The following is a 57,671-nucleotide window of genomic DNA, read 5'->3' as shown; positions in this document are numbered from 1 at the left end:
AATGATGACTCATGCTCTTTGAGCACAGATTGTATCTATTCTCTTCGCTATCCATTTTCCGTGGTCTATTACGTTTATATAAATAAACAATTCGACACTAATCAGAAGATCAAAAAATCAAAGCTATTTGAACTCCTTACAACCGACCACAATACACAACAAGTACGAAATGCTGGGTTTATTCCACTACCAAAAGCGCTTATTAAAAGAAATAGAGTGAAGTTAGGGCTAGATGAGCCAGTTGTTTTAAATGGGTATAAATAAACTTCATACGCCTAACTATGTGGGCTTGAGTGAACGTACCGTCCTAGGAAGTTTTGCCTTGCTGCTCATTTATCTTTGGTTAACCTTTGGTCAATTGAGTTGATTGTAAGTGGTTTTGTTGGTAATTTTTCTATTATTGTGGCAAGTTTACTTAAAACCACTTAAGTGAATTTAAGTTATGACACAAGAAGAAAGACTCGTAGCACTCAGAGCGAAGCTGGAGCAGCAAAACAAAGTAACGTTGTCTGAAGTTTGTGAGTACTTTGGTATCTCGCGAGATTCAGCTCGTCGAGACTTAGTTAAGTTGAGTCAGCAACCTGGGTTACAAAGAATACGAGGTGGTGTCATGCTTGCGCCGATCTCTTCCCATACCGAGGCATACGCGAGTCGACCCGTGAGTGACGTTAAACATCGACTAGCTCAAGCTGCCGCAGCGTTGTTGGATGAGCGCGACCATCTTGTTATTGATACCAGCACCATTTTGTCTCTGCTCCCACTCTATGCAGGAAAAGCACATTGTGGAGAAAACAAGCTCAACGTCGTCACTAACAGCATTGATGTACTGACCGCTGCTGAAACAAACGACACAATGGACGTTTATTTCTTAGGCGGACACTTTGACCCTTATGCCAGAGCAGTTTTAGGGGCGCAAGCAGAGCAGCAAATGCAGCAGTATCACGTGAACAAAGCGTTCATTGGCGTGTGTGCATTGACATCCCGAGGGCTGACAACAAATAGTTTGTTAGAAGCAACAATGAAACAAGCGATGATTGCTCAAGCTCAGCAGGTCATCGTCGTTTGTGAATCCCGAAAAATTGGTAGCGACAATTTCCACCACGTATGTGATTTGTCAAAGATCGACATCATTATTACCGATCATCCCCCTCAATCAGATTTTCAACAACTCCTCGATCACAATGATATTGAATGTATTGTTGTGTCACCGAAATAAGGAATCTTAGAATGGCTTACGATCCCGTAAAAACCGCTGTGATTGGTTACGGATATTCAGCAAAAACGTTTCATTTACCCTTCATTAAAGCGCTACCAAATTTAACGCTGAGCGCGATAAGCTCTCGTCAACAGGAGGCGGTTCAAAATGATTGGCCAGATGCTAAGTGGTTTTCTGATGCGAATACTTTACTCGATGATAGTGATGCAGAGCTCGTAATCATTACTGCGCCAAATGACGTACATTACGAACTTGCAAAGCGTGCGTTGAACAATGGGAAACACGTCATCGTCGAGAAACCGTTTGTTACTCGTATAGAAGACGGTAATGAACTTATCGCCTTGGCGGAAGAGAAAGGTCTAGTGCTGAGCGTTTTTCACAATAGACGTTGGGATGGAGATTTTCTCACGGTTAAATCTCTTATCGAACAAGGTAAGTTAGGTGATATAAAGCTGTTTGAGTCACACTTTGACCGTTACCGCCCTGAAGTTCGTCAACGATGGCGAGAGCAGGCTCAAGATGGCGGTGGTATTCTATTCGACCTTGCTCCTCATCTTCTCGATCAAGCATTGGTGTTGTTTGGCTTGCCAGATGCGATAGACGCACAATGTCGAATGATGCGTCCGGGCGCGACGACGATTGATTACTACAACTTGGTGCTTCATTACCCAGACCATATTGTGCATTTACATTCAAACTTGTATAGCCCAGAGCCGAACCTCCGTTACAAAGTATTGGGTACGGAAGCTAAATATGAAAAGTTCGGATTAGATCCTCAAGAGGGCTACTTAAAAGAAGGCCGTTTGCCGGAAAACGATGCTTGGTCGGAAGAAGATGAGGCGTTATACGGCGTCCGTTACGACGAAGACGGTGCGCAAACTATCAAAACGGAGAGAGGCGCGTACCAAGCTTACTTTGTTGGTGTGGCAGATGCCATTCGTTTGGGTACTGATAACCCGGTTCCTGCCGCTCAAGCAGTACAGAATATCGCTTTGATTGAGATGGCATTGGAAAGCAGTAAAACGGGTAAAACGATTCAGGTGAAACCATGAGTTTGACGCTTGAACTCGTGGCCCGGCAAGAGCATGAACTTCAGTTGGCGGAATTTAATCACCATATTGCGTGGTCTATCGGCCTTGCTCTAAAAGAAGAGGCTGAAGCTCGCGGCGCGGCTGTTGCTATTGAGGTTTACGGCTTTGGACAAACGCTATTTCAATACGCGATGGCAGGAACCTGTGCTGATCATGTAGATTGGGTCCGTAGGAAGCGAAACTCAGTATTAAGGTATGGCCACAGCTCTTATTATCTTTCTCTGTACAACAAGCAAAAGCAACGTGATTTCGAAAATCAGCCTCATCTCGATGCTCGTGAGTACTGTGCTCATGGTGGCGCGTTCCCAATTCGGCTTTCTGGGTCTGGTTTGGTTGGGGTTGTGACGGTATCGGGTTTACCGCAGTTAGATGATCATCAGCTAGTTGTGGATATATTAAAAACGATGACAGAGACAAAACCCTCTTAAACGCCAAATATGAAAGTAGCACGGTTCTTTATCGTGCTACTGAATTCTCTTTTTAGCTCATAAAGTGTTCTTTAATGTGAGCAAATATTAACATTGATCCCAACTTACTACCTGAAAATCAAATCAATTTCATATAACCTATACGCTCATTCATATAGAAAGCCTTCAAAGTTGGCCATTGGCAATGTCTTTTAGAAGAAAAGAAAAACTCAATCTTAGAAATCTTATTGTCACCCTATGTGTGTTCAGTGTGCTTGTCACTTTGATCAACGCATTCTACTCGATTTATCGTGTTCAAAGGGATCTCATCATCAATAACACGTTAGAATCAAACCGTGTTTACGCCCAAAAAATGTCTGAAATGACAGACTCTTTCATAGAAAGCTCAATGTCGCAGCTAAAATACAGTGCGAACGTGCTAAAAGACAAGATGCATGACGCTCAGCTTCTTGATAAAGAGGCTGAGAGATTAAGAACGCAAACCAAATCATTTAACTCTGTGGTTGTCGTTAATGCAAAAGGGGTTATTATTTCTGTATCCCCTGAAACACTTCAGGTGAAAGGTGTAAGGTTAGTGGGTGAAAGAAAACGCCAGTCTTTAAACGCTCAAGCACCGGTTGTTACTGAACCATTTATATCGCCAGCTGGAAATTACTTGTTAACCATCTCATACCCTATATTTTCTCAATCTAATGAATATTTAGGTTATATCGGCGGCACTATTTATCTAGAAAAAGAAAATATTCTTGCAGAGTTACTCAGCCAGCACGCATACAAAGATGGTTCTTTCCTTTACGTTGTCGATGAGAGTAACACTCTGATTTATCACCCAGATCAGTCGAGAGTTGGTGAAGTAATCGACGATAATGAGGCAATCAAAGCGGTGACGATGGGGCAGAGCGGTAACAAAGAAATTGTTAACTCTCGCGGCGTCGAAATGCTTGCTGGTTATGCACCAGTAAAGTCATCAGGATGGGGAATTGTTGCTCAGCGCCCGAAATCGATGACGTTATCTGTGCTAGATGAACAGATGTGGAATGTTTTCCTTAAGTCGATTCCAATTGGTTTATTAACTTTGTTACTAATTTGGTTCTTGTCCCTTCTTATTTCTAGACCACTTTGGCAGTTAGCTGGTGCTGTGCGAGGTGTCGAAGAACATTCATCATCTATCGATGACCTCAAACTGGTTAAGTCTTGGTATTTTGAGGTCTCACATTTGAAGCTTAGTTTTCTTAAAGCATTTGGTATCGTGTCAAAAACCATTGATAAGCTGCAACTGGATACATTAACAGATTCGATGACTGGATTATTGAATCGACGTGGATTAGATAAAGTGCTTGGTTTGTTTAAGCAGGAAAATACCGCGTTCTCTGTTTTGGCGCTAGATATTGACCACTTTAAGAGCGTAAACGATAACTATGGCCATGACGTGGGTGACAATTTACTTAGAGAGTTTGCGCAGTTAATGAAAGACCAAGCTCGCTCTAATGATCACCTGTGTCGTTCTGGCGGTGAAGAGTTTATGATGTTTTTGGAAAAAACAGACGTAAACCACGCTATGGATGTTGCAGAGCGTATTAGACACAACGTGGAACAACATGACTTCCAGGTGGTTGGTAAGGTCACGGTTTCGTTGGGCGTTTCTCACTGGAAAGGCAATGACACACCAATTGAAGCGGTAATGAAAGACGCCGATAATGCACTGTATAAAGCGAAACATAATGGAAGAAATAGAACGGAGTTGGGTGACGACGCACAATAGATATTGCGCTTTATGCTGAACATAAAACGAGCCAGTGACTAATCTTTGCTGTTAATCGCTGGCGTAACCGCTACCAATTGCGCGAAACGGCAAGTTAAGCTCTAATTCTGGAATTTGTTTACCCACCCAAGCCGGGAATGTATTGCTATTTGGCCCTGGAAACAGCGTATATTCTTCAGCCCAAGGGTATTGGCTAATAACACTTTGTATTTTAGGGATAAGCTGGCGGGCCTTTTCACCTTGTATGGAGAGGATCTTTTCTGGTTTTGCACCATACCAATATCGATCTGGCGTCCCAGTTTGGTACTGATATAGAGCGGGTTGTCCGCGATTCACTCTCCAGCCGACTACTTCATACACTGTATATTCGTTCGCATTTTCAGGCTTTATTGCAAACCATGTATGAACGGCAAACCAGCCTCGCCAACCAAACGCGTCTGCGGCGTAAAACTCAATCACAGCATGCTTAACATTGGAAGGATCGGGTGCGATACCCGCAGGTTCTCTGCTAGCGGTATGCCAATCTCCTTGAGTGCATCCACCCAGCATAACCGCGATTGACATGAACCCAATTTTTACAAGGTGAGTAAAGTTGAGAAGGTCTTTCATTTATTGCTCCTAGACCAACCGATGTTGGTAACGCTCTACTGATTTTAGCTATAAAAACGTGGCAAGCCTGATTGTTGAAATCCTCTCCTTATTAAAAGAGAGAGGGAAGTTAGTGCCATAATTCCAGTTCATACGTAATAATAAGGTAAGCCGATTTGTAACATGTGGCATAGACGATGCCGTATTTCTCGAACGATTCGTCTAGTTGCGTATGAAAAAGTAAGAGGTTGTATGTATTCCTTACACGGCTACATAAATTAAAAGCATTAAAAACAGAGGTTTACAGTGGGTTTTGACTGATTGAGTGAGTTTGGGACCCTCACATTGCCTCACATTTGCTTGTTTTGGGCGGAATTTTCATCGCTCATCTTTTTGCGCGTTTAGAGTCAGCGTTCAGCTATGGCACAATAGGCGCTCACAGAACAAGTGCTGTTTGGTCATGCAAATAGCAGAAAAATAACTAGAAATAGAATAATTAATGTTTAAATCAAAAAGTATACTCGCATTAAGCGTGTTCGCATTAAGCGTGTTCGCATTTGGCTGTTTTGCCAATCAAGATAGCGAACCAACGTCCGTTGTGCTGAACTATGGTGATTCCTCCATCAGTACTGATATTCAAGCCAATCGAAAATTTCATGTTGTCCGAGACAATGAAAGTGAGCACGTAGAATTTTCCGGCGGAATCACAAAGGAGTATTCCGATTATATTGTGAATATTCATATCATAAGAAAAAGCAATATACGCAGATCAAGCCGTGAGCTGAATACTACCGTATTGATGAACAGTGATCAGATTGGGAAGCCTTTAGTGATTGGCATTGAAAATGATGAGTTCACTAGTATCACTTTGCGTTAATGCTTAGTATTTATTGAATAGGAATGAGGAAATTGATGCTCTCAATACGCTGCTATCGCACCGAGGATGCCCCAACACTGTGGGCACTCTTTTACCATACTGTGCGAATCATTAATCGTCGCGATTATACGGAATCACAAGTTTCCGCTTGGGCACCATCAGATTTTGACCTCGATGTGTGGCAACGAAAAATGGACGATATTCAACCATACGTCGCGGAGATAGAAGGGCAGGTCGTTGGCTATTGTGATTTGCAAGGTGGCGGCTTGATTGATCATTTCTTTTGCCATCATGAATACCAAGGACAAGGTGTTGGTCGTGATTTGATGTCTTTTCTTTTTTCACAGGCGAAAGTACAGGGGATAAAACGACTGTATTCTGAAGTGAGTATTACCGCCCGACCTTTTTACGAGAAAATGGGTTTCACAGTTAAGTCTCGACAACATGTTGAGGTTAGGGGAGAAACCTTAACTAACTTTATGATGGAAAAGTATATTTAACTTAAATAGTGAGCATTTAGTGAGCTTGAACACAGATATAAAATGTTTTCCAATGTGAAAACGAGTTCATTGATCTCGCACCAACGTTTTGTTTGAAAACAGTGTACATAATCTTCTCTGGAACGCCATTACCGCATTTCGTCTCTGAAGGCTTAAAAACAGTCTGAAAGTTTTGGTTTTGCGGCGGGTAATAGCGTTCCAAACGCCAAATGTGTCTGGCTAACCATCTCAGGAAGAGAAGTAGTACTATGCGCCCTTATCTCAAATACGTTGTTCCAACATTGATACCATTGCTTGTTTGGTTAATGCCTCTCTCTGCGTTCCCATTTGATGGCATTACTATCGTCCAGCAAAGAGTGATTGCAATCTTCTTGCTTGCCGCACTTTGCTGGGTATTCGAGCCAATTCCAATCTACGCCACTTCGGTTGTGATCATTGTCCTAGAGCTATTGCTTGTATCAAATAAAGGTATTGTGCTCTTTCGTTTGCAAGAAGGGCAGCCACATTTTGGTGAGCTATTACAATACAACGAGATAATGGCGACCTTCGCTAGTCCGATTATCATGCTCTTCCTCGGCGGTTTCTTTTTGGCTATGGCGGCGACAAAGTACAGGTTAGATGTCAACTTAGCCCGAGTGTTACTCAAACCATTTGGACAAAAACCAAAGTTCGTTATGCTGGGGTTGATGCTGATCACCGCTGTTTTTTCCATGTTTATGTCAAACACCGCAACAACAGCGATGATGTTGTCCATTTTAACCCCTGTGATAGCGGTTTTCGGGCCTAAAGACCCAGGTCGAATTGCATTCGCCTTGTGTATTCCTGTTGCAGCCAACATTGGTGGCATTGGTACTCCAATCGGCACGCCACCGAATGCCATCGCCCTAAAATATTTGGTTGGTGACAACTTAATTACGTTTGGTGAATGGATGGTATTTGGTGTGCCATTCGTTATTGTGATGATGGCGTTAGCTTGGTTTCTGATTGGCTTTTTATATAAAGCCGAACAAACCACCATCGATCTGAACATTAAAAGCAAGTTTTTGAAAACACCCAAAGCAATAATGGTTTACGTCACCTTTGCCGGCACGATTATTCTTTGGTTGATGGGTTCTGCACATGGAATGAATTCTTACACAGTAGCATTAATTCCGGTCGCAGTGTTCTCATTGACGGGCATCATCAACAAAGAAGACTTGAAGAAAATCTCTTGGGATGTGCTTTGGTTGGTGTCAGGCGGTATTGCTCTGGGCCTTGCTCTAGATAAAACCGGGCTTGCGAAGCTGGTGGTACACAGCATTCCGTTTGATCAGTTCTCGCCATATGTTGTCTTGTTTGGTGCGGCTTTCTTGTGCTTGTTAATGGCAAACTTTATGTCGCATACAGCCACCGCAAACTTGCTGATGCCGATTATGGCTGCGCTGGGTACTTCTATGGCTTCGCTAACGCCTCTCGGCGGTGAAGTTACTCTGATCTTAGTCGTGACATTTGCTGCTTCACTCGGTATGTCGTTACCAATCAGTACGCCACCAAACGCGTTAGCTCATGCAACAGGGCATGTCGAGAGTGGCCAAATGGCTCGTATCGGTGCCGTGCTAGGCGTGATTGGCGTATTACTCAGTTTTGTGATGGTGTGGATTTTACATACTGTTGGGCATATTGGATAACCCATGTACGAAACGAAGTTAGACGCGTTAGTACAACGCTACTTTAATCACCTTGAACGCCGATTAACGGTTTTATCCGGGTCGGTGCTTATTGAGCAAGCTGGCTACAACGATCGCTTGTACTATGTGCTGTCGGGAGAACTGGCGGGGTATTACGCGGAAGATGACAAGAAACCGATTCAGGTATTTTCTGCGTCTCAAGGTGCGTTTATTGGCGTACACAGTTTCTTTTCTGGTACGTGGACTGCCTCTTCGACAGTGATTGCTCAAACCGATGTTGAATTGGCTTGGATACAGCGCGATACGCCCGCCGTGGAAGAGGCGACATACGGACCATTGACGACACAATTTATGCCTGTGATGGTTAACGAATTATCTCGTCGTCAACGGCGCGCAATGCAAGAGGCATTGGCTAAAGAAAAAGCACTACAAAAGCTTCATACCGCAGAGCAAATGACAACGTTGGGGCAGCTTGCAGCGGGTATTGGTCATGAGTTGAACAATGCGATAGGCGTTGTAAGCAGTAAATCAGAACGGCTAGAGACAGTTATCATGGAACTGCTTGAAGAAGTTCATCCGGAAGCGAGTCAATTTTTTGATTTTGGTTTAATGCAAGGGCAGAAAGTCTCTTCTAGCGAAGCGAGAAAGCGGGGGCGCCACTTCGAAAAATACTACGGTTTAACCAAGGAGGTTGCTCGTGATCTTGCACGTGCCGTTCCAAACAACTTCCTTTCAGAACATTGGCTAAAAAGACCAGAAGAAGCGATACGTTTCTGGCAAATGGGGCGAGATCTGCATGACTTACGCATCGCCTCTAAACATACCGTTGGCATTGTGCGATCCGTAAAACAATTGGGGCGCACGGATATCGACTTGGATGAAGCGATTAACATCAATGATTCAATCAATCGCGCCTTGGCTCTATTGCAAAGTGACTTAAGACGAGTGAGTGTTCGTTTTAGCCCTGCGGATTTACCTGCTTTTATTGGTTCTCAAACCGAACTCGTCCAAGTTTGGGTAAATATATTAAAGAATGCGTGCGATGCACTTGGTGAAACGGAGAAACCCGGTATCGAAATACATACTCGGGAGAGTAAGGGTAAAATTTTGGTCACGATTGCTAACAACGGACCAGAAATTGATGAAGCGACACGTAGAAAAATTTTCCGGCCAAACTTCACCACTAAAAAGGGGGGATTGTCGTTTGGTTTAGGGTTAGGTCTGTCGATTGTGAAGCGCATTATCGCCGGATATAACGGCTCTATTGTGGTAAAGAGCGACAGTGAAAAAACGATTTTTAGAATCAAGTTACCAGTAGAGGGTGAACATGGAGAAGCTTAATGTAATTTGCGTTGATGACCAACGAGAGGTACTAAGCGCGGTTCTACAAGATTTAGAGCCGTTAAATCAATGGTTGAATATCGAAGACTGCGAATCAGCAGGTGAGGCTCTAGAACTGATGGATGAATTTGATGCAGAAGGCGAGATGATCGCATTGATTATTTCCGATCATGTGATGCCAGGTAAAACGGGAGTAGAGCTGCTGACCGATGTATCAAAAGACGGTCGTTTTGGCTTTACGAGAAAAGTGCTTCTTACCGGGCAAGCGACGCACACCGATACGATTAATGCGATCAACTCCGCAGGCATTGACCGCTACTTTGAAAAACCATGGCAAGCAAGCCAATTAATAGAGTGCGTTAGAAACCTGGTGACCCAATATATCTTTGATGTGGGCTTAGATTACACTCAGTATCACGAACATTTAGATCAGAGTGTGGTGTTTGAACGCCTACGTTAATAGGGGGCATTAAGCTTTGTTTTCGTCACGGCCAGTTAGTGTCTGAAATCTATAGTGAATAGTTCAGCATGTTTAACGTGGCCGTGCGGAATATTGCTCTAGTATGCTTAACTCAACGAATAGCGGCTTGCACTGGCAACAGAAAGTGGCTTAGAGAACCAATAACCTTGCAGATAATCGACGCCCATTTCGGTAAAAAATTCACACATTTTGGCGTCTTCAATTCCCTCAATCACTACTTCAATATTATTTTCCTGGCACATAGTGATAAGAAACTTCAGATATTCTTGTGAAGAGCGGTTGGTTAGTGTTTTCCACGCCATCGACCTATCAATTTTGATTTGTGTCATCGGGAGGTCGAAGAAGCTATTTAATGAACTGTAACCCGATCCAAAGTCATCCAGAGAGAGTGCAAATCCTAGTTCCCTGAGGGTATTCAGAGGGGCAATGGCTGTCTGATTATTATCCAAAATAAACGTTTCTGTTAGTTCCAAAACAATAGACTCAGGATCGACACCAACCTCATCCGCCATGGCTTTAATTCGCGCAGGGAATTCACTGTTCATTAACTGAAGTACAGAAACATTCACGTTGACGCGAACTTGGTTTTGGTAACGCTCACGGTAGTTTTTGATAAATTCACACGCTTTGGCAAAGACTTGATATCCGAGCTCGACAATCAAACCTTTGTTCTCTGCGACGGGGATGAATTCGTCTGGATAAATTTCGCCAAACTCTTTGCTACGCCAGCGAACCAGAGATTCGAAGCTCACTACTTTTGAGCTTTTGGCGTCAATAATTGGCTGAAACTTAACGCTTAATGTCTGTTTTTCAAGTGCACTTTTTAGACCTTGCTCAATAAAGAAATAACGGTCTACGGCATGCTGAGTTTTCTCACTGTAAACCGCAACACGGTCTTTATTCTGTTCGCTTGCGTACTGACAAGTTCGTGCTGCTTTACGTAATATTTCCTCTGCTGAGTGACTTGGATCTATGCAAGGATACAAACCAATACTAATGTTACTTCCTAAGTATTGGCCCTCTTCAATCACTGCCTCGTGGTAGGTTTCCTTTAAACTTTCGGCATAACTTTGCAGCGTTTCTACCGAGCATTCATCGTGAATCAAAATCGCAAAGTCATCATCATGTACGCGATATACAGAACTATTTGGAGAAGGTAGGTGACTGAGAGTTTGTAGCAATTTTTCCACTAACCCATCGACCAACTCGCTGCCATATTGATTTAAGTAAGATTTAATCTCTTCTATCTGAATGTAACAGATAGATGCACAAGAATCGGTGGCTCGCACACTATCTTCAATATCCAGCAAGAGATGGGCGCGATTAGCCATACCTGACGCATTGTCATGAAATGCGACTTGATGAATGTAGCTTTCCATCAGCTTGCGTTCAGAAATATCACGGTGGCTACCAACCATATAATGACCATGTTCTGTTTCTTTGGTCATGGCTACGCCTTCAATCCAGACGTACTGTCCATTGGGTTTACGCACGCGGTAGGTCGTTGTGACTCTCGTGTTGTTGGTAATGATGTGAGCATCGACCCGAGTGGAGAGTCTTTCTCGATCGAGAGGGTGAACAAGGTCTAACCATTGCTCTAAGCTGATTCGACCAGCGTTGATACCAAGCTGCTCATAAAAGCCCTTGTTATAAAATACCATGGTGCCAAACTCATCCATGTAAAAGAGGCCTTCGTTAAATACATCGAAGATATGAATGAATCGTTCTTCGACGATTTTTAGGAACTCTCGGTCACTATCTGAGACTTGTTGGTCAAATATGGTGGTCAAGATATTTCCTCCTCGAGCCTTTTAGCATCAGAGATGAGTGTTGGGGTTGATAACATAGAGTTGATCTGCTGGCGTACATTACAATCACAAAAGTGTCAGTTCAAATTGTTTGGCTATCATTTTATGCGCTACTAGGTTAATAACATACTAAGATTAGGCGGCTAATCATCGACATTTATAAAAAATAGTCAACAGTAAAAATCATTTATAAAATACAGTTATTGATGCCGTCCGCAATCTATAAATATTTATGAATAATTATCCTAAAGTTATTTTCAGTTGTGTCGGTATCAATGTGCTGTTTTCTAACGTCATTTGTATATATGTTATCTTGGATAAAACCATAATAACAAAAAGGACTTAATGAGCGCGACCGATTATTAATTGACAGGATGCTCATTAATTGTAATCAATTCAAATTTATTATCACGCCAAGTAATCAAATCTCTTATAATGCGGACGTTAATATCGAGTAAGCCTTCTTTATATGCAGTACGATCCGAAAAATTCAATCAAAATTGCGCTCGCTGATATCGGCGTTGGTATGTTTGTTACCGCGATAGAGCACAACAAGCGCGTCAATTTAGCCAATGCAGGGCGGATATCTAGCCCTGAAGGCATTAAGAAGCTTGCTACAAGTGGCGTAAAGTATGTTTGGGTAGATCAAACATTATCTTCGCAGCAGTGTGTCTTCAAGCCTGTAGATGAATCAACTGATGCCACTAAAGAGACGCGAGAGCAGAAACACTCCGATTTTAAGAGGGATCAACGAGCTTATCGTTCGAGAGACATCCAACACAAGCGAGCCAAAAGGCTGATCGCCGAAGCAAAAGATTTGGCGCAAAAACTATTGAATCAAACTTTTGAAGGAAAAATCATAGAAGTTGATGAAGTAGAAGCTTGGGCTGACGATGTCATTGAAAGTGTTTTTATTGACTCAGATGCGTTGCAGTGTGTCTCTGCACTCCGAAAAAAAGACTCTTATTTATTGGAACACTCCGTCAATGTCGCTTGTCTTTTAGTGTCATTCGGTAAGTACTTGGGCTTGGATAAACCAACGCTAAAACAGCTTGCTGTAGGTGGCATTATTCATGATGTAGGTAAAATTAAAGTCGATGATAAGATCTTGCACAAGCCAGCGAAGCTAACGCCTGAAGAATTTGAACATATGAAGCTACATCAAGTGTTCGCAGGTGAGATTATCCTTCACGTAAAAGGGCTTAGTGCAGTAAGCCGTGATGTTTGTTTGATGCACCACGAGAAGTTAGATGGCAATGGTTATCCTAGAGGCTTGAAGGGGGATGAGATTCCAATTCACGGCCGTATGAGCTGTATTGTAGATATCTACGATGCGCTAACGGCTGATCGCTGTTACAAAAAAGGCATGAGTTCTGCGGAAGCGTTTAAAATCTTGTTGAGTCTAACGCCATTTCATTTAGACGCAGACTTAGTTTACAAATTCATTAATTGCATTGGGATGTACCCCGTAGGCTCCATTGTCGAGTTGAACGATGGGCGTGTTGGTATTGTTTGGTCTTCAAATGAATCTCAAGCATTAAAGCCAGAAGTGAAATGTTTCTACTCCCGCAAGTATAAACGATACATTGATGTCACGATGGTGGATTTAAAAACGAGTGCGTACAAAATTGAAAGAGCGATCGCGCCTTCATCGTTAGAGATCGATCCTAAGCCTTTTTATGATTAAGAGAAATAGATAAGCTTATACAACAGGCTTTACATCCTTGCATGTAGATCGTATTTTATTTGCATAACTATCTATTAATTTTTTCTAAGTCATTTAGATGCAAGATGGTTATTAAGACCTCGGCTTCATGGATAGAAACCGGGCGATAAAATAGTTCTATACACAATGGGCTATAAACCTCATTTTGCTGGAAGGGATGCCAATGCAAATAGATACATGGATTTTTTACACTCTTGCCATTCTCGTGCTCACAGCTTCACCAGGACCAAGCTCACTGTTGTGTTTAAGTAAAGGAGTGAGTAGTGGGTTTCGTATTGCTTTCATGACTGCACTTGGCAGTTTGTCTGCGATTACGAGCATCCTTACGCTCTCATTTACCGGGCTGGGAGTTGTCATTGCTTCATCTGAGTTAGTTTTTAATATTATCAAATGGTGTGGTGCCGCTTATTTAATCTGGTTAGGTATTCAAGCGTTGCGCTCATCTCAGAGAGATTTTAATAAAACGGCAACGACTCAAAGTTCCGCGACAGCGTTCAGCGCGTTCACTAGTGGTTTCATTGTTGGCGCTAGTAACCCCAAAGCGATAGTCTTTTTCACCGCTTTGTTTCCTCAATTCATTGAACCTTCCGCACCGCTACTGGCTCAATACGCGATTTTCGCGTCTACATTTGTGGTTTTTGAGCTTAGCTGGCTAACATTTTATGCATTGTTAGGGGTAAAAGCCTCCGATTGGTTGTTTGTCGCTGGAAGGGCGAAGTTGTTCAATCGTTTGACTGGTGGAGTATTTATTGGTGCAGGCGTGATGTTGTCGACGGCAAACCGATAAGTAAGACAGATTTCGGTACGCAGTTAGGTTTTCCCATATAGTAAGTTGGAATGCGCTAATTTAGCTTTGTCTTATTTCCAGAATGGAAATAGACGTTTTGTTTATTTTCATTAGTGGCAACAGCCAAGCAGGAGTAAAATCACGTTACTCTTTAGGGGTAGAGCTCGTATTTTGTCTTGTGGGCTTGTGGTTACTTTGTAGGAATATCTTAGATGACAAGCCTTTCTAAACTACAACAACGTTTTCTAGATATCGCGACCGACGTCCGTCTTTCTCCAAAACAGAAGTCGAGTTGTTTAGCTTTAGAGGCTGAAGCGTGCATTCCTTACATGACCGTATCTCCATCACTGAGACAAGCAATGGATGAAGGCATCATCTGCGATATGTTTGAAGGTCATGCACCGTTTAAACCTCGCTATGTGTTGCCTGATTACGCTAAATTTCTATCGCAAGGCTCAGACTATTTAGAGTTGTCTCCGGCTGATGATTTCGATGATGCGTTGAACATGCTGACCATCATTTACCATCATGTTCCTTCGGTAACGAACATTCCGGTTTACTTAGGCCAGTTAGATGATGTCTTGTTGCCTTACATAGGCGACCTAACAGAGAGCCAGATTTACAAAAAGTTAAAACATTTTTGGATCATGCTGGATCGCACATTGCCAGATGCGTTTATGCATGTGAATGTCGGACCGACAGACAACATTATTTGTCGCACTGTTTTAAAAGTAGATGCGGAGCTCAAGCAGATCGCACCGAATCTCACCTTTATGTACGACGAGACAGTTACACCTGATGATTTACTTCGTCAAGCGACACAGAACATTTGTGAATGCAGTAAACCGCATATCGCCAATTACCCAATGCACACGAAAGCCTACAACGGCTCACGCTTTGGTATTGTAAGTTGCTACAACTCGCTTCCATTAGCAGGTGGCTCGAACACATTGGTGCGAATGAATTTAAAAGAAGTTGCAAAACGAGCATCAGACTGTAACGACTTCTTAAACAGTGCGTTGCCTTCTTACCATCGATTAATGGTCGAGCTCATAAACGCAAGAAGCACGCACTTGCATGAAAAATCGAACTTCTTTCAAGGCTTTTTGACGCAAGAAGGGTTGATAAAAGAGTCCTATTTCGCGCCAATGTATGGCGTTTACGGCATGGCCGAAGCGGTAAACCTTCTATTTGAAAAAGAAGGGCAAATAGGGCGATACGGAAAAAATGATCGAGCAAATACTTTTGCTCATGATGTTTCAGCAACACTGGCTAAACTGGTGGACTCAACCCCGGTGAAATATGGTTTAGATGGCAAAGCGCTCTTACATGCACAAGGCGGCATTAGCTTAGATCATGATGTTACGCCAGGTGTACGTCTGCCTTATGGTGCAGAGCCAGACCCTGTCACTTATGTACAAGCAACGGCGAAGCATCATCAGTATTATCGTGCGGGTATCAGCGATATTTTGACGATTGATGAAACGGTGAAATCTAACCCAGAAGCGATGTTCAATTTATGTAAAGGGGCACTAAATGCTGGTTATCGTGAGTTTACCGCGAATGTCACTTCAAATGACTTAATTCGCGTGACAGGCTACATGATCAAACTTTCAGATGTCGCGAAATATGATAAAGAAGGTTCGAGAACCAACACGACGTTTCTAGGTGCGGAAGCAGCAAAAAATACCAAAATTTTAGAACGCTCACCACGTGTGGTGAGTCATGAAGTAACACCGACTTACACGCAGGCATAAGTTCGGTTTAGGAAAGAACAAGATGTCTAGACGAAGTGGAAGCCTTTTGGCAAAAGTCACTCATATCCTTCCTTTCTCTTGTGTTGATGGGCCAGGAAATCGTCTAGTCATCTTTCTACAGGGTTGTAACTATCAGTGTTTGAACTGCCACAATCCTCACACGATAAACCATTGTAATCATTGTGGTGAGTGTGTGAGTGAATGTTCAGCAGGCGCATTGAAGTTCGACGAAAACAACAACGTTGTTTGGCTTAAAGAGGAGTGCACCCACTGCGATCATTGTATAGAGATATGTCAGAACCAATCTAATCCAAAAATTACTGACTACTCTGTAGTAACAATGCTCGATTTGATACGCAAACATCGCTTTTTCATCAGTGGTGTTACTGTATCCGGTGGGGAATCTACCTTACAACTTCCTTTCATTATTGAGCTGTTTAAAGGGATAAAACAAGATCCTGAATTACGGCACCTTTCTTGTTTCATCGACAGTAACGGTTCTTTAGCGGTTGCTGGTTGGCAGCGTATTCTCCCTTTTCTGGATGGCGCAATGATCGACTTGAAAGCGTGGCAGACGGAGACGCATCAGTGGCTAACTGGGCGTGATAATCATCGTGTATTTAAAACCCTTCATTACCTAGCTGAACACGAAAAATTGTACGAGGTCCGCTTACTGCATATTCCCCAAAAAAGTGATTTAGATATAGAAATCGTAGCAATTGGACGTTACTTGAGTACTCTTCCTGAATCGGTGCTTATCCGTTTAAATGCCTTTCAGCATCACGGAGTAATGGGGGAGGCGTTAACTTGGGATATGTGCTCTCATCATGATATCGAACGCTTAAAATCAGAGCTTCGATGCTACGTGAGTAACCCTATCACCGTGCCGACAGTACTCACGTAGTACCGTTGTTTATCTATGCTTACGCATCACAGGCATCTAAATCTAACATGGCGCAAGCGTCGAGTAATTGTTGCTGTAACCATTTTAAAGCGGGATCGTTTAAGCTCGCTTTGTTCCAAACGAGGCTGTAGGCTACTTGCCCGTAATCGAATGGAAGAGCTTGCTCAACCAAACCTTTTGCTTGCATTGCCGCTCTTGCCCAAAGCTTGGAGCATGTGAACAAGTAATCCGAGTGCTGACACATCACCGCAGCTGAACCAAAGTCGGCTACACGCATGGCCAAGTTTCGCTTTGAATGCCTTTGGGTGAGATTTTGCTCAAAATAAGGTTGTGACAGATCTTTATCATGAATACCGATGTGTCTTGCACAAAGGTAACTTTCAACAGATAAGGGTTGCTCAGCGAGTGGGTTCGATGCTCTCATTAAGCAAACCATTTCGTCTTTCAAAATGGTTTTCCATACCAAGTCTTTATTTTGTGTGGGTGGTTGGCTGAGATCGTGAGGAAGCAACAAAAAATCCACTTGACCTCTTGCTAATGCATCGAAACTCATTTCCTCTTTCGCATGGACATTCAAGTGCGCGTGATTGCTCAGTTGTTGGGACAAGTGCTGTAGAACTGGCGCAAAGAGCTCAAACGAACTTTCACGCATTGCTAATGAAAAACTACCTTGATAGTAAGCCGGATTAAAAGAGCCTTGATGTAATAACCCATTCATACTGGAGAGTATGCCATGGATTGATGGGCCTATATGCAGCGCAAATGCTGTCGGCACTAAGCGAGTGCCATCACGGTAAAAAAGGTCATCCTTTAGCGTTTCGCGCAACTGTCCGAGCGTTTTACTGACGCTCGATGGTGTTACACACAAGCGTTCTGCCGCAAGTGTGACGCTGTGAGTGGTTAACAACATATGTAAAACAGTTAGATGTTTAAGGCTTATACGCGAAAGAGCAATGTAGTCCATAAATAGCATGGTTTCTTATGATTTTTGGCAGTATATCAGCATGAAACAAATTTTTACTATTGTTTATCTCGGAAATACGCCTGTTTCTCTTTGAGCTCAATGCATTTGATGGGTTGCATAAGGATTGATGGTGCTTATAAGTCTAGAAATTTATCTTAGTTTTGTTGGACTTTAATGCTTTCATTTATTCAATTCTAAAGCTTCTATGTAATTTTAATCAATTTGGAGGAGTTGATTGATTTGTACACGAATTAAACTTGTTCCTTGTTAATTAAAATAGATATTGTTTTGTTGATTGTTTGGTGATTTACTCATGATCCCTCAGTAACAAAGGTATAAATAATTAATGGACGACCCCTTTAGTCGACAAAACCCTTCACCATATGTCTTCTTATTATTGGAGACATGCTCATGCTAGAACTTTTTATGCAACCAGAAGCTTGGGCTATTTTCGCCACTTTGTTTGCGCTTGAAGTTGTCTTAGGCGTTGATAACGTCGTTTTTATCTCTGTCTTATGTGAAAGACTGCCGCTGCACCAACGTAAGCTGGCAAGAAACCTTGGTATTGGTCTTGCTGTTATTGCTCGTATTGGTTTAGTGTTTTCAATCTCTTGGATCATGCAACTGACTCAACCACTATTTTCTTTGGCGAAACAATCGTTTACCGGAAGAGACATCATCATGATTGCGGGTGGTGCATTCCTCTTGGCTAAAAGCCTGAAAGAGTTGTGGAGTTGGTTAAATCACAACGAGTCTGCTCACTCAACTCACGCCCGTACTGGTTTAGCGGTAGTTCTGTTGCAGATTGTTGCCGTGGATGCTGTATTCTCGATGGACTCGGTGATAACCGCCGTTGGTTTGACAAGTGATGTCCCACTTATGGTCGCAGCGATTGTTTCGTCAGCTATCGTGATGGTCATGACAGCCGAAAAAATAAATAACCTGGTGTCGTGTTACCCTGGTTTTAAGACACTTGCTTTGTTATTCCTCGTTTTGTTAGGTGGTTTATTGATGGCAGAAGGCTTCGAAATTCATATCAACAAAGGTTATGTGTACTTTGCGATGGCATTCGGCTTAATTCTGGAACTTTGTCATATCCAGTTAAAAAACAAACAACGCCCGACTATTAAACGTCTTAGTCCGTTGCGAGTTCATCCAACGAGATTAGAAGCTCGTCAATAATAAAAGATATTGCCGCTCATATGAGCGGCATTTTTATATTCGTCATCACCTATTTTTGCTCTCTTTTTATTTTGTTGTCGTTTCGACAAAAAATCGCATTTGTTGTGAGGTTGAAGATTTTTTATATAGACCGCCCAACTAATATGAGTGAACGACAATAATGGATAAAATGATCGATGCGTTAGCAACCCATGGCTACTACATCTGGGATGATTTTCTTTCTGAACAAGAAGTGGCTCAATTACGAGACTGCATTCCAAGTAACTGGAAAAAAGCGCGTATTGGTCGTAATGACGATGTGACTCGTATTGAGTCAATTCGAAGTGACAAAATTCAATGGTTATCGCCCAATATGGGGCACGCGGTTACTTCTTACTTAGATAAGATGGAAGAAATACGCCAAGAAGTGAACCGTCACTTGTTTCTGGGGCTTTTTGAGTATGAAGCTCACTTTGCCAAGTACGAGGAAGGGGATTTCTACCAAAAGCATCTAGATTGTTTTAAGGGCAATGAAAACCGTCGATTGACAACCGTTTTTTACATGAACGAATCTTGGACGGAAAAGGATGCAGGTGAATTGGTGGTTTACGATCTAAATGATAATAAGATAGCAACCATCCCTCCTCAATCGGGACGCTTACTTTTATTCTTATCTGAGCAATTCCCGCATGAGGTTTTACCGACCAATGCTGAGCGTTTCAGTATTGCAGGTTGGTTCAGAATCAATGGTGTGCGAGACAATGTACTTGATATTGCAAAATGATTGGTTTGCAACCTGCACAAAATCAGCAAAGGGCGTAGATACGCCCTTTGTCGATTAAACATTAGTTGATAGCTCGTAACACTCGGTCATGTTTCGCTCTAGCACTGCATAGACGTCAGAACAAAGTTCTTGTTTAGCGACTTGCTCGCCCATAATCGCGGCGATTTGTGCTTGCGCCATTCGTCCTCGGTAGGGACGGTCCTGAGACAGAGCTTGAAAAACATCGGCAACCGCGACAATACGCGAAGGTACATCGAGTTCGTCTCCTGTTTTATGATAAGGATAGCCAGAACCGTCCAAACGCTCGTGATGATTAGAGGCCCACTCCGCTATTTTAGCGTTGGGAAACACTTTGTGTAATGCGAGCTGAGTATCAATTGTATGGCGTTTAATACGCGTATACTCTTGTTTATTAAGAGAGCCTTCTTTATGAAGAATCTCATCTGGTGTTTTTAACTTTCCGATATCATGCACCAACCCAGCAATAAATAACATCTCTTGGTCGTGCTCACAGAACCCAAGCTTGATGGCTAGATACCGAGATAACTCCGCCACTTTTTGCGAATGTTGATAAGTAAATGGGCTTTTTGCGTCAACAATTCGAGCGATAAACATTCCCAAACTATTCATATCTTGGATGGTGAGCTGTTTTTGAAGCCAATCAATGCTTTTAAAGTTTAATCCGATGGTTTCTATATTTTCAGACTCCATCGCGAACCAAAATGCGTCGGTCATAACGAGCTTAACCATTGCCTTAGCCATGTCTGGATTAAACAAAGTTCCAGCGTTTGCCATGATGCATTCTGCAATTAGTTCTTCATGAAGTGTGACAATGTCACAGTGGCAGTTCATGACGTATTTGGAACGCATAAAATCGAGACGATCGGCTAAATAGAGTAGGGCAGCGACCTCTTTTTCAAAAGGCGGTAAATCAAGATATTTTAGTTCACTCCAATGTGTATGGTGGTAAAGAACAGGTGTAGCAAACTGACGTAACAAACGACACTGCTTGAGGCTTCGGTATCCTCTTAAGCAATGTGTTTTTACATCTTGTGGCACCAACTCCTCAAGTAACATTTTATGTTCTTGTGTTTCGGAGACTCCACAATCGTGGATCATCCCTGCGAAGTAGCAAAACTCCGCTTTTTCTGGTTCCCAGTTCATGACCCGAGCGCATTGGTAAGCGATGTAAGCGACACGATGGCTATGGTGCGTATCATCAACACCTACATAGTCGAGTGCTCGAGCAACCCAGATAAGTGCTTGTTTCAGATCGACTTCAAAGCCCATGTCCGTATGGGAATGGCAAGAATGATTCATGGTTTATACCGACATTGCTAATTAGCCCACGCTAAACCCAAATCAGAAGGTGATAGGAAAAATTGGGTACGACAGCGAATAGACCCCAAAAAGGTGGGCGTTTAGACATAGTTTTGATTATGGGCGGGATAATAATCCTAGTTGCATAATAATATCACCTGAAGCTCATGGTTAAGAGTCAGATATTTGAACTAAGTATAAGTTTTGAAAGATTATTGTTGCTCTTGTTGACTTATTTGAAAACGACAATAAATCATGATGTAACGCATTCTTATTTTTATTTTTGTAAATCGTGCTCGGGCTCAACCAGAGACACACGGTATTGATGTGTGATTAACAGAATTCATATTGTTGCTTTTGGCAAAAAATAAGAAGACTTCTTCGAGGCTCGCTCTGTAACTAACAGAGTAATAGGGAAAGAAGCTTGTTAACTACATGACAATAGAGCGTCGTTGAAAACATTTTCTCTGTAGCTCATGTCGTTGAGGAAAGATAATGAAATGGTACGGTTTCCCAGCGATGCTAGCCCTTTTAGTGAGATAAGTTTATTGAAAATGTGTGATTGCAAAGTAAGCATAGGTAGTAAAAGTAGCTAGAATGATAGCTCTAAATGAAAAGGATTTCGTATGTTGAAGCATCGTTTATACCGGAGTTACACCGCTGGGTTAAAAATTGCAGCCCATATCCTTCCTATGCCGAGACCAACCTTGTTTTCCGGCCCTGGTTCGATGAATGAGCTATTAGAATCGATAACCGAGCTGGGATTTAAACGCGTTTTGTTAGTTACCGACGAAGGGTTAGTCCAAGTCGGTATTGTAGATAAGGTGCTTGAGGCTGCAGCAAAACTCGATTTACAGTTAGATGTTTTCTCGCAAGTTAAGCCCGATCCTACCTATGATCAGGTAGAGAGCGGTCTAGAGGCTTATCATCGTTTTCATTGTGAGGGCATATTAGCTTTGGGTGGCGGCTCTGCAATGGATTGTGCAAAAGTCATCGCTGCGAAAGTTACCAATAAACGGCCAATCAAAAAATTAGCTGGACTATTGAAGGTATGGCGAATGCCAGCGCCGCTTTTTGCTATTCCAACAACGGCTGGAACCGGAAGTGAAGTTACTATAGCTGCGGTCGTGTCAGATCCCTCCTCACACATTAAAACCCCTTTAATGGATCCAAAGTTGGTGCCACTAATGGCAGCTTTAGATGCGAATTTAATGATTGGTTTACCTCCTAAGATCACGGCTGATACTGGCGTTGATGCATTAACCCACGCTATTGAGGCCTATGTATCGAAAAACGCTACTCAAGAAACGATGGCTTATTCGGTTGCCGCTATTAAACTCATTTTTAAATATCTTCCTAGGGCTGTGATGCAAGGGGATGATGTCGAAGCTCGTCATAAAATGGCTATGGCATCCTATTACGCGGGTTTAGCATTTACCAAAGCGAGTTTGGGTTATGTTCATGCCTTTGCTCACACATTCGGTGCGAGATATGGAATACCTCATGGTATGGCAAACGGATTAGCCTTGTTGCCTGTGCTGCGCTTTTCATTATCAGAGATTGAGCCTCAACTAAGAAAGCTCGATGAGTTGACGGCCGAGGGGCAGTTAGGTAACGCAAGTGCTCAGCATTTTTTGGCGAATCTGGAGTCCTTGTTTTCAACTATTGATATTGAGCAAACCAGTGCGCTCATTCAACGTGAAGATGCTGATGCGCTTGTTGATTTAATTCTGAAAGAGGCGCACTGGAATTACCCTGTTCCCAAGTTCATGAACAGGGAAGAGTGCACACAGTTATTGTTAAATATCAGTAAGGTGTAAATTATAGTTTACATGTGTGGTTTTTTATCCTTACACTTTGCTTGATCTTCTGCTAAAGATCCTACAATATCGACGGCAATACAAATATGGTGTTGGTTTCGGTCCGCCGTTGCCCGATCTAATACTGATAATTTCTAATAAAGTGTAAAGATTAATATACAATGAGTCGTTCTAAAGTATTCGGTAGTACGCTAATTATTGCGGGCACTACAATAGGCGCTGGTATGCTAGCGCTTCCACTTGCCTCTGCCGGCATTGGTTTTTCAACTTCTATTATCATCATGCTAGGCTTATGGGCTCTGATGGCTTTCACTGCCTTGCTTATGCTTGAGCTTCATCAACATGCGGAGAGTAGTGCTACACTTCATACTTTGGCGAAACAGATCCTAGGTCAAAAAGGCAAGTGGGTGGCAAGTTTTGCGATGTTGTTTCTTTTCTACTCATTATGTGCAGCGTATATCGCTGGCGGTGGTGCTCAGTTCGGAGACCGCCTTGCACAATGGTTTGACCTCGATATTTCAGGGCCTACATCAACGATAATCTTTACCTTGATTGTGACTTTAGTTGTGACAGTGGGTACCGGTACGGTCGATAAAGTAAACCGAGTTCTGTTCGCGATGAAGCTCATTGCGATGGTTGCGGTGCTTTCTTTTCTTGCTCCAAACGTTACGGAATCTTACTTGTTAAGTATGCCAATCGAACAAGGCCTTGTTGTAGCGGCGATTCCAGTGATCTTTACTTCGTTTGGTTTCCACGGAAGTATACCTGCAATTGTGAATTACTTAGACGGTGACACTTCTTCTTTACGCAAAGCCGTTATTATTGGTTCGACGATTCCACTCGTTATTTATATCTTTTGGCAAATCGTGACGTTGGGTGTGGTTAGCCAAAGTACGCTTGTTGAGAACGGAGGGTTGAGCGCACTGATTGGTCAACTATCTCAGACAGTACACCAATCAAATTTGGGTAGCATTGTTGGTGTGTTTGCTGACTTGGCATTGCTGACATCGTTCCTTGGCGTGAGTTTGGGTCTATTCGAATTTTTGGGTGATACCATCAAAGGAAGTAACGATAAGCCTAATCGTTTGATTGCGGCACTAGTGACGTTTACTCCACCGCTAGGCTTCGCACTTTTCTATCCTCAAGGCTTTATTATGGCTTTGGGCTATGCAGCGATTGCCTTAGCGATTTTAGCCATCTTTTTGCCTTTGGTTATGGTGATCAAGGTTCGTAAATCGGATGATTTTACTGGGGAGTACCGCGTCGCAGGTGGTCAAGGTGCGTTAGTGATAACGGGCATCGCTGGCACTGGCATCGTATTCGCTCAGGTGTTAATTACGCTGGGTGTGCTTCCTGCTCTAGGCTAGTTGTTTAGAACGTTCTTTGAATAACCTCTAGTTACTGAATCCATCGTAATCAATCAGTATTGTTAGGCCAACGAGTTTCGCTCGTTGGCTTTTTTAATCTGGATCAAATTACCGTAAGATATCCGGTGAAAAAATTGGTAGAAATGTGCTTTTATTTCGTACACTTAAGTTGTGGTATATCGATAATTTAAGTGGAGAAAACCGCTCAAAATACCATTGAATTTGCAACACAATGAGCTTTTCTTGTTTCTCTGCTTTGGTGTGGAGGTGAAGCATGGCGCACCGGAGTTTTTACCCGTTTGCAAAACCGCTTAACGAGCAACTGCAAACGCTAAAAGGCAGGATGCAGGCGCACTTGCCATGTATTGATAGGGTGTCATTTGCAAAATATCACCCAGACCAAGATGTGCTCAAATCATTTGCAGAAAGTGAGTTCGACACTTGGTGTTTAGCCCATCACGAATCAGCATTCCGTAAACTCCACCACCTCAATATTGCCTCTAAAAACGCGGTTCCTCGTATCGTCGAAGACCTTCATGATATTAAGCACTGTCCTCGGGTTCAAATTTTACTCAAACACGGATATCAGTCGTCGGCTGCTATTCCTTGTTATGACAATAAAGCTTTTACTGGTTTTGTATTTTTGAACTCCACTCAACGTGATGCGTTTAGTTTAGAAGCGCTGAATGGTCTTAAACCTTATTTCGAAATGATTCGATTTGCGGTTGAATCAGAAACTCAAGTAGTCAATGCGATAGAAACGCTAGCGAACCGAATGCAATGTATGATGCCAGGCTATTCACCTGAGTATTACGCGCATACCAAACGCATGAAGTACTACAGTCAAATTATCGCAACGCAGTTAGCGGATCGTTATCACCTGAATGACGAAATGGTCGAAGATATTGGTATTTTTGCTCAGTTCCATTCGCTCAGTGATAGTCAGCTGCCAGTTGAAATTGCTAGCCGCCGAACAAATTACTCTCAAGAACAAGAGGCGATATTGATTCAACATATTGAGCGTTGTATCGATTCAGCGGATGACATAGTTGCCCGTATCGGAAATCCGGTTCACCCGAGTGTGACTTTGTTTTTGCAGATGATTATTTATCAGTACGAAAATTTAAATGGCACTGGTTATCCGTATGGTTTAACCAGTGATGATATACCAATAGCCGCCCAAATTACGGCTGCCGCAAATGCCTTTGATTTTATGACAACGCACCATCCGTATAGACAAGCGTGGTCCATCCCATACGCATTGTTAGAACTTGAAAAATGGGTGTATCAGGGATGGTTATGTCGAGAATGTGTTAATGCTCTGCGAGAGCATCAAGGTTATATAAAGCAAATCATCCACAAGTATCCCGAGCACTATACAGGCTTGGGATTAATGTAAAGATCAGGAAAGGAGTTGAAATGTTGACGAGGAGGAATATTTAAACAATACTGTTTTTATATACAGTAATAAGTTTGGAGGTGAAGTATGTTGTGGGAAACCCTTGAAAGAGTAAACCGCTTACGCCAACAAGCACTTGCAAATCCTGAGTTTGTTGAGTCAGCAAAAGAGCACGAACAAGCACTTCAGGAGCAAGAATACCATTATCAAACTAAGAAAAAGCGTTCAGCCAAAGACAAACAAGGTAAAAAGTCGCTGGCCGATATCTATAAAGAAGTAGAGTTTGGCGCTGACGCTCGTCATTAATGTATTCACTGCGGCATTTTTCATTTCTTCATACGCTGCAGTATTCGTTCAAATTTATGCGAGAGCAGTGGGAGACCGCTGCTCTCGTTGACCTGCCTATAATTTACTAATGAAGTTCAGCAGAGCAAATCATCACTAACACTTAGCAATTCTCTCAATGATCTTGTTGATGTAATGATAATGACAACGGTTTGCATTTGTATCTTTGTTGTTATATAAAACCTCCCTTATTAATCGTTCTGTTGAATAAGAACGGCAAACGTGATCAACGAATGAGAGCTTTGAATAACTGTTATTCGTAAATGGCTATTAGGTGAAGTAGGGATGTTGGAAGCTAAAGCACTCCAGTTTGAGATAGAAGGCAAGTCATTGCTAAAAGCGTTTGATGTGACATTTGAACCCGGAAAAACATACGCTCTTGTTGGACACAATGGTTCAGGAAAATCCACATTGTTAAAGTTGCTGGCACAGCAACAGCAATACACAGCTGGTGACGTGGTTCTGCATGGAACGAGCATTAACGATCTCTCAGCGAAAAAATTCGCCCAACACATTGCCTACTTGCCTCAGCATCTTCCGGTGACCGACAGTATTTTAGGTCGAGATTTAGTCGGTTTTGGTCGTTATCCATGGCATGGTTTACTTGGACGTTTGAGTAAGAAAGATCACGACATTGTTGAAGAAGCAATGGCGATGACAGGCACACTAAAATACGCAGATCGCTTAGTGGACACGTTATCTGGAGGAGAGCGTCAACGTGTGTGGCTAGCTATGCTGTTAGCCCAAAAAACCGAGTATTTGCTTCTTGATGAGCCTTTGTCTGCGCTAGATATCAGCCATCAGGTCGATATGTTGAAGCTTATCTCTAAACTCAGTCAAGAACTGGGCTTGGGCGTTATTATCGTATTACACGACATCAACTTGGCTGCACGATTTTGCGACTACATCGTTGCATTACATCAAGGTGATTTGATTGCACAAGGCAATGTTGAACAGGTGTTTACTGAACCTAAGTTGAGGGACATATATGGGATAGAGATGATGATCTCTAACCACCCTGCGGGTTATCCGGTGGCGATGCCAAGCTAAAGGTTGGAATAATGAGCAGTACAAACACTCGACTTAAACATTTCTCTTTCGCTCTCTCACTTAGTGCGCTTTTGGTCAGTTCTTTTCAAGCACTAGCTGACGCACCACCTCGGGTGATGTCGGTTGATTGGACACAAACTGAAACGATGTTGGCGTTAGGGGTTGTGCCCGTAGGCGTCGCTCAAGGGCAAGATTACGATGCTTGGGTAAAATCGCCACCGTTACCACCTCAAACGAAGGATGTAGGGTTAAGAACTCAACCCAATATAGAGCGTATTTACGAGCTCAGACCTGACCGTATTTTTATTGCCCCGTACTTCTCCTCAATGAAGCATCGTTTAGTCGATATTGCCCCCGTTACCACGATTGACTTATATGAAAGCGGGATCACAGATTGGTCGGTACTTACTCGTTTCACTCGGAGGTTTGGTGAAGAGCTGGGAAGAGAAGCGGAAGCAGAGGCGCTTATCCAACAATATGAAAAACGTTTCTCTTTATTAAAACAGCGCATAAACAAAGACCAGCCGCCGCTTTTAATGATTCAGTTTATGGATACGAAGCACGTTCGTGTTTTTGGTCAAAATAGTCTTTACTCTCAGGCTATCGAAAAGATTGGGCTGAGTAATGCATGGAATGAAAAGACGAATAGCTGGGGCTTCAGCCTAGTTGGCATCGACAAGTTAGCTGGCATAAAAGCTCAAATTGTTATCGTAGAGCCATTACCTTACGGTGGAGCGGAGCAGCTCTCTCAAGACCCATTTTGGCAATATGTTGTTCAACAATCTGGTGAAAAGGTCATGCAAGTCGCACCCGTTTGGAGTTTTGGTTCTATGCCTTCAGCTCTCCGTTTCGCAGAGTTAGTTACGGCGAGTAAGGTCGAGGAGTTAACACAATGAAAACGATGCCTTTAAGCTTTGTGGTGTTACTTTCGGCATTTACCTTTTCTATTGGTGCTTTCCAATTGTACCAAGTAAGCTCATTTTCGTTGGCTCTAAGCAGTTTATGGGAGCCTAACTTTCAATCTATCGATTCTGTTTTACTTCACTTTAGCTGGTGGCCTCGAGTCTTCACCACGATTATATCTGGTGCTGGATTAGCGGTTGCTGGGGTATTGATGCAGCAAGTGCTGCGTAACCCTCTCGCTTCACCCACGACACTTGGTGTGGCGAGCGGTTCAAGTTTTGCTTTGATGTTAGCTACGCTATTCGCACCTTGGATGTTGGATATCGCGCCTAATTTGGTTGCTCTCATCGGCGGTGTGATATCGATGGGGTTGGTGATGCTGTTGTCATGGCGACGAGCGTTATCTCCAACGGTTGTCGTCGTTTCTGGGTTAGTGATAAACCTGTACTTTGCATCATTAAGTACGGTTATTCTGATGATGAATACCGAAAAGCTGAATGGGTTAATGATATGGGGAGCCGGTTCGCTTGTTCAGAGTGGATGGGGAGATTTCTCGTATCTTGCCCCTCGAATCGCACTTGCTACGGTCGTTGCATTTGTGATTGCAAAGCCGTTAAGTCTGTTGGAACTCTCCGAGCAAGGTGCCAAGAGTTTAGGTGTCTCGCTAGCTAAGTTGCGTTTTGTCTGTCTTGGGCTTGCGGTGTTAATCACTTCTTGGGTGGTTTCTGCCGTAGGAATCATCGGTTTCATCGGGTTAGCGGCGCCAGCGATTACTCGATTGATAGGTATCAATAAAATCCAGCATAAGCTTTGGGTATCAATGCTGATTGGTGCCATGTTATTGACTTTAACCGATTTGGTTATTCAGCAACTGCCGGGGCTAATGGCGAGTTTTATACCAACGGGAGCAGCAACCGCTGCACTGGGCGCTCCGCTACTGTTATGGCTGTTACCTCGCTTATCACAAAAGACGCAGGGCCATACTCAAACAGTGTTAACTCGACATCGTGAACATGTTTACAAGCTAAACCCTAAAGCGATCTCATTGGCGTTGATCGGCACGTTAATTTCTGTTGTTCTTTTTGCCACGGTTGCTGTGCAAAATGAAGGGTGGGCAAACTTATTTGCTAGCCAAAATTGGATTTTTTTGGAGTGGCGCGCACCTAGATTATTTGCAGCAGCAATTGCGGGGGCAATGTTAGCGATTGCTGGAACCATGATTCAACGCCTAAGTGGAAACCCAATGGCAAGTCCTGAAGTGATCGGTATCAGTTCAGGGACAGCGATGGGATTGATCATCGCGATGTTTACTGGGTTTGGTTCGTCAATTTTCACTCTTTCTCTAGGCGGGCTCGTAGGCGCATTAGCGACGGTATTAGTCATTGTGCTGCTAAACCGTAAGTCAGGCTTTCAGCCGGAGCGTATTTTGTTGACTGGTATTGCGATAACCGCACTGATGAATGCAATACAGAGCTTTATTCTAGCCACTGGTGACCCAAGAAGTTATCAAGCATTGGCTTGGTTGTCTGGGTCTACCTACTATGTCTCGGTTGAAACGTTACTCCCATTGTCTTTATCTGCGCTTGTCTTTATAGGGTTGAGTTTTCTCTGCGTAAGATGGCTAGATATTCTTCCTGTCGGTGCCGCTTCCTCTAAAGCACTTGGAATTCGAGTTGATCGTTCACGCGCAATACTGCTTCTTTTAGTTGCTTGTCTCACGGTCAGTGCGACATTGGTTGTTGGCCCGATTAGCTTTGTTGGGTTGTTGGCTCCGCATTTAGCTCGCTTATTTGGTTTTAACAAAGCGTCACAACACATGTTATGCGCCGCGATACTGGGGGCAGGGGTGATGTTGTTGGCTGATTGGTTGGGACGACAGGTCCTTTACCCGCAAGAAATACCAACAGGGCTTATGGCGTCTCTCATTGGCGGTTTGTATTTAATGTGGGGTTTACGCCGTTTATAGAGATGAGTTAAGCCTCAACCAAGAAAGTACTTATACAAATAAGCACTCGTAGTGGCATTCGTAACCTATGCGAGTGCTTTATGCAAAACCTCTGGTTTGTCTTTTACGGAAACAACTGGCGATGCCGTAACTCGCTTTTCTTTCAGCGGTCGCTGAAGTCATGAAGGGTTGGTTTGGCTGCCGACAAAAAGGAGAAGAATATGACTCGGCAGTTTATGCTGACACCAACGTCGATGGCGGTTGTATTAGCTTTATCAACGCCAAATGTCTTGGCTCAGGAAGATGAAAATATAGTTGTGATTGGACAGCAGCAAGACAGTGCAGTTGGTCCAGATTTTAGTTATCTCGGAGCGAAGAGTCGGGCAGCGACGAAAACTGATATTGCTATCAATGAGACTCCAAGAGCGGTGTCTGTTGTTACGCGAGAGCAAATGGATGATCGTGCCTCTATTAGCATTTCTGACGCACTACAGTACACACCAAGCATTCAAACTAATTATTTCGGCGAAGATAACAAGCAAGATTGGTTTATTATTCGTGGTTTTAAACAAGCGAACAGCGGGTTGTATCAAGATGGTACCCGTTTATATTCTTCTGGCTTCTATAGTTGGCAAATAGATCCGTTTGCGTTAGAGAGGGTTGAAGTTTTACGTGGTGCAGCGTCTGTTCTTTATGGGCAAAACCCTCCAGGTGGGGTTATCAATGTTGTCAGTAAGCGACCTCAATTTGATGGGGGATCAGGACTTGTATCTTTAGAGTACGGTTCTGAAGACCGTAAACAACTTTCTCTTGACGTAAACTCTGAGGTGAGTGAGCAGCTAGCTTTCCGCTTTCAAGGGTTAGCGAGAAAAAATGGGACGAGAATTAGTGGGGTAGAAGCAGAGCGCATTCTTCTCTCTCCATCGATGACGTACAAATTTAATGAGACGTCTGAAATTACCTTTCTAACGAGCTATCAAAAAGACGACTCAGATCCTTATCTGCAATTTTTGCCAGTTGAAGGAACGTTAACGCCAAACAAAAATGGAAAGATCAGTGATAGTTTAGCGATAGGCAATCCTAACTGGGAGACGTTTGAGCGTGAGCAGGTGTCTTTAGGCTATGAGTTTTCTCATGCATTTAATGATACCACTTCATTTGTTCAAGCAGCTCGTTACAGCGAAATGGATGTTAAGCTAAGACAAATGTATTCGTACGTTTACTCGGCTGACGTGCCTGCGTTGGGGCCGGCTTTGGACCCATCAAATGAACGCAAAACCATACTTAGGGGTGCTTCAACAGAAGATGGGTCATCTGATGCTTTTAATATCGATAATCGTTTGATGCACCAAGTAAATTGGGGAAGTGTTGAGCATAACTTGATGTTGGGCATAGATTTTCAAATGATCAGTATCGATGGTAAAGATTTTGCCAATGACCCTATAGTTGCTAATGGTAATGCATTATTAAACACACCAATGGGAGCTTTGCCCGATCCTAGGTTTAATGTATTTAATCCTACTTATTCGGATAACATAATGTTACTCGATCCGAATACGCTACAACCATTGAGCGAAACCGATAAGCAAAGAACGAAAATCGATAATCAGCAGCTCGGCGTCTACTTTCAAGATCATATGCTGATCAACGATAAATGGGCGATGTTATTGGGGGCACGTTACGACGATACAAGTAATGAAGTACATAATGTTACCACTGGTGCTCGCACGAAAGTCGATAATGGAGAGTGGACGTTTAGCGTGGGAACGGCTTATATTTCTGATTCTGGCTTCACGCCATACTTTAGTTACTCTCAGTACTTTGATCCAATTATTCAAGAAGACAGCAATGGTAAGTCAGCGAAGCCTGAAAGCGGTGATCAATTTGAAATCGGTATGAAATACCAACCGGATTCATTTGATGGTTATTTCAATATTGCAACGTATCGGGCAACAAAAGAAAACTTGGCTCGTATCTACTTGAGTGAATTAACGCAAATAGGAAAAATAGAAAATAACGGCGTTGAGTTTGAAGCTGTAGCTAATGTGACACCATCCTTAACATTGATCGGGAACATTGCGTACGTTGATGCAGAGATAAAACAAGACATCAATAAGGCATGGGTTGGCAAAACGCCTTCCCAAGTGGCGAATACCGTATCATCAGCTTGGGCACATTATCGTTTCTTTGATGGACCTCTTGATGGCTTTGCTGTTGGCTTAGGCGCGCGCTATACAGGTGAGTCATACGGAGACAATGAAGAGAGACTAAAAGTACCAAGTTATTTCTTAATGGATGCGACGGTCAGTTATCGAATCGGCGATTACAAGTTACAAGTCGCAGCTAAAAACATCGCGGATAAAAAGTACATAGCGACATGTGATGGCTTTTGTTGGTATGGCGACCGACAAAATGTTATTGCAAGTTTAACTTACGACTGGTGAGTTAACGTATAAATAAACACCCCTAACTTTAGGGGTGTTTATTTAGAAATCGGCTTTACGGACAAAGTGCGGGTTTTTGTACTTTTTCTGCGGACCAAACGATGATACGACAAGTTTGTTCCATAATGTTTTGTCAAACTCACCCTTTGGAATCGAAGGGTAGAGGGTTTCCTCTTCTTCTCTTGCAAAGTTCATATATTGTTTCTTTTTAATTTGATTGTACTTTTTGGCGAGCTGGTTATGTTTTCTTACCCACTCCAGCTTGTAATTGTGGAGCACTTTTTCACCATCTTCGAGACTCATTCGAGATAGGAACAGTCGCTTGTATGAGACCTTTCTGTCCAGCATTGTGCGCATAACGGTTTGGATATATTTACCGTGATGCGTAATGGTAATGTCGTTTTCATCAATAGGAGTGACACACCAGCCTTTAGGTAAAAAGTCTGGCTTCTTAAATTGCTTATTACGCTCCATTAGCGCCTGATGTAAAACTAAATCAGAGGTGCCGCGGAACGTCTTTTGCCATTTACCGATACGAATTTGAATCGAACCAGGCAAGCGATAGATGTTAGTAAACTTATCTTTGTCCATGGACTTGTGTCATGAGATTAATGTGCATAATTAGAAAGCGGAATTCAGTCCAATGCCACAGGCAGTAGACTTAAGTACCGTACGATTTTACAACGACCTTGCGCGATATAGCGAGGGGTTATGTCAATAATAGGTAAGAAATAGAAAATTAGTTCACATTATGAAGAAATTGGAAGCTAACAGGTTAAATTTTGAAGTTACACCAATTATGCCCATGCCGACTAAATAAAAAGAAGGCACGGGCATAAAATCACACCGCTTCTTCGAGTTGCTTGGTGTCTTCTTCAATCTGTTGTAGATGTCGGTTTGCTTGCTGTAACTGATACATTTGGGCATAGCGACCATTTTGCGTTAAGAGTGCTTTGTGTGTGCCTTTCTCGACTAACTCCCCATGATGAAGAACAATGATTTGGTCTGCATCTAGGATAGTTGAAAGCCGATGAGCAATAACAACGAGCGTCATGTCTTGTCTGAGTACCGCCAAGCTCTTTTGGATTAAAGCCTCTGTTCCTGAGTCAATATTTGCGGTTGCTTCATCCAATATCAATATCTTAGGTTTTACCACAAGCACACGTGCTAACGCCAAAAGCTGTTTCTGACCCGCAGATAAATTAGTTTCGCCTTGACCTAACTGCGTGTCTAGCCCGTTAGGGTAACGATGAATTTGTTCTGCCAAACCAACCTTGTCTAACGCATCCCATATTTGATTGTCATCAACTGCCCGACTGAGAGAGATGTTTTCTCTGACTGAAGCAGGGAGAATATGTGGATCTTGTTGAACCATTGCCACATCTTTGCGAAGTACGTCTTTCCCTAATGTTTTAAGTGGACGACTATCTATGAGCAGTTCACCACATTGCGTTGGATAAAAGCCCATTAACAGTGACGCTAATGTGCTTTTACCGCTTCCTGTATGCCCGACAAGCGCGATAAAGTCTTGGTGGTTGGCCTTCAACGAAATGTCTTTTAGGACGTCCTGTTTACCATCGTAGCTAAATGTGAGGTCTTTAAGTTCGATAGCACCTGACCTTAATGGTTGATGATCGTCCCCGTAAGTTTGTTCTTTCGCGTCAATCAATTCAAAAACACGTTCGCTTGACACTAACGCCTGCTGAAGTAGAGCAAGTTGCTGAGTCATCTCAATTAGTGGTTCAGTAACTCGCGCAAGATAACTGATAAATGCATACAGTACCCCCACACCAATCAACTCAATACCATTAAAACCAAAGATCGCAACCAAGCAAAGCAACGCAAGACCAGCGAGTAAGTCCATTAATGGTCTTAGCAGATAGCCGTTTAGCCGAATCACTCGTTTAGATGCCACCAGATGCTCTGCGGTTAGCTCGTTGAACTGTTTATTAAAACGCTCTTCTTGTTGCATTAATTGAATGACACTCATCCCTTGAATGGATTCACTCAGATTCGCATTTATATCGGTCAATAGGTCACGCATCTTTCGGTAGCTTTCTGTACTTAGCTGCTTAAACAAGTACATAAAGCCGATGACGATCGGCAGCAATACAAGCACAACGAGTGTGAGCTTCCAGCTCATGAAAAACATAACGCCAAGCATTACGACAATCATGACCACGTTTTTCACCACGGTCGCGATCAAAAGCTCATAAAATTGCTGTAAAGATTCCGTATCGTTGGTGATTCGCGACACCAATTTTCCAGCAGGAGTGTAATCAAACGCAGATAACGGCTGCTTAATCACGCCAGAAAATACTTGCTTACGAATCGCTTTGATCGTGTTAGCCGCGACAATGCTAAATTGCAATGACTGAAAATACTGGAATGTTGCCGATACGATCTGAAGAGCGATATAACCTACTGCTAGCGAAATCAGAACACTTTGTGAATAGTCACCTTTAGCGATGTGCTCATCAATGAAATATTGAATCAACCAAGGGCCGCCGGCGCTAGCTAACGCTGCAATAAACAGCAAGGCGAGTCCTTTAATCATTGGCTTTGGTTGAGATAATGGGTAAGACATTAACCGTTTAAACGTGCTGGTCTGGTTCATTCATTATTCCTCCATCGCCTGCTCTAGTTTCTGATACTCGAACATCTCGGCGTACCAGCCTTTATGCGCTAATAACGCGCTATGTTGCCCACGTTCAGTAATGTGTCCGTGATTCAATACAATGATCTCGTCTGCTGCTTCCAAAGCGGTGAGGCGGTGCGCAATAACGATTAGGGCCTGATTACGGTAGTATGTTTCCAAATTCTTAAGGATTTGATGTTCGGTCCGTCCATCAACAGCGGAAAGTGCATCGTCCAAAACCAACACTTGAGCATTCAGCAGCATAGCGCGTGCTATCGCAATACGTTGTTTTTGCCCGCCGGAGAGTGTAATGCCTTTTTCACCAACTTCTGTTTGATAGCCTTCAGGAAACTTTTCAATATCGTCATGTATACAGGCTAACTTTGCTGCTCTATAGACTTCTTCTTTCTCTGCATTAGGGTTGCCTAAGGCAATATTTTCGAAGATAGATTTGGAGAATAGAAACGGACTTTGGTTAACGACAGCAAAACGGTTGCGCCACTGCGGTAGTAGGGCATCCTTGATCTCGACATCCCCGAATTTAATTGAGCCGTTTTCTAAATCATGTTGACGCAAAAGTAGTGTTAACAGGGTCGATTTTCCGCTTCCTACAGGCCCTGCAACTCCCAACATTTTTCCGGGTTCAAGTTCGATGTTTACTTCCGTCAAAGCGGGCGGTAAATCACTAGACCAGTGGAAATCGTCGATATCAATTTTTAACGGAAGTGGTTTATTTTCTATTGGCTTATTACCACTGATAATTTCTGGCTTTTCATCAAAGATCTCTTGTAGTCGGTTCCATGCGGCAGAGCCTCTTTCTAAAATGTTAAATAGGAATGCGAATGCCAGCATCGGCCATATCATCAACCCTAAATACATCGTAAATGCGGTCAGATCACCAAGCGTGATCTCACCTTTATCAACAAGGTAAGCACCAGCAGCGACACTAAGAAGGAAAGAAAGACCGATGGTTAACTGAATTGCCGGGTCAAATCTAGCATCGACTCTTGCGACAGCGATGTTCTTCTCGCCAGTATCATCCACAACCTCTTCAAAACGTTGCTGCTCTTGGTTTTCTAATCCGAAAGCACGCAGCATTCGCACGCCATTAAGTGACTCTTGTGTCATGTCTGACATGGTAGAAAAGGCTTCCTGAGCGACACGAAAGCGTTGATGTAGGATACGCACAATAAAGAAGATGATGATGGCAAGAAATGGCATTGGAAGAAGCGCCATTACGGTGAGCTTCCAGCTTACTTGCGTTAGCATAATGATTAAAACCGCAATACCAGTGATCAAAGAGTCTGCGGCGGTTAAAACCCCTTCGCCGGCTGTCATAACGATATTACGCACATCATTAGTGCCACGAGCCATCAGATCCCCCGTCTTGTAACGTTCAAAAAAACGAGGTGGCTGTGTCGATAAATGCCTATATAGACGGTTACGTAGAATGGTCCCGAGCTCCCAGCTTGCGCCGAAAAGCCAAATTCGCCATAAGATGCGACACCCATAAATAGTAAAGATCAGTACAGTTAACCCTGAGAGCCATAGAATCAGCGTATTTGTATCTAAAGTGTTGTCTACGACGCCATCAACGATGATGCCAACTGCTTTGGGCGGAACAAGCTGTAGTGCTGATATCACAGCGAAAAGCAGAATGGATCCGACATAGTGCCTCCACTTTTGTTGGAAATACCAACGTAGCTGCCAGAATATTCTCATTACGCCTCCCGCTTTAAATTATTGAATTTGTTATAGAACTATTATTGAGCGAAATGATGAGTTTACAAGCACAAGTTATAGGCGGGTTTAAAAACGATAGATTGTTTCAATTATAGCCATGTGTCGGCGCAAATTACTGGTTTTATCTCTATGAGCTAACTGTGCGACGACATTATGTGAAATAGTTGTTAATGGTTGTTTTGGAGCCATTACCTTGCAATAACGATGAAGACACCAAAAGTAAAAGTGTTACTGCCACTCTATATGGGAATTAGCAATCGTCAGTTTGTATTTTGTATTTCACTTGGCCACCAGGAGTTTCTGGGTAGTAAACTTCGACATAACACATATGTTCTGGACCAACAGGCTTGTTTGCAAAACCAATAAGGAAGTAGGGCTCGTCTGGGCTGTCTACCCCATACCAAGTGTTGATAGTGAGTTGCGGATCAAAGCCTGCTAGCTCTTTTGCTGGAATAACATTTTTGATAAATCCAAAGTAACCAATTAGGTCGTTATGGCCGTCATTATCTAGATCAATGTTATATTGTATGCCGCCATCTACTGTCTCTTGAGATTGAATCACTGCTTTGGTGTAGACAAAGTTGTTGGCGGTCATGAGTGCTTCTCTGGCTCCATATAGAACCGCCACTCTGGCATCTTTTTGTAAGCCAAGAAATTTAGGAAATGCAACGACGCTTACAATACCAAGAATGATGATGCACACAATGAGTTCAATAAGAGTAAATCCTTGAGAGCGACGCACAGCCTTTCTCCATGTTTTAGAAACGAATAGGCGGCTATTCTGATATAGAAACGTTCAGGTCAAGTATTAAAAAAGAATGATAATAAGAGATCGGGATTGCAAATCTCAAATATAAAACAAGTTGCTTATTTTCGAGATGAGGAGTGATTTTGATAAAAACCAAGGAATGAACTCGAGAGGATAAAATCCTCCCGAGTATAGCGACTAAGATTCGTGTGTCAGAGCACTGCTGTTACGTTTAAAAATGAATCGCCAAATAAATAAGACAATTGCGATGTAACCTAATCCTACACCAAGCGCTTGCCAGTGCATGCCGTTATACATCGCGATTGGCATCAAAGAGATGATGAAGATGTCAGTGATTGAGCCTGGGACATAAGCGATGGCGTAATCATCAAGTACCTTGCTACGCATCTTTGGATCAACGATACGAAGTAGAGCAATACCCATAGCTACCGTACCGGTCAACCAACCCCAAGAGAAGATGCCTTTCTCAAACCAATCTTCACCCATGATTCGCGGCGCTACCCAAAAGATTAACCAAAGTGTGAAGGTGATACCGCCAATTGCTAGTACTACCATAGGCATTAAGTACTGGGCTAAGACGGTAATCTTGATGGCTGAGATACCAAAGATAATCAAATAATCGGTACTGATGCCCGCAGCGTGTTTGAATGCACCGTCACAAAGATAGCGTGAAGCTTTGGTTTGTTTCGCGATGATTCGCACAAGCATGCCGCCAAGGAAGCCAGTTACAAACGTCGGGATCTGCACCTTATCGTGGAAAGAAGACAAATAGTTGGCTGCGACATAAGAGAAAGCGGTTACGACAACCACTAACGCAGCGTGAATCGCGAAAGAATCAACAGACAGGGAAGACATGGTGTCTTTCATTACCGGTTCTTGATCATCAGGCTTAACAAGGCCTTTGCGTTCGTGTTCGTCCATGCTGTCGAATGTCGTAAAGCTACGAATCCAACCCATCTTCAATGCGAATTGCAGCATGAGCATGCCGACAGAAATCGAAATGAAAATACCCACGGTTGCGAAGGTTAAGCCAAGTGTGAAGCCATCTTCCCAGCCAAGCCCCGTGAAGATTTCACCAACCACAGAGGCAGAGCCGTGACCGCCCATAAAGCCCGCAGACATTGTCACACCAAAGCCGGGATTAATCTCTGGCCAGAAGAAGGTAGTGATCGCGAGACCAAACATTGCCGCAAACAACCACTGAGAAACAGAAGCGATTTGGTTGAATGCCCACAATGAGCCAGCGCGCTGTGCGACGGTTTTAGGTGATGGAACATCCGTTGCCAGACCTAACGCAGAAAAAAGTGCAGCAGTTAACAGGCTTGCGTTAGCGGTAAAGGTGTCGGTCCAAGGCAGTACGTTTAGCAGGGCTGGTCCAAAAATCAGACCGAATAATCCCGCGAGAACCGCCGATGGAATGTACATACGTTGTAGTAGTGGCGTGTGAACGCGAATGACTTTTGCCAAAATCAATAGTAAGCCAGCAATGGCTAAGTCAGTCAGCATTAGACCTTTAGGCATTTTATCCTCCAGTAAATGCAGTCAAGGGGTAGCGTCCTTGTGACCAACCTTGATTGAAAAATCGCTCCCAACGAAAAAAGTCACATACGTGACCAAAAGTGTTGAGAAATCAATGTCGTTTTCATAAGCAAAGGAATGTGCTTATGCAGTTTGAAATGAGTGCAAATGTCGTGATTGCGCACGAACTTGAAGAGAAATTAGATTAAATTTCTCGATGTTATTTTGATAGTTCACTCAGGAAAGGCGGCAATCCTAGTCACTTTGTCAGAGCAATGCAATTGATGGGAATCAACAAATGATGTTCACTAAATGAGCGTTCTATACTAACGACATGAAAAATAAAGATAATTAGCAAGAAATAATATTTGTCATATCGACAATAAAAGTTGATTGAGTGGTTAAATTGTCGCCGCTTTATGAGGTGGTGTTACGGATTCACATGCGAAAGAACAAAATCAACCAAGGTGCGGTTTTTAAGGGAAAGCTGTTTTGAACGGTAAAGCAGATTTATCGGTTTTGGCTTGGGAGCATGTTGCTGGAGAATTTCTACCAAGGCACCAGATTGAATTTCCTGTTCAACTAAGATCTTTGGCTGCAGAAGAACACCAGAGCCTTTTAACGCGGCAAACTTAAGTACATCGCCATTATTAGACGTTAATCGGGTGTTGCTGTTTCCAAAGGTATTAGATGGCATGTTCACCACTTGTTGGCTTTCTCCTTGGTGATACTGAAACCCCAAACAATGATGATGTTCAAGGTCATCAAGCGATTGGATAGGGGCATGTTGCTCAAGGTAAGAGGGTGAGGCGCAGTAAGTCATGTGGTATTCACCCAATTTTCTCGCGACTAACGACGAATCGACCAATTCACCAATTCGAATAATCACGTCAGCTTCGCTTCGATATGGGTCAATCAAATTGTTGTCCAACATCAGCTCAACGTTCAAATCGGGAAATTCAGCTAAGAAGTCAGCCACGATAGGAGCAATGACCTTTTTGCCATACGTGACAGGGCAGTTAACTTTTACTGTTCCGGTTGGACGGTTGATCAGCGTCTGGATCAGGTTCTCTGCGTTGGTGATGTCTTCAATAATGCGGTGGCACTCTTGGTAGTAGAGTCTACCGGCTTCGGTCAGGGACTGTTTGCGCGTGGTGCGATGAATCAGCTGTGTACCTAAGCTTTGCTCAAGAAAGCTCACGTGCTTGCCAACCATGGTCGGTGAAATATCAAAGTGGTGTGCTGCATTACGAAAGCTGCCGTGTTCGACCACGTAAGCGAAAACTTTCATGCTTGTTAATTTATCCATTGCACACCTAGAGTTGATAAAGAAATAACTAAAGCAGAGTTTATCAATCAAATGAGGTTAATTACAGTGGGCGTATGATTAAGAATGGAGAAAGAGATCCATCATGAGCGAGACGATTTTTGTTACCGCCGAACTGAAAATGAATGCCGATAAGCCAAGACAACAAGTGGTTGAAGCCATTGAACAATTTTGCCTTGATATGCAAAGCGAAGCGGGGTGCTTGCAAGCGAATGCGACCTACGATTCTAAAGATCCACAACGTGTGATTCTTTGGGAGCGATATGAAAACCGCGCCGCGATTGAAGCGCATTTTGCTATGCCGCATACACAAGCGTTTATTGCGGCTGAAATGGCAGAGTTAGTTCAAGCATTCGAAACCCAAGCTCAATAGGAGAGGCGAACATGAAATGGGGTATTCTAGGCACAAGCTTTATCTCAGGTGTCATGGCTGAGGCAATCCAAGGCGATGACAAGAGTGAACTGTACGCGGTTGCTGGGCGTTCGGAGCAGAACTTAAAGACATTCGCTGAGCAATATGGCATCGAGAATACGTTCAACGATTACGATGCGTTGATTGCCGATGAGCAAGTCGACATTATTTACATAGCATTGCCAAATCACCTTCATCATGACTTTATCGTTAAAGCGGCAGAGCAGGGAAAAGCGATCCTGTGTGAAAAGTCACTGTCGGTAGATATGGAAAAAACCGAGTTGGCACTAAAAGCAGTCGAAACGCACAAGGTATTCTTTGCTGAGGGTTTGATGTACTTACATCACCCATTGATCAGCGAGTTGGTTTCTGTGCTTAAATCGGGAGAGATTGGTGAACTTCGCTCCATCCACACGTCTTATATTGCGTCGATTGCGCAGTTTGTTAATCCAGACAGTAAAGGTGCTTTGTATAACTTAGGTTGCTACCCAATGTCATTGGTGCATTTGGTGGTGAAAACCATGTTGGGTGAACAAGCCTTTGGAAACCGCTCTATGACGGCGATTGGTCGACGAGGTAACGATGGGAATATCTGTGAATCGAGTTTGATGATGCAATTCGGTGAGCAACAAACCGCGAGCGTACACACCGCCGAAGATCATGGATTGAAACACCAATTCACTATTCTGGGTAGTAAAGGCAGTATTACGTTAGACTCGAATCCATGGCTACCAACGCAAGAAAACCAGTTTAGTGTGGAAATTTACGAGACGTCGAAGCGTGAAGTGTCTGTTCCGGCCGCTGGGGACGCTTTCTTCTATCAAGTGCGCAATATTCGCCAAGCGGTTGAAGCAGGGCGTACCTCGTTAGAAAACCCTTGTGCAACATGGGACGATTCTCATCGTATTATGCAGCTACTGACTGAGTGGGAATCACTAGCTTCAACGTAAGTCTGTACTTGAACCAATGAACATAAAAACGGCACACTAAATATAATGATTAGTGCGCCGTTATTGTTTTGTGTTCAGTCTGGATTAAATACGGTTATCGCCGGTGCTGAACGCAATAATTTGGCTGATCTCAGACAGGCTTCGACCACTTTCTTGTTGCCATTGAACAAACGCTTTGTTGGCTGCATCGAGCGATTTTTTCGTATCTTTGCCACCTTCAATGATTTTGCAATTGCGCAGGTAAGCCTCGACGTCACTAGACAAGATGAAGGTATCAACGCCCATTTGACGCAGTGTGTAAGGGCCTGTATTTCCGCCTAGGCGATTACCGCGTTTCTTCAAATACGCCCATAGGTCGGTGATTTTCTCTTGCGGCCAATCGGCAACCATTTTGCCAAACGAGCCGTATTCGATTTTTGCTTCGTGGATCATACGAGCATTGGCAGGAATCGACATGACTTTAGTGAGATGGCGAATGATGCGTTTGTCGGTTGCTTTGGTTTCCCATTGCTCATCCGACAGCATCAATAGCGGCTCAATCTTAAACCCAAAGAACACTTCTTCGAAGTTCGGCCACTTGTTGCGAACCACGCTCCACGAAATCCCACTTTGGAATACCTTCATCGAAAAAGCGGCTAGCCAACGGTCGTCGGGAATCGCTGCCAATTCTTCTTTGCTTAGTGGATGAGACAAAAGCGCTTCAAGTTGATCTTCACCACCTTTACGCTCGGCAGCGCGCTGATAAATCGCGTCAAATTTTTCGATACTCATAAAAGAAGTTAGTCCTAGTTTATGTCGATATTTGTGAAACATACTACGCTTAAGTGGCTGAATCGTAAATTGATGGAGTGTCACAAATGAAGAAGGTCACATTAACGTTTGTCGGGGAAGGTTCGGATCGTATTGCAGAAAAATTCTATGCGTGGATGACGGACGGTGGGTTAGAAGACAGCATGATTGAGAATTTATCTGACCGTGAAATCTCAGTTGTCGGCATTAGTGACATGGATAATGAAACGCGTGATGTGGTGATCAATACGGAAATGAACTAACGAGTCGTTTTTCGTCAGCTATTAGAATCAGATAAAACAAAGCCCTTCACGAGAAGGGCTTTGTTGCGTTTATAAGCGTGAGAGCCTAGTTATTTACCAGTGTCAGACCGCTTGGGAGTGCATCACCGAAGATACGTTTCGATTCGCTCTCAGATAGCTCTTTGACTTCTTCAACCAGTGATACCCAAGATTCAGGTACCTTGCTTTGCTTCAACTTAGCCAGTACCTGCTCACGGTAGTCGTCTGAGATATCGAATAGGCGGTCGCCCGTCTTACGACAAATCATTACGGCTGCGAAAGCGATCATTGGCTCTTTCTGCCAGTTCTGCTCTAGCAGCTTAGGCAACCACTGTTCCGCTTGTTCACGAGGAACGACGTTATGCTGACTGCCATATAAAGGCGTACGTGATGCCAAGCGACCCATTGCCCACCAGTGTGCTTGTTCGAACTGGTTATGGTTGATGGCTTTGCTCAAGAACCACGTTGCCAATAGAACTTTGTCTTCGACTTCTAAATGCTCCAGAGAGGCAGACAAGCGCACCATCGACTCGTAACCCATATCTTGTGCCGCTTTGGCGGATTGTGGGTTTTTCATCGCACCAGGATGTAGGTATTTCGCGATGTCCGCCAAGATGGTCTCTTGTTGCTCTTGGCTTAAACCACCGGCAATACGACGCCAGAACACCCACCAGTCGGTCCAACCTTGATGGTTCTTAAACTGAATGTTTTGTTGGTAGAGACCCCAAACTTGCTCAATACGCCATGAGTCGGTTGGATCGCCAAAGCCCGGACGCAGTGCAAAGCCAGCCAAACGAAGCCAGTTTTTCTCGTGTTGTTCTGAACGGCGGCGACGCTTACGACCTTGTGCAAAGGTATCGAACAGTTGACGTAGGGTAGTGAAATCCCACTCGTCCCGTTTGCCAAGTTTCTTCTCAAGATCTTTGGCTAAGGTTTTGATCTCTTTGCTTTCCGCGCTTTTCTTATTACCGCTGTAAAGGCGAGCGATCAGCTCCTTACATTCGTTCAGTTTAGGGTGAAGCTTAACTTGCTCGCTGTCGTCGGTTTGCTTGTTACGAACTTCGAACTCCAGTTCCCAACGTTTGCTGTCATCTTCTGCGCTGACACATTCCATCTTAAGTGTGCCGACTTCAGTCAACTGACATGCCAGTTGTACTTCTACGCGCTCTTTTTGGTTGGCTTGCAGTTCGGCACCTTCACCTTCAAGGGTGGTGATATAAGGCGGAAGAGGGGCAAATAAGTCAGGATCAACGTCCACCATCACACCGTTTTGAATAGCGATGTTATTGGTTAAGGTGTCGTGGGTAGACGTCAGCAGGTTAAAGCGAACGGGTTCACCTAGGGTAAGCGAGAAACGACGACCACTTAAGCGGATCTCATGACCTTCTTCTGTACCTTTTGCAAGCAAACAGAGCGCTTTGCCCATCTTGTTCTTCTCTTGAAGGTGCAAGAAGTAAGAACGCGCTGCACCACCACCAATTTTTAGCTGTGCACCACGACGTGCTTTACCAAACGCAACAGCACCTAGTGCAACAGACCAATCTGGATGTGGGTTATCTAATACCGTAACCGGAGCGCCGCGCCAATCGGAAAGGAGGGTAGTGACTCGCTCAGTCACAAGTTCACTGTTGAACACACCACCGTTAAGAAGCAAACCGACTGGAATTGCATTTTGTTTGTCGTCTTCAATGCCGAGAGCGGCACGAGCAACTTGTTGGTGCTGAGTTAAGAACTCAGCAACGTGTTTGCTCACTGCTGGGTCAGCAACGTATGGAAGACCAAACTCGACAACGGCGCTGCGGCGCTTGTCTGGTACTTCACTGAAATCAGAAAGCGGGAAGAAGCCATCCAAAGCGATTTGGTGCACTTCTTGTTTGCTCAGCCCAATACTCTTTGTTCCGCCAAGAAGTTTCGAGCCGCTGCCTAGCATGGTGATTTTTACTTCTTCAGGTGCACTCGCTGAAAGTAGGTTCTCTTTCGCCTTGCGAGTTTGCTGAATCAGCTTAGTTAGGCTTGCTGCAGTGAGCTTCTTACTTTGGTTGAAGCGGCTCTCTGCAAGATGTGCTAATGCTAAGTCGAGGTTGTCACCACCAAGCATCAAGTGCTCGCCAACACCAATACGATCAAGGGCTAGTTCATCTTGAGAAGAGAAACTTGCTTCAATCAAGCTCAAGTCGGTGGTACCACCACCCACATCGCAAACAAGGATTAGTGGCAGATCTTTTAATTCGTTAGCCGCGGTTTGCTGGTGGCGTGCGTACCAGTCGTAACACACCGCCTGTGGCTCTTCAAGCAAGACGATTTTTTTCAAGCCAGCAAGCTCGGCGGCTTCAAGTGTCAGTTTACGTGCGGTTTCATCAAATGATGCCGGAACGGTGACAACTACGTCTTGGTCTTCGAGTTTGTTACTTGGATGACGGTAGTTCCATGCTTGACGAATATGATTGAGGTAACTTGCGCTGGCAATAACTGGCGAGACTTTATCCACGTCTTGCGCACCAGCCCAAGGAAGAATATCTGAGTTACGATCAACCGCTTGGTGTGAGAGCCAGCTTTTCGCGCTGGATACCTGACGACCTTCTACTTTCGCGCCTAATTCGCGAGCCCATTCACCAACGATGACATTGTTAATGTCGCCAGCAACAGGTTCGTTGTCCCAAGGAAGAGTGAGGTCAGAAGGGGAGATTTGACCTACAGCTGGATGATAGCGGAAAGAGGGCAGAAGTGGTTTACGAACGACTTCGCCCGGACCAATCAGTTGGTCAATGTCAAATAGGGATACTTCGGATTGTTCAAGGTTGTCGGTTATTTCACAGTAGGCCACCACAGTGTTTGTGGTGCCAAGGTCAATACCAACAAGAAAACGAGGAGATGCCATACAAAACCAAACCTTCGTGTATTTAAAAACGGCACCCGATTGGATGCCGTTTGACTTCTAATTATTGTTCTTCGTTTGAGTCACTTTTCGCGTCTTCGCGCACATCGAACTCAACATGCCATTTTTGCCCGTTATCTGCGGCGATGGCTTCTAAGTAAAGCGTGCCAAGCTCTGTGACGCGAGAAGCAAGAGTTACTGGAACCACTTCACCTTCACGACGACCTTCAGATACAGGCAGCGTTACTTGGATTTCTGGTAGCTCTTCAAGCTCTTCTGGTGCCCAGTAGTCTAGGTGAGTACCTGCTAGGTCATCACGACGAACCGTTGAGCCGAAGAATTGGAAGTTAACTGGCTGGCCGATGATCAAACCAAACTCTTGGCTTGGTACGTCAACGCTTGAGCCTTCTTCCATACCAAATGGTGCAACACAAAGTGCTTCCATTGGCGGCGCCATGCCCGGAATAGCTGGCATCGCACTTTCGATACCCACGTAGTACGCCGAAGCAATACCACCACGGATACGAACGCCCTGACCACGACGCACAGAGCCGTAGTAAGCCGCACCGCTAGCAACTGCAAGGTCTAGATCCACACCTGTTAGGCGTTTTGCCATTTCTGCATCTGCTTCTAGTAGCCATTCGTTGATCGTGTCTTCTAGACGAGTTGCTAGAAGTTTCGATTTCAGAACACCACCGTTGAATAGGATTGCGGTTGGCTTGATGAAGTCAGCTGACTGCGCTGCATCCGAACCTGGCATACCAGGCATGTTAGCGAATGGGTTGAAATCTTGAGCTGCTGCTTCTGCGCCATTTCCTGAAGTAGAAAGAGCATTGGCTTGCTTAGACAAGAACGCTGCAATGTGACGAGTAATGCCTGCATCTTGTGCGTAAGGCAGACCCATTTGCGTTAGTGCTCCACGGTTACGTTGAACAGGGTGGTCAGTAATTGCAACTTGAGGGAAGAAGCCATCAACCAGTGTTTGTTGTACTTCTTCTTGAGTCAGTTCTGTTTTCAGCGTTGCGCCAAGCAGTTTAGAACCACGGCTTGGTACTACGATTGGCACTGACTGAAGTTCGCTGTCGTTCAATAACGCTTCTTTCGCGTCACGACATGCGTGTGTCATTGCCTGAACTTGCCATGGCTGTAGCTCTTTGCCTTCTTGCGCTAGCTTCATCTTCAAGCGGTACGCAAGTGCAAGATCCATGTTGTCACCGCCAAGTAGGATGTGTTCGCCTACCGCGATACGGTTCAGAGTTAGGTTGCCGTCGTCTTCAGTTACTTCAACCAAAGAAAGGTCGGTTGTACCACCACCGATATCGACCACAAGCACGATGTCGCCAACTTCAACTTCGTCGCGCCATTTGTCGTTGCTGTTATCGATCCAGTTGTAAAGTGCAGCTTGTGGCTCTTCTAGAAGTGTTAGGTGCACAAAACCAACGTTGCGTGCTGCTTCTGCAGTTAGATCGCGAGCAGCAGGATCAAAAGAAGCAGGAACCGTAATGGTTACGTCTTGATCGGCAAGGTTGTGATTTGGGTTCGCGTGATTCCAAGCGTCTTTTAGGTGCTCTAGGTAAAGCTCTGTCGCACGAAGAGGGGATACTTTTTCCACTTCTTCTGGGCTACCTGCTGGCAGGAAAGCATCACGACGGTTCACACCTGCGTGGCAAAGCCAAGATTTCGCACTTGCAACAAGACGAATTGGTGTTTTTGAACCTAGGTTACGTGCAATTGCACCAACTAGAGCTTTTGGCTCGCTCGACCACGGAAGAACGCGTGATTGCGGGTTCATTTCGTGTTCGTGCGGCTGGTAAAGGAAAGAGCCTAATTGGCTGCGAGTCTCTACCGTACCCGGCGCAGTCAACTGCGGGATTGGCATCACTTCAACGCGAGCGTCTTCGTTGTGTGTATCAACAAAAGACATGACACAGTGTGTTGTACCTAAGTCGATACCAACACTGAATTTAGGTGTCTGTTGAGTTTCAACAGACGCTTCTTGAGAATGGTTTTCTTGGTTCATGTGTTCCATTACAGCTCAACCTCAGCTGGAGCGATCACAGAAGCATCGTAGTTCTCAGCAAGTTTAGGCAACGTCATTGATGTTGCTTTCCAGCCTTTGTGAACTAGCGTGCCGTTGAATGGCGCGCTGCCTGTTACGTTGCCAGTTAGGCGGATTTCTTGTGGGTTGAAGCCTTCTTCAACCGTAATGCGAGTTTCTTCGTCTTCGTTACGAACATGCGCTAGCGTCACGTAGTCGTTCAGTACTTTCTGACCGCCAGTGTGGATTACGCGAGCGGCTGCGCCTACTTCTTCATCAGAGAATGACGTTAGGTCTTCTTTTAGGAAGTCAATCAGGCGAGCTTCTTGTTGCATGATAGAAAGCAGCTGCATTGCAGAGTCCGTTGACGCGGTTGCAAGTTTTGATTCAACTTCCACCACTTTTTCAACGACTTTCTCTACTTCCACTACTTTTTCTACTTCAACGATCTTCTCAACTGGTTTCTCAACCTCGACGATTTTCTCGACTGGTTTTTCTACCACTTTCTCGACCACTTTTGATTTGCGCGACACTGCAACTAGAAGAAGCAAAACGCTCGATGCGGTTAGGCCAGCGTGAAGCATATCGAACGTTTGAGGAATTAGGTTCAAATCAATGTTCATGACGTTTTTTCTCTTTCTATTGATTTATTGGTGCTCAGTATTGGCTCATATTTGTTCACTAAAACGATCGTCTTTGCGATCTTGCACCAAGTTTAGACATTAAAATGATGACGGATGGTAGCATATTCAAGGCTTAAGGCTGTAATAATTCGTGACTATACCGTACGAACAGCGTGAAAAATCGACGATCAGACTCCCCAATATAGGTTGTTGCTTGATGTTTGTGCATTGCTAACGCAGTATTTCAATAGATCCCGAAGTTTAACTTACGGAAGTATCAAAAATTACGATATGACACAAAGCACCGCTCATAAGAGCTTTATAAAACGACATTCAGACTCTATTTTAGCTTTTTTGGCGACTTTATGTGTCACTGCTGGTGTAGTTGGTGCTGCTTATACAATGCAGCAACGGTATACACAGACTACGTTTGATACTTTAGCCGACCGACAAGCAGAATCACTTAAAGCAAACGTCGAGAATGATCTAAAGTTCATTGGTGCGGGCGCAAACTTTTTCCATTCGATTGAGCGAAGCTATTGGCCATCGTTTCCGATGTATGCGGAACAAGTGATTAACAGCTCGCGAAGTCTCATTGGACTTCAATGGATGCAAAAGGTCGAATTCGAAGATCTTGATGAACATATTTTAAAGACCCGTCAAAAATTTCCAAACTTCCAACCGTTTACCGTTCCTAAAGATGGTCCCAAAACCTACGGGTACATTTTTGAACACAATGAGCCAATTTTCATCGCGTCGGATATCTACCCAAGAACACCGGAAAACCTTTCTCTATTGGGTTTCTATTTTTCGCGCAAACGCTTCGATTTAATCTTGGATGATATTTCCGAAAATGGGCGAGCGAATGTCTCGGATAAAGTTCGCTTACTGCAAGATGGTTATGACAAGTCCATACCTAAGACTGGGTTGCTGGTGTTCCATCCAGTGTTCGATTTCGAGAACAAATATTTATTAGGAGTAGTGACCGGTGTTATCCGAAGTACGGTTTACTTTGAGGATTTGATTACGAAAACCGCGACGGAGCTCGATATGTCGGTGCGCGTAGAAGACTTGGGATTCGACGCAGCAGATGACCCTGTTCTCTTTCAAAGTGCTAGCTGGGATAACATTCGAGGAACCGTTATAAGCCGAACCATTCAACTGCCTAACCGTGAATGGCGTATTGACTTTAAACTTTCTGACGCAGTCTCAGCTTGGGAGCGTTCTATTTTAGCGGGCACGACGCTAGCCGGATTGGTAATCGCCTTTTTGATCAGTTGGATTGTGAATTTACAGTCTCGAGAAAAAGAGCGCTTAGCGGTCATGTTGGAGCTCAAAACCGTTGAATTAAAAAGAATGGCAGAGCGAGACCCTCTAACTCAACTACTGAATCGCCGAGCCTTCAACGATCACTTGCTTAATCAGATAAACAAAGGTGTTAACTTCGCCTTGGTTGGTTTTGATATCGACCACTTCAAAGTGATTAATGACAAACACGGCCATTTAGGTGGAGATGAAGCGTTGCAACATGTCACTAAGCTGGTCAGTGCTAATTTAAAACCGGGAGATAAGTTTTACCGCGCTGGTGGTGACGAGTTTTGTATTATTTCTAAAGTCATTGATAGAGCGGTGCTAGAAGCTTACCTAGAAAAGTTACGGAGTGTTGTGGCAAGTACGGCTTTTGATTATGGTGATGCGTCGATCATCTGTACGTTGAGTATCGGTGCGGTTATCCATAAAGAAGAAGATCCTGAGAGCTTGTATCACAAAATGGACAGTCAACTCTATTTGAGTAAAAAAAACGGCCGTAATTATGTGTCGATCGGCGATTAAATGGGCGCACAAATTCGAGTTTTACGCCGTGTTACGATAGAATCGCACGCTTTAAATTTTTATGTTAGGAACCAAGGCAAACTATGAACCATAACCGTATTGTATGCTTCGATTTAGAAATGTGTTGCTGGAACGAAAATGGCGTCGGCAGCACGGGTGAAATTATCGAAGTGGGGTTAGCTGAAATAGATTTGTCTAAAGGTGAGATAGTCAAGCGTGCTCAATACTACGTGAAACCAGAACACGATGAAGTCTCTCTATTTTGCGCTGAGTTAACGGGCATCACACCACGTAAGATTGAAAAACAAGGACGCCCACTAGAAGAAGTGCTTAAATCCATGGTTAAGAACTTCGGTGGTCGCAACAAAATCTTTGCATCTTGGGGGCGAGATGACCTCATTCTTCTAGAAGAGTGTAAGCAAAAAGGTATTGAAGCACCATTCACAGAGTTCATCAACTTAGCGACACTCTACCGTATTCAAAATCGTCTTAAAGATAAACGTATAGGCCATCGAGCCGCTCAAGAAGCAAAAGGAATAGACTGGGAAGGGCGTCAACACTCTGGCTATGTAGATGCATACAACTTAGCTAAGCTTGCTTTGACCATGTTTTAGTTATTCGAACCTAGCTAGCTTGTAATTAAATTATCATCCAACCATTGTTGTTTTGTCATGCAGTCTGTTTAGTGTGGAAAGAGCTAAACACATACCTTGACCAGTATTTTAATAACAATGTCGTTGGCTTATTGAAAAACGCGCAGAGTGCGCGTTTTTTTATGGCTACAGAAGCGATATCTGTTGTCATCCTAGGGGCAGCTTAGAGTTAGCCAGCGACTTATATACTCATCTCGTCACTTTACTGAGACTGTAACTTCGCTCGAATGAACTCGCTGTGATCAACATAGAGTAGCTCTGCTGTTTTACGGATCACCGCGTCTTCTAGCGGGTCAATTTCGCCGTCTGCGTAAGCGACTTCCCACATGCTTTTGATTAAGTTGTAACGAGTTTCTTGAGTCAGTTCTCTTAGTTGAGAGGTAAAGTCGTACAGCGAAGCGGAATCTTTTATTTTCTGTTGCGCTTGCTCTAACAAAGTATTTGATTCTTCTTCATTTAACGACAGCAGTTTCATCAATAAAGAGCGCTTTGTTTCTTGTTCTCTATCATCGACACTATGGTCTGCACCAGAAACTTCACAAAGCAAACACGCGATAGCCATGTTAGGGGAAAGTGTGTTGGTTTGGCTTAAATCAGAGCCATCAATGAGTTGTTTAAATAATGATGTGAGAGAATTAAACATAATGAACACCGAGCTATTGTTTATTTGGTTAACATGGTAATAAATACGGAAGATCTCAAGGTGCGATACCAAATTTAGCACGCCGTTGACATTTAAGAACGGCCACTTTCTCCCCAAAAAAACCTAAACTCCTGAGTTAGTTCAAGGTGACTTGCCTCTTACAAAGGGCAAGTCATTTTGGGATTGATACTCAGCTTTCAGCACGTGTCGGTGGAAAATGAACTTCGTCACCATCACTCGTCAGAATACTAATTTGACTTGGTTTGCCTTCATCATCAAGGCGTAGCTCACCAATGGCACTATGGTTAACCAAGCGATAAAAGTTGTGCGTACTTGGTGCGCGTTTGTAAATCTTGAGTCGTTTACGTTTTGTGAACCAGTTTAAAGGTGAGCGAGGGCTGTATAGCAGTCTATCTAGGCCATCACACATATTGAGCAGTTGTGTAGGGAACTGATTTTTAATTCCACTACAGGTGATTTGATAGATATTCGGACTGTTTTTTCGATAGCGGAGCTTAATATCGTATGCAAAAGAGTAGTGCACGTCGCCAGAGAGAATAACAAAGTTAGTTGGTGTCTTTGTGTGTGTGAAAATACTAATAAGAGTATTCGCACTTCCGGGGTGAGCCATCCAGTTTTCAGCATCAACCATCAATGGTTTACCAAGCATGGTCACCACACGTTGTAGTGCTTCGATAAATTTCACACCAAACATTGGCGCGGCAGAAACAATAACAACCTTGTCTTGATGCACGAGCTCCTGATGGAACTCAATCATCGCTTCCCAGTCCATTAAGCCAGAAGGTTTGTTCATTTTAGACTCAGAACGCCAGCGTCTGGTTCGTGTATCTAGCACGACAACTTTTGGTGTCGTAGGAATGGTGTAGTGCCAATTCTCAAAGCGATACAAATATTGAATAAATGCATCTTGGGTTTGCGAGGTTCGCTCATCGATAAAGCGTTGAGCGAGGCTCATAAATTCATCATTGAATTTTTCTGGCGCATTTCCCCAACCTTGGCAAAGCCAGTAAGCAATCAAGCTATTACCGATAATGCGTTTTGCAAACGTGTTGCTGTATGCGGCTTGTTCCCAGCCTATGGTGAGATTCCAATCGTCGGTGACATCGTGATCATCAAAAATCATATAGGTTGGAATGTGAGCGAGTAAGCGTTGAACCTTGTCCAGACCTGCGACGAATTTATCAATTTGCTTTTTTTCTTCGCGCCATTGCTGCTGCCATTTGGGTTCAAGAACTTCTCCGCCGACAGTAAATTCGTTTTCTAACAAACGATCCGTTCGAACAAGCTTCCACAAGGTCGGAGACCAAACCAATAAGTACATTGCAAAGCACTCAGCAAAGCTTATTAGGTGATTCTCACACTCTTTGGCGCTGAATATTGGTGTCCCTCGGTGTGGAAAAAACTTACTTAGTAAACTGTCATCACTCACATAATGAGGCAACAATTTATCTCGACCATAATAGCAAGCAGGGTGTTGGTAGAGCTCATTGGTATTTTTTATCGGAGCTTGATCGAATTCTTCGCCTGGCAAACCCAATAAAGCTATGACTTGCTCAATGGCATCGAGAGTGGGGCCTGCAACATGGTCTGCATAGATTTGATCACCACTCATGATGAGCATATCCGGTCTTTCTTCAATGGATTGAGACGCGATTTTATGATCCGCAGCGACCAATGTATCATCACTGAAGTGATGGGGATTACGGCAAGAGCCATGTAGGAGATAATCCGCTTTTTCACTAACGAGGAACTCAATACCCAAGTTTGGCGTATTATCTCGCTCATAAGTCAGGTGAGGGAGCAGTTCCGTCACTAATCCATATTGCGTTTTTATTTGATAGCGTAACGCTTGATGGGTTGGAAACTCGCCTTCTAATTTAAGTAAGCAACACCACGCATTGAGGCCGATTTGAAGCTGTTCTTTTTGTTCACTTAAAGGGGCTTGATAAAGGATGGAGGCATTTTCATCCGTAATTTGCACCATACCCTCCAAGCGTTGGGTGGTGACTAGCCAAATATTGATTTCAGTTGCGGTCACTTTACGTAGGATCGGACCTGCAACGACAAGAGGAAGTGAAGAAATTTCAGTCGTGTTCATCAATGCTGGCAAAACGGCTCCTTATGTGTCAGCTTCTTCTTCTAATATTTCGATAACTTGCGAGCTACTAAGTTCATGTCCCATAAGGAACAAACCAAGCATCGCATCGGCTTTTGACGCGTTATTACTGTCTTCATCCAAAATTTGCTGAAGCCGAGTTCTAATTAGGTCGATTTCGTGTTCGACGAAGCCACGCCCTTCTTCGTCACCTTGACCATCTTCTGGTGCATTATCAAAGTGCAAAAACAACATGTCACCATCGAGTTGAGTCCCTATCAACCTCTCTGGCAGCCATGCTTCTCCCATCACAATGTCTGGGTCTGTGTCTGCGGGTAAATGATTCAAGGTAGAGATGAGTTCTGATGCTTTCACTTTTTACTTCATTATGTTTGATTTAGAACTAAGCTAGAGTTTAAGCGCTTGTTGTAATGGTAAAATATTCGCAAACAAGCTCACCTAGTCGTGCAATATTAATATGATCTTGGGACTCAAACTGTCACGAGGATGACAACATTTGCCATTGTAACGGCTATCATCAGCAGAACATAAGCTTTTAATGGCAAATCATTGATGTTTGCCTGCTTCTCAACCAACATTTTTCGAACTCATGAAGAGATTAATTCTAACAACACTCGCTTTACCTTTAGCTGCGGCAGTTTCTTCTGCGCATGGTGCAGACGAACAAACGTGGGGGATTGCTGCGATGTATCGCACAGCATCGATTCCGTTTTACACCGCCGATAATGACTCTACGGTGAGTACATTTGTACCAATGATGTTCTTTGAAAACGAACATGTGTATATCAATGGCATTGAAGGTGGCGCTTTTTTGTATAACGAGAGTGATTCCGACTGGCGCGCGAGCGCACTCATGCGATTGAGATTTGTCGATATTCCCATGTCGCTACAAAATGCTAATGAAGGGGACAGAGTCGATTTCGGTGGGCAAGTGCGTTATAGCATTAACGACACTTGGCGCGCAGAAGTAGAGTTGATGACGGACGACGAACTCCAGTTTCACTCTAATTACCGCCTTGCTGCCAATTATGTATTTGGTGATTGGGAATTAGAGCCATCGATTACGATTCGATACAAAGACGCTGATTTCAATAGTGAATATTATTCCTTTAAGGATATTACTGGCGAGAGAATTGGAGCTGGGCTTGACACCAATCTTGGTATTAAAGCGCGTTACCATGTAACTTCAAATTTGTATTTATTGGGTGAGACGAGTGTTACTCGCTTAGATGATAACGCCTACAACAGTCAGCTTGTAGAAGATCGATATCAGGGAGAAGTGTTTGTCGGTTTTGGCTTTTTCAACGATAAAAGCAAAGCTCCGAAACCGACACTGAGCAATAAAGCATATCTACGTATTGCGCATGGTTGGGCGACGCCTTCGAACATCGGTGAAATATTTAGCTTTGAGAGAGAAAAAGACCCATACGACAATCAACTTACTTCATTGTTTTATGGGCATCCATTAACGGATGAGCTGTTTGGTTTTCCTCTTGATATTTATTTAACGCCAGGGTTGGTTCATCACTGGTCGTCCAGTGTTCAGTCTGCGAGCACAGAATACGTCATGGCGATTAAGGCTTATTATACGGTTAATTGGCCTACGACTTGGCGATTTGGTGTAGCGGAAGGTGTGTCATACATTGATAGCATTACCTATATTGAAGGCACAGAAATGGAAGACAAGGGTTATACACCAAGCAAGTTGCTCAACTACTTAGATTTCTCGTTTGATGTCAATGTAGGCGATCTCTTCAACCAAAAGAGCTGGAACAATATGTGGGTGGGCTATTCATTGCATCACCGCTCGGCGATTTTTGAAAGCGCTTCCCAGTTTGGGCGAATTAAAGGTGGGAGTAACTACAATACTATTTATTTCCAGTTCGAGTTTTAGCGCATCGCGAGATGCATATAAGTCGGATTTGCAACTGACTTATTTATCGCCCATTATGAGTAATGATGAATAATACTATGCTGCTTTCAACGAGAAATTTCGTATATCGTGCCAGAGTTAAGGCTGTTTGTGATGCATCTGATGAATCGGATGGGATGAGCACCATGAGTATCGACTCCTCATTCAATCTTCAAATTGAAGCGATAAATTGTACCAACGCTGAATTTGCCAAACGCTTTTTTGCCATTCACGGAGAAGGGCACTTGGAGGGCGATGAATGGTTGGTGTTGTACGTCAACTCTCTTGACGTTAAGGCGGGAGACAATATAGAAATCCGTAGCGATGTCGCGTTTAATGCGATGATCGAGAATATGATAAGCGAAGCTGAGCGGTCTTTAGAAAAAGTCTACCTTGATGCAATACGCAACTTGGAGAAAGTGAATCGTTTTTGACGATGTAAGAGACCCTATAAATACGATTAAGGCATCAGGATCCAAAAAGGGATTGGCGCGAACCAATCCCTTTTGTATTCTGGTTTATTCTAACTTACGCCATTGTTGCAAGTTGGCTTTGCGCTTCTGAAATGCCTTTTGCAGCCGCATCTTCACCCATGTTTAGCGCTTCTGCGTAAACAAATTCCACATCAGTGATTCCTACAAAACCCAGCACAGTGCGTAGGTATGGCGTAACGTTGTCAGTTGGTGAATCTTTATGGATACCACCGCGAGTCGTTACTACAATCGCCTTTTTACCTTCAATCAAACCTTGAACGCCGTTTTCTGTGTATTTGAATGTCACGCCTGCACGAGCAATCAAATCAATCCAGTTTTTAAGCTGAGTCGGGATGGTGAAGTTGTACATTGGAGCGGCAATAACCAAAGTGTCTGCGGCCTTTACTTCTTCAAGAAGGGTGTCAGACAAGTCGACCACCGCTTGCTGTTCTTGTGAAAGATCTTCCGTAGCGCGCAGTGCAGTCGCAACGGCGAAGTCCAAAACAGGTAGAGGGTTTGCAGCCAAATCACGAACAGTAAGCTTGTCTTGGTCTACATTTTTGATGAAGTTTTCAACCAATTTGTTTGATTGAGAGTAATCGCCAAGGATGCTTGATTTTAGAGCTAGTACACGAGACATAATGGTTATTCCTTAAATAAGTGCTTTCGACTATGGGAGCTATTATAAGCAACGTAAGTGAGTTCAAAAGCCTAGCGATTCGCTGAACATGTTCGAAAAAATTGAATGAGCTTTCGGTTATCTTGTTACAGATCTTGTGTGATACAATCCGCGCAGTTTTTGTAATGAAAAGAATAGGAAACGCTTTGACTTCGTCACAGCCCCCAAAAAAGAATCTAGCTGAAGAGCAAGCGACACCGTCAAATGGTGCGCAAAAAGCGACAGCGAAACAAGCTCAAACACCTCAGGCTCAAGTGAATAGTGCTGCATCTCTGCGTAAAGCGCTGAATCAGTGCATGATGCGCGACCGTTTCCGCTTGAGTAAACGTATTTCTGGTGCAAGCAAAATTAAGAAGGACGCAGCGCGTAATGCTGTGTTCGACGAAATCGCATTAGACATCGCCCAATCCATGATGGTTGTGGAGCAACGTAGTAGCTACAAACCAACGATTGAATACCCTGAAATTCTTCCAGTCAGCCAAAAACGCGACGATATTGCGAAAGCGATCGAAGAAAACCAAGTGGTTATCGTCGCGGGTGAAACCGGTTCAGGTAAAACCACTCAGCTACCCAAAATCTGTGCTGAGCTTGGTCGCGGTAAATTTGGTCTGATTGGTCATACTCAGCCTCGTCGTCTTGCAGCGCGTTCGGTTGCTAACCGTATTGCCGAAGAGATGGAAACCAAGCTTGGTGAGTTTGTTGGTTACAAGGTTCGATTCAACGATCAGATCTCTGAAAATACCCAAATCAAATTGATGACGGACGGTATCTTGCTAGCTGAAATTCAGCATGACCGTTTCTTGAATCAATACGACACCATCATTATCGATGAAGCGCACGAGCGCAGCCTCAACATCGATTTCATCTTGGGTTACTTGAAAGAGTTGCTGCCACGTCGTCCTGATTTGAAAGTGATCATCACGTCGGCAACCATCGACCCAGA

The 57,671-nt window shown here is 43.7% G+C and carries 50 protein-coding genes (1 of these 50 running past the window's edge); 32 read left to right on the top strand and 18 right to left on the bottom strand.

Translation table 11 applies throughout. From position 1 onward, the window contains the following. The 5 genes from R7041_RS04620 to R7041_RS04600 form a co-directional block, all read left to right on the top strand. Positions 1 to 264 carry the 3' portion of a hypothetical protein gene (locus R7041_RS04620; RefSeq protein WP_054574114.1) on the top strand. The gene continues 579 nt to the left of window position 1, outside the view, so the window shows 264 of its 843 coding nt (coding positions 580-843); its start codon lies beyond the left edge, outside the window; the stop codon is at positions 262 to 264. Positions 265 to 442: 178 nt separating this feature from the next. Beyond that, positions 443 to 1,216, top strand: a complete 774-nt coding sequence (locus tag R7041_RS04615) for a DeoR/GlpR family DNA-binding transcription regulator (protein ID WP_025766712.1) — start codon at positions 443 to 445, stop codon at positions 1,214 to 1,216. A gap of 11 nt (positions 1,217 to 1,227) precedes the next feature. Then, positions 1,228 to 2,268 carry an oxidoreductase gene (locus R7041_RS04610; protein WP_206949540.1) on the top strand — a complete coding sequence of 347 codons (1,041 nt, stop codon included), beginning with the start codon at positions 1,228 to 1,230 and terminating at the stop codon, positions 2,266 to 2,268. After that, positions 2,265 to 2,735 (top strand): heme-degrading domain-containing protein, encoded by a 471-nt coding sequence (locus R7041_RS04605; protein WP_205460937.1) that lies wholly within the window; start codon positions 2,265 to 2,267, stop codon positions 2,733 to 2,735. Before R7041_RS04610 ends, R7041_RS04605 begins: the two co-directional genes overlap by 4 nt. Before the next feature lie 184 nt (positions 2,736 to 2,919). After that, on the top strand, positions 2,920 to 4,497 hold the full coding sequence (locus R7041_RS04600) for a sensor domain-containing diguanylate cyclase (RefSeq protein ID WP_005389121.1): 1,578 nt from the start codon (positions 2,920 to 2,922) through the stop codon (positions 4,495 to 4,497). A 51-nt stretch (positions 4,498 to 4,548) separates the two neighbouring features. Here the strand turns inward: R7041_RS04600 and R7041_RS04595 are convergent, their stop codons facing one another. After that, positions 4,549 to 5,106: a DUF3750 domain-containing protein gene (locus tag R7041_RS04595; protein WP_170893813.1), complete on the bottom strand. Its 558-nt coding sequence runs from the start codon at positions 5,104 to 5,106 to the stop codon at positions 4,549 to 4,551. 478 nt (positions 5,107 to 5,584) lie between these two features. On the opposite strand from R7041_RS04595, the gene R7041_RS04590 reads away from it, so the two are divergent. The 5 genes from R7041_RS04590 (at position 5,585) to R7041_RS04570 (ending at position 9,930) form a co-directional block, all read left to right on the top strand. After that, a complete protein-coding gene (locus R7041_RS04590; protein ID WP_206949538.1) occupies positions 5,585 to 5,962 on the top strand; it encodes a hypothetical protein in 378 nt (125 codons plus the stop codon). Between the two features lie 35 nt (positions 5,963 to 5,997). Continuing rightward, positions 5,998 to 6,462 (top strand): GNAT family N-acetyltransferase, encoded by a 465-nt coding sequence (locus tag R7041_RS04585; RefSeq protein WP_132936636.1) that lies wholly within the window; start codon positions 5,998 to 6,000, stop codon positions 6,460 to 6,462. 248 nt (positions 6,463 to 6,710) lie between these two features. Beyond that, positions 6,711 to 8,129 (top strand): SLC13 family permease, encoded by a 1,419-nt coding sequence (locus R7041_RS04580; protein WP_017634015.1) that lies wholly within the window; start codon positions 6,711 to 6,713, stop codon positions 8,127 to 8,129. 3 nt (positions 8,130 to 8,132) lie between these two features. Beyond that, the gene (locus R7041_RS04575) at positions 8,133 to 9,470 is read left to right on the top strand and encodes a sensor histidine kinase (protein ID WP_170893811.1); all 1,338 of its coding nucleotides are present in this window, start codon (positions 8,133 to 8,135) and stop codon (positions 9,468 to 9,470) included. Further along, a complete protein-coding gene (locus tag R7041_RS04570; RefSeq protein WP_053303110.1) occupies positions 9,457 to 9,930 on the top strand; it encodes a response regulator in 474 nt (157 codons plus the stop codon). The genes R7041_RS04575 and R7041_RS04570 overlap by 14 nt, the downstream gene beginning before the upstream one ends. A gap of 107 nt (positions 9,931 to 10,037) precedes the next feature. Here R7041_RS04570 and R7041_RS04565 read toward each other — a convergent pair whose 3' ends face one another. Next, on the bottom strand, positions 10,038 to 11,741 hold the full coding sequence (locus R7041_RS04565) for a putative bifunctional diguanylate cyclase/phosphodiesterase (protein ID WP_005377743.1): 1,704 nt from the start codon (positions 11,739 to 11,741) through the stop codon (positions 10,038 to 10,040). 487 nt (positions 11,742 to 12,228) lie between these two features. On the opposite strand from R7041_RS04565, the gene R7041_RS04560 reads away from it, so the two are divergent. From R7041_RS04560 to R7041_RS04545, 4 genes are all read left to right on the top strand, one after another. Beyond that, entirely contained in the window at positions 12,229 to 13,446 is a 1,218-nt protein-coding gene (locus R7041_RS04560; protein ID WP_042522873.1) for an HD-GYP domain-containing protein, read from the top strand. 202 nt (positions 13,447 to 13,648) lie between these two features. Beyond that, on the top strand, positions 13,649 to 14,272 hold the full coding sequence (locus R7041_RS04555; RefSeq protein WP_021033866.1) for a LysE family translocator: 624 nt from the start codon (positions 13,649 to 13,651) through the stop codon (positions 14,270 to 14,272). A gap of 212 nt (positions 14,273 to 14,484) precedes the next feature. Continuing rightward, on the top strand, positions 14,485 to 16,029 hold the full coding sequence (locus tag R7041_RS04550; RefSeq protein ID WP_042522875.1) for a YjjI family glycine radical enzyme: 1,545 nt from the start codon (positions 14,485 to 14,487) through the stop codon (positions 16,027 to 16,029). 22 nt (positions 16,030 to 16,051) lie between these two features. Then, positions 16,052 to 16,933, top strand: coding sequence for a YjjW family glycine radical enzyme activase (locus R7041_RS04545; RefSeq protein ID WP_042522877.1), 882 nt, complete (start codon positions 16,052 to 16,054; stop codon positions 16,931 to 16,933). Positions 16,934 to 16,952: 19 nt separating this feature from the next. On the opposite strand, the gene R7041_RS04540 is transcribed toward R7041_RS04545, so the two are convergent. Then, positions 16,953 to 17,897, bottom strand: a complete 945-nt coding sequence (locus tag R7041_RS04540) for a LysR family transcriptional regulator (protein WP_042522879.1) — start codon at positions 17,895 to 17,897, stop codon at positions 16,953 to 16,955. 411 nt (positions 17,898 to 18,308) lie between these two features. On the opposite strand from R7041_RS04540, the gene R7041_RS04535 reads away from it, so the two are divergent. Then, the gene (locus tag R7041_RS04535) at positions 18,309 to 19,079 is read left to right on the top strand and encodes a TerC family protein (RefSeq protein ID WP_042522881.1); all 771 of its coding nucleotides are present in this window, start codon (positions 18,309 to 18,311) and stop codon (positions 19,077 to 19,079) included. Positions 19,080 to 19,239: 160 nt separating this feature from the next. Beyond that, the gene (locus R7041_RS04530; RefSeq protein ID WP_005377733.1) at positions 19,240 to 19,842 is read left to right on the top strand and encodes a 2OG-Fe(II) oxygenase; all 603 of its coding nucleotides are present in this window, start codon (positions 19,240 to 19,242) and stop codon (positions 19,840 to 19,842) included. A 54-nt stretch (positions 19,843 to 19,896) separates the two neighbouring features. Here R7041_RS04530 and R7041_RS04525 read toward each other — a convergent pair whose 3' ends face one another. Then, positions 19,897 to 21,162 (bottom strand): HD domain-containing phosphohydrolase, encoded by a 1,266-nt coding sequence (locus R7041_RS04525; RefSeq protein WP_025766702.1) that lies wholly within the window; start codon positions 21,160 to 21,162, stop codon positions 19,897 to 19,899. Positions 21,163 to 21,788: 626 nt separating this feature from the next. On the opposite strand from R7041_RS04525, the gene R7041_RS04520 reads away from it, so the two are divergent. The 8 genes from R7041_RS04520 to R7041_RS04485 all read left to right on the top strand — a co-directional run bounded on the left by R7041_RS04520 (position 21,789) and on the right by R7041_RS04485 (position 32,435). Next, positions 21,789 to 22,982, top strand: coding sequence for an iron-containing alcohol dehydrogenase (locus R7041_RS04520; protein ID WP_047102205.1), 1,194 nt, complete (start codon positions 21,789 to 21,791; stop codon positions 22,980 to 22,982). Positions 22,983 to 23,143: 161 nt separating this feature from the next. Next, positions 23,144 to 24,349, top strand: coding sequence for an aromatic amino acid transport family protein (locus R7041_RS04515; RefSeq protein WP_033905238.1), 1,206 nt, complete (start codon positions 23,144 to 23,146; stop codon positions 24,347 to 24,349). A gap of 274 nt (positions 24,350 to 24,623) precedes the next feature. After that, the gene (locus R7041_RS04510; RefSeq protein WP_206949536.1) at positions 24,624 to 25,748 is read left to right on the top strand and encodes an HD-GYP domain-containing protein; all 1,125 of its coding nucleotides are present in this window, start codon (positions 24,624 to 24,626) and stop codon (positions 25,746 to 25,748) included. Between the two features lie 87 nt (positions 25,749 to 25,835). Further along, on the top strand, positions 25,836 to 26,054 hold the full coding sequence (locus R7041_RS04505) for a hypothetical protein (protein WP_005377723.1): 219 nt from the start codon (positions 25,836 to 25,838) through the stop codon (positions 26,052 to 26,054). Between the two features lie 324 nt (positions 26,055 to 26,378). Continuing rightward, positions 26,379 to 27,143, top strand: a complete 765-nt coding sequence (locus R7041_RS04500; protein ID WP_206949534.1) for an ABC transporter ATP-binding protein — start codon at positions 26,379 to 26,381, stop codon at positions 27,141 to 27,143. 11 nt (positions 27,144 to 27,154) lie between these two features. Beyond that, the gene (locus R7041_RS04495) at positions 27,155 to 28,039 is read left to right on the top strand and encodes an iron-siderophore ABC transporter substrate-binding protein (protein WP_206949532.1); all 885 of its coding nucleotides are present in this window, start codon (positions 27,155 to 27,157) and stop codon (positions 28,037 to 28,039) included. Then, complete coding sequence (gene fhuB / locus R7041_RS04490; protein WP_005377716.1) at positions 28,036 to 30,012, top strand: Fe(3+)-hydroxamate ABC transporter permease FhuB; 1,977 nt, start codon at positions 28,036 to 28,038, stop codon at positions 30,010 to 30,012. The genes R7041_RS04495 and fhuB overlap by 4 nt, the downstream gene beginning before the upstream one ends. 200 nt (positions 30,013 to 30,212) lie before the next feature. Then, complete coding sequence (locus R7041_RS04485) at positions 30,213 to 32,435, top strand: TonB-dependent siderophore receptor (RefSeq protein WP_005377714.1); 2,223 nt, start codon at positions 30,213 to 30,215, stop codon at positions 32,433 to 32,435. Between the two features lie 42 nt (positions 32,436 to 32,477). Here R7041_RS04485 and R7041_RS04480 read toward each other — a convergent pair whose 3' ends face one another. The 6 genes from R7041_RS04480 to R7041_RS04455 form a co-directional block, all read right to left on the bottom strand. Then, on the bottom strand, positions 32,478 to 33,026 hold the full coding sequence (locus R7041_RS04480; protein WP_206949530.1) for a hypothetical protein: 549 nt from the start codon (positions 33,024 to 33,026) through the stop codon (positions 32,478 to 32,480). 250 nt (positions 33,027 to 33,276) lie between these two features. Beyond that, positions 33,277 to 35,052, bottom strand: a complete 1,776-nt coding sequence (locus R7041_RS04475; RefSeq protein ID WP_005377709.1) for an ABC transporter transmembrane domain-containing protein — start codon at positions 35,050 to 35,052, stop codon at positions 33,277 to 33,279. Between the two features lie 3 nt (positions 35,053 to 35,055). Next, entirely contained in the window at positions 35,056 to 36,795 is a 1,740-nt protein-coding gene (locus R7041_RS04470; protein WP_031778970.1) for an ABC transporter transmembrane domain-containing protein, read from the bottom strand. A gap of 271 nt (positions 36,796 to 37,066) precedes the next feature. Next, the gene (locus R7041_RS04465; protein ID WP_005377704.1) at positions 37,067 to 37,558 is read right to left on the bottom strand and encodes a type II secretion system protein; all 492 of its coding nucleotides are present in this window, start codon (positions 37,556 to 37,558) and stop codon (positions 37,067 to 37,069) included. 204 nt (positions 37,559 to 37,762) lie between these two features. Next, on the bottom strand, positions 37,763 to 39,106 hold the full coding sequence (locus R7041_RS04460) for a sodium/glutamate symporter (protein ID WP_206949528.1): 1,344 nt from the start codon (positions 39,104 to 39,106) through the stop codon (positions 37,763 to 37,765). 427 nt (positions 39,107 to 39,533) lie between these two features. Further along, entirely contained in the window at positions 39,534 to 40,412 is an 879-nt protein-coding gene (locus R7041_RS04455; protein WP_206949526.1) for a LysR family transcriptional regulator, read from the bottom strand. A gap of 103 nt (positions 40,413 to 40,515) precedes the next feature. On the opposite strand from R7041_RS04455, the gene R7041_RS04450 reads away from it, so the two are divergent. Then, on the top strand, positions 40,516 to 40,803 hold the full coding sequence (locus tag R7041_RS04450; RefSeq protein WP_005389066.1) for a putative quinol monooxygenase: 288 nt from the start codon (positions 40,516 to 40,518) through the stop codon (positions 40,801 to 40,803). 11 nt (positions 40,804 to 40,814) lie between these two features. Further along, the gene (locus tag R7041_RS04445; RefSeq protein WP_206949524.1) at positions 40,815 to 41,792 is read left to right on the top strand and encodes a Gfo/Idh/MocA family protein; all 978 of its coding nucleotides are present in this window, start codon (positions 40,815 to 40,817) and stop codon (positions 41,790 to 41,792) included. A gap of 84 nt (positions 41,793 to 41,876) precedes the next feature. Here R7041_RS04445 and R7041_RS04440 read toward each other — a convergent pair whose 3' ends face one another. Further along, positions 41,877 to 42,563 (bottom strand): DNA-3-methyladenine glycosylase I, encoded by a 687-nt coding sequence (locus R7041_RS04440; protein ID WP_039842930.1) that lies wholly within the window; start codon positions 42,561 to 42,563, stop codon positions 41,877 to 41,879. An 86-nt stretch (positions 42,564 to 42,649) separates the two neighbouring features. Between R7041_RS04440 and R7041_RS04435 the strand changes: the two genes are divergently transcribed. Further along, positions 42,650 to 42,844 carry a hypothetical protein gene (locus R7041_RS04435; RefSeq protein WP_005377692.1) on the top strand — a complete coding sequence of 65 codons (195 nt, stop codon included), beginning with the start codon at positions 42,650 to 42,652 and terminating at the stop codon, positions 42,842 to 42,844. 85 nt (positions 42,845 to 42,929) lie between these two features. Here the strand turns inward: R7041_RS04435 and R7041_RS04430 are convergent, their stop codons facing one another. The 3 genes from R7041_RS04430 to R7041_RS04420 form a co-directional block, all read right to left on the bottom strand. Beyond that, complete coding sequence (locus R7041_RS04430) at positions 42,930 to 45,740, bottom strand: Hsp70 family protein (protein ID WP_206949522.1); 2,811 nt, start codon at positions 45,738 to 45,740, stop codon at positions 42,930 to 42,932. A 61-nt stretch (positions 45,741 to 45,801) separates the two neighbouring features. Beyond that, positions 45,802 to 47,766: an Hsp70 family protein gene (locus R7041_RS04425; RefSeq protein WP_172563276.1), complete on the bottom strand. Its 1,965-nt coding sequence runs from the start codon at positions 47,764 to 47,766 to the stop codon at positions 45,802 to 45,804. After that, positions 47,766 to 48,398 carry a DUF2760 domain-containing protein gene (locus tag R7041_RS04420; RefSeq protein ID WP_005389474.1) on the bottom strand — a complete coding sequence of 211 codons (633 nt, stop codon included), beginning with the start codon at positions 48,396 to 48,398 and terminating at the stop codon, positions 47,766 to 47,768. Before R7041_RS04420 ends, R7041_RS04425 begins: the two co-directional genes overlap by 1 nt. Before the next feature lie 291 nt (positions 48,399 to 48,689). Here R7041_RS04420 and R7041_RS04415 point away from each other — a divergent pair, with 291 nt between their 5' ends. Further along, positions 48,690 to 50,231 carry a sensor domain-containing diguanylate cyclase gene (locus R7041_RS04415; RefSeq protein WP_064376582.1) on the top strand — a complete coding sequence of 514 codons (1,542 nt, stop codon included), beginning with the start codon at positions 48,690 to 48,692 and terminating at the stop codon, positions 50,229 to 50,231. An 83-nt stretch (positions 50,232 to 50,314) separates the two neighbouring features. Beyond that, positions 50,315 to 50,845, top strand: coding sequence for a 3'-5' exonuclease (locus R7041_RS04410; RefSeq protein ID WP_005377684.1), 531 nt, complete (start codon positions 50,315 to 50,317; stop codon positions 50,843 to 50,845). Between the two features lie 241 nt (positions 50,846 to 51,086). Here the strand turns inward: R7041_RS04410 and R7041_RS04405 are convergent, their stop codons facing one another. The 3 genes from R7041_RS04405 to R7041_RS04395 form a co-directional block, all read right to left on the bottom strand. Then, positions 51,087 to 51,527 (bottom strand): TerB family tellurite resistance protein, encoded by a 441-nt coding sequence (locus tag R7041_RS04405; RefSeq protein WP_017820644.1) that lies wholly within the window; start codon positions 51,525 to 51,527, stop codon positions 51,087 to 51,089. Positions 51,528 to 51,717: 190 nt separating this feature from the next. Further along, complete coding sequence (locus R7041_RS04400; protein ID WP_025766686.1) at positions 51,718 to 53,658, bottom strand: alkaline phosphatase D family protein; 1,941 nt, start codon at positions 53,656 to 53,658, stop codon at positions 51,718 to 51,720. 9 nt (positions 53,659 to 53,667) lie between these two features. Then, entirely contained in the window at positions 53,668 to 54,018 is a 351-nt protein-coding gene (locus R7041_RS04395; protein WP_017634942.1) for a hypothetical protein, read from the bottom strand. 235 nt (positions 54,019 to 54,253) lie between these two features. Between R7041_RS04395 and R7041_RS04390 the strand changes: the two genes are divergently transcribed. Both R7041_RS04390 and R7041_RS04385 read left to right on the top strand, forming a co-directional pair. Beyond that, complete coding sequence (locus R7041_RS04390; protein ID WP_033905356.1) at positions 54,254 to 55,558, top strand: MipA/OmpV family protein; 1,305 nt, start codon at positions 54,254 to 54,256, stop codon at positions 55,556 to 55,558. Positions 55,559 to 55,722: 164 nt separating this feature from the next. After that, complete coding sequence (locus R7041_RS04385; RefSeq protein WP_005389458.1) at positions 55,723 to 56,010, top strand: hypothetical protein; 288 nt, start codon at positions 55,723 to 55,725, stop codon at positions 56,008 to 56,010. Between the two features lie 94 nt (positions 56,011 to 56,104). Here the strand turns inward: R7041_RS04385 and R7041_RS04380 are convergent, their stop codons facing one another. Further along, complete coding sequence (locus R7041_RS04380) at positions 56,105 to 56,689, bottom strand: FMN-dependent NADH-azoreductase (protein WP_206949520.1); 585 nt, start codon at positions 56,687 to 56,689, stop codon at positions 56,105 to 56,107. 185 nt (positions 56,690 to 56,874) lie between these two features. Between R7041_RS04380 and R7041_RS04375 the strand changes: the two genes are divergently transcribed. Then, positions 56,875 to 57,671: DEAD/DEAH box helicase (locus R7041_RS04375; RefSeq protein ID WP_318128596.1), on the top strand; the 797-nt coding region annotated here is incomplete at its 3' end.

The sequence above is a fragment of the Vibrio sp. 1751 genome, from assembly GCF_033339895.1.
GTDB lineage: Bacteria > Pseudomonadota > Gammaproteobacteria > Enterobacterales > Vibrionaceae > Vibrio > Vibrio alginolyticus.
The sequence above is the reverse complement of the archived record's forward strand: the minus strand, read 5'-3'. Positions and strand labels throughout refer to the sequence as shown.

Excerpts from the sequence above, each read along its gene's own strand:
- R7041_RS04590 (WP_206949538.1), top strand. The coding sequence starts at position 5,585 with ATGTTTAAATCAAAAAGTATACTCGCATTAAGCGTGTTCGCATTAAGC.
- R7041_RS04420 (WP_005389474.1), bottom strand. The coding sequence starts at position 48,398 with ATGAACATTGATTTGAACCTAATTCCTCAAACGTTCGATATGCTTCAC.
- R7041_RS04485 (WP_005377714.1), top strand. The coding sequence starts at position 30,213 with ATGACTCGGCAGTTTATGCTGACACCAACGTCGATGGCGGTTGTATTA.
- R7041_RS04580 (WP_017634015.1), top strand. The coding sequence starts at position 6,711 with ATGCGCCCTTATCTCAAATACGTTGTTCCAACATTGATACCATTGCTT.
- R7041_RS04605 (WP_205460937.1), top strand. The coding sequence starts at position 2,265 with ATGAGTTTGACGCTTGAACTCGTGGCCCGGCAAGAGCATGAACTTCAG.
- R7041_RS04390 (WP_033905356.1), top strand. The coding sequence starts at position 54,254 with ATGAAGAGATTAATTCTAACAACACTCGCTTTACCTTTAGCTGCGGCA.
- R7041_RS04520 (WP_047102205.1), top strand. The coding sequence starts at position 21,789 with ATGTTGAAGCATCGTTTATACCGGAGTTACACCGCTGGGTTAAAAATT.
- R7041_RS04480 (WP_206949530.1), bottom strand. The coding sequence starts at position 33,026 with ATGGACAAAGATAAGTTTACTAACATCTATCGCTTGCCTGGTTCGATT.
- R7041_RS04615 (WP_025766712.1), top strand. The coding sequence starts at position 443 with ATGACACAAGAAGAAAGACTCGTAGCACTCAGAGCGAAGCTGGAGCAG.
- fhuB (WP_005377716.1), top strand. The coding sequence starts at position 28,036 with ATGAAAACGATGCCTTTAAGCTTTGTGGTGTTACTTTCGGCATTTACC.
- R7041_RS04525 (WP_025766702.1), bottom strand. The coding sequence starts at position 21,162 with ATGAATCATTCTTGCCATTCCCATACGGACATGGGCTTTGAAGTCGAT.
- R7041_RS04550 (WP_042522875.1), top strand. The coding sequence starts at position 14,485 with ATGACAAGCCTTTCTAAACTACAACAACGTTTTCTAGATATCGCGACC.
- R7041_RS04610 (WP_206949540.1), top strand. The coding sequence starts at position 1,228 with ATGGCTTACGATCCCGTAAAAACCGCTGTGATTGGTTACGGATATTCA.
- R7041_RS04560 (WP_042522873.1), top strand. The coding sequence starts at position 12,229 with ATGCAGTACGATCCGAAAAATTCAATCAAAATTGCGCTCGCTGATATC.
- R7041_RS04530 (WP_005377733.1), top strand. The coding sequence starts at position 19,240 with ATGGATAAAATGATCGATGCGTTAGCAACCCATGGCTACTACATCTGG.
- R7041_RS04495 (WP_206949532.1), top strand. The coding sequence starts at position 27,155 with ATGAGCAGTACAAACACTCGACTTAAACATTTCTCTTTCGCTCTCTCA.
- R7041_RS04405 (WP_017820644.1), bottom strand. The coding sequence starts at position 51,527 with ATGTTTAATTCTCTCACATCATTATTTAAACAACTCATTGATGGCTCT.
- R7041_RS04455 (WP_206949526.1), bottom strand. The coding sequence starts at position 40,412 with ATGGATAAATTAACAAGCATGAAAGTTTTCGCTTACGTGGTCGAACAC.
- R7041_RS04425 (WP_172563276.1), bottom strand. The coding sequence starts at position 47,766 with ATGGAACACATGAACCAAGAAAACCATTCTCAAGAAGCGTCTGTTGAA.
- R7041_RS04600 (WP_005389121.1), top strand. The coding sequence starts at position 2,920 with ATGTCTTTTAGAAGAAAAGAAAAACTCAATCTTAGAAATCTTATTGTC.
- R7041_RS04460 (WP_206949528.1), bottom strand. The coding sequence starts at position 39,106 with ATGCCTAAAGGTCTAATGCTGACTGACTTAGCCATTGCTGGCTTACTA.
- R7041_RS04410 (WP_005377684.1), top strand. The coding sequence starts at position 50,315 with ATGAACCATAACCGTATTGTATGCTTCGATTTAGAAATGTGTTGCTGG.
- R7041_RS04540 (WP_042522879.1), bottom strand. The coding sequence starts at position 17,897 with ATGGACTACATTGCTCTTTCGCGTATAAGCCTTAAACATCTAACTGTT.
- R7041_RS04515 (WP_033905238.1), top strand. The coding sequence starts at position 23,144 with ATGAGTCGTTCTAAAGTATTCGGTAGTACGCTAATTATTGCGGGCACT.
- R7041_RS04595 (WP_170893813.1), bottom strand. The coding sequence starts at position 5,106 with ATGAAAGACCTTCTCAACTTTACTCACCTTGTAAAAATTGGGTTCATG.
- R7041_RS04415 (WP_064376582.1), top strand. The coding sequence starts at position 48,690 with ATGACACAAAGCACCGCTCATAAGAGCTTTATAAAACGACATTCAGAC.
- R7041_RS04575 (WP_170893811.1), top strand. The coding sequence starts at position 8,133 with ATGTACGAAACGAAGTTAGACGCGTTAGTACAACGCTACTTTAATCAC.
- R7041_RS04445 (WP_206949524.1), top strand. The coding sequence starts at position 40,815 with ATGAAATGGGGTATTCTAGGCACAAGCTTTATCTCAGGTGTCATGGCT.
- R7041_RS04440 (WP_039842930.1), bottom strand. The coding sequence starts at position 42,563 with ATGAGTATCGAAAAATTTGACGCGATTTATCAGCGCGCTGCCGAGCGT.
- R7041_RS04475 (WP_005377709.1), bottom strand. The coding sequence starts at position 35,052 with ATGAACCAGACCAGCACGTTTAAACGGTTAATGTCTTACCCATTATCT.
- R7041_RS04500 (WP_206949534.1), top strand. The coding sequence starts at position 26,379 with ATGTTGGAAGCTAAAGCACTCCAGTTTGAGATAGAAGGCAAGTCATTG.
- R7041_RS04450 (WP_005389066.1), top strand. The coding sequence starts at position 40,516 with ATGAGCGAGACGATTTTTGTTACCGCCGAACTGAAAATGAATGCCGAT.
- R7041_RS04430 (WP_206949522.1), bottom strand. The coding sequence starts at position 45,740 with ATGGCATCTCCTCGTTTTCTTGTTGGTATTGACCTTGGCACCACAAAC.
- R7041_RS04570 (WP_053303110.1), top strand. The coding sequence starts at position 9,457 with ATGGAGAAGCTTAATGTAATTTGCGTTGATGACCAACGAGAGGTACTA.
- R7041_RS04385 (WP_005389458.1), top strand. The coding sequence starts at position 55,723 with ATGAGTATCGACTCCTCATTCAATCTTCAAATTGAAGCGATAAATTGT.
- R7041_RS04545 (WP_042522877.1), top strand. The coding sequence starts at position 16,052 with ATGTCTAGACGAAGTGGAAGCCTTTTGGCAAAAGTCACTCATATCCTT.
- R7041_RS04585 (WP_132936636.1), top strand. The coding sequence starts at position 5,998 with ATGCTCTCAATACGCTGCTATCGCACCGAGGATGCCCCAACACTGTGG.
- R7041_RS04555 (WP_021033866.1), top strand. The coding sequence starts at position 13,649 with ATGCAAATAGATACATGGATTTTTTACACTCTTGCCATTCTCGTGCTC.
- R7041_RS04535 (WP_042522881.1), top strand. The coding sequence starts at position 18,309 with ATGCTAGAACTTTTTATGCAACCAGAAGCTTGGGCTATTTTCGCCACT.
- R7041_RS04470 (WP_031778970.1), bottom strand. The coding sequence starts at position 36,795 with ATGAGAATATTCTGGCAGCTACGTTGGTATTTCCAACAAAAGTGGAGG.
- R7041_RS04380 (WP_206949520.1), bottom strand. The coding sequence starts at position 56,689 with ATGTCTCGTGTACTAGCTCTAAAATCAAGCATCCTTGGCGATTACTCT.
- R7041_RS04510 (WP_206949536.1), top strand. The coding sequence starts at position 24,624 with ATGGCGCACCGGAGTTTTTACCCGTTTGCAAAACCGCTTAACGAGCAA.
- R7041_RS04505 (WP_005377723.1), top strand. The coding sequence starts at position 25,836 with ATGTTGTGGGAAACCCTTGAAAGAGTAAACCGCTTACGCCAACAAGCA.
- R7041_RS04435 (WP_005377692.1), top strand. The coding sequence starts at position 42,650 with ATGAAGAAGGTCACATTAACGTTTGTCGGGGAAGGTTCGGATCGTATT.